This is a genomic window from Kluyvera sp. Awk 3, assembly GCF_028069715.1.
GTDB classification, from domain to species: domain Bacteria; phylum Pseudomonadota; class Gammaproteobacteria; order Enterobacterales; family Enterobacteriaceae; genus Kluyvera; species Kluyvera georgiana_A.
Genome location: NZ_JANEWH010000027.1, coordinates 1 through 43,217, shown reverse-complemented (window position 1 = coordinate 43,217; position 43,217 = coordinate 1). Strand labels below are relative to the sequence as shown.

Genomic DNA, 43,217 nt, shown 5'->3' with positions numbered 1-43,217 from the left:
ATGCTTAATAAAGAAAATAGATGGACACGATCTCAGGGGGAAAATTGCCGTCCCCTGTTTTTTACAACGCGGAGAATCAAGTTGTCGTTATTCTCAAAATTAATAAGAATGAGGTGTTTATGTTGTCTAAATTTATACATACCACCGTGGCTGCCTGTATTATATCCACATCACTCAGTGGATTAGCGCAAGCCAGAGAGACCATTACCTTCTGGGGCCGCTCGAATCAAACATCACTGGAACTGCTGGTTGATGCTTACAACAAGTCGCAGGATAAAGTTGATATTAAGCTAAATATGATTCCCGGCGAGTCGATGATGACCAAGCTCAGCGCTTCTATTGCCGCCGACAGCTCACCAGACCTTGTTTCACTCGATGTCTCCTTTCTTCCCCAGCTTAATGGCGCGGAACAGCTCACTGACCTCACCGACATTCTTGGCAATCGAGATTACGTGAAGCAGCTTAGCGGTTCGCTGAAAACCATCGGGGTTTATAAAGAGCGGCTGTATGGCATTCCTTTCTCTGCTGAATCATCGCTTCTGTTTTACAACAAAAAGATTTTCCGCCTCGCCGGACTGGATCCGGAAAGACCGCCAGAAACGCTACAGGAATTACGCGAATACGCCGAAAAAATCACCCAGTTAGGCGACGGATACTACGGCTTTGCTATTCCCGGCACCTGCTCCGGTTGCCTGGCCTTTACATTCCTCCCTTATATGTGGGCCAACGGCGGAGACCTGTTTGCCAAAGAAGGCGCCGAATCGATTGTCATTTCCGAGAGTAATAAAAGGACGCTGGCATTCTTCCACCAGATGTACAAAGACGGCTTAATGTCCCCACTCTCCAAAGCAGACAGTTCACTTAACGACGGATTTGCCACAGGCAAAATCGGCATGGTTGGCACTGGCGCGTTTACCTTTAAGGTTTTCAACGATAACTATCCCAACCTTGAATACGGCGTAGGCTACTATCCTGGAGAGAAAAAAGGCGATTGGGCCTCGTTCGCGGGCGGCGACGCGCTGGCGATTCCGCTGGGCAGCAAACACCAGAAGGAGGCCATCGCCTTTATCGACTGGGCGATGTCAAAAGAGACCCAGATTGAGCTACTGGCGAAGAATGGCTTTGTTCCCACCCGCATCGATGCCAGCGATAACCGCTACAATCGCGAGGACAGCCGTTTTCTGCTAGCGACAAAAGCCCTGGCAAAAGGCCGCTCCGTCTACCTCCCCGCATTTAACGAAGCCATTAGCGCTCCCAGCAGTCCTTTTCTGACCTTAATACAGAAATCGGTATTCGAGGGGGATATTGATAACGCCCTTAAAACGGCCGATCAGAAGTTTAAGCAGATTATTAAGATGTCGCAGGAATAATCTAAATCAATACCTTATGCCCTAAATCCCGTTGGAAATATCTCTACGGGATTTATGTAAGCGCTTACATCACTAACATCATGAGGTGTTTATGGTTTCGAGAAAAATTGTTTCCACCGTTTCAATATGCGCTTTCAGCATCATGTTTAGCTGCGCGCTTCAGGCCAAAGAAGTGGTTAATTTTTGGGGCCGCAGTGAGCAATCATCGCTGCCCATGCTGGTCAATGAGTTTAATAAATCCCAGGATAAGATCACGGTAAAACTGAATGAAATTCCGAATATTCAGATGCTGACAAAACTGAGCGCAGCGGTCGCCGTGAACAATCCCCCTGACCTGGTATCAATTGATCTGGTCTACTTTCCAGAACTTAACCGCTCCGAGCAGCTCATCGATCTCACAGATAAAATCGGCACGATGGATTACGTGAGCCAGTTGAGCGACGCGCTAAAGGCCATCGGCAGCTACAACGGTAAATTTTACGCCGTCCCTTTTGCTGCGGAATCCTCCCTGCTTTTTTATAACAAGACGCTTTTCCGCGAAGCCGGATTAGATCCCAATCGTCCACCAGAAACGCTGGGAGAACTGCGCGAATATTCAGAAAAAATCCGTGCGCTGGGCAAAGATTATTATGGCTTCGCCATTCCAGGAACCAGCTCCGGCGGACTCGCCTTTACCTTCACCCCCTACTTTTGGGCGAACGGCGGGGATATTATTTCTGCCGATGGTAAAAAGTCCGTGGTCAACTCTGAAAACAATAAACGAACGCTCACCTTCTTCCACAATTTGTACAAAGATGGGCTCATGTCGCCGCTCTCCCGCACCGACTCCGCACTTAACGACGCGTTCAGTTCAGGAAAAGTGGCGATGGTGGGCTCCGGCGCTTTTACCTTTAAAGTCTTTAAAGATAATTACCCCAACCTCGACTATGGCGTCACCTATTTCCCTGGCGAGGAAAAAGGCAATTGGGCCTCCTTTACCGGCGGCGATGCTTTTGCTCTACCGGTGGGAAGCAAGCATCAACAGGCCGCTATCGATTTCATTAACTGGACGCTATCCAAACAGACGCAAATTGAGTTGATGGCAAAGAACGGCTACGTGCCCACGCGTATGGACGCCAGCGATAACCCCTATAGCCAGCAGGACCCCAAATATCTTCTGGCCAACAAAGCGCTGGCAAAAGGGCATACCCCTTTTCTGGTCCCCTACAATGAGACCTTCAATGCCATCAATAGTCCTTATCTAACCATGATCCAGAAAGCCGTTTTTGAAGGGAAAATTGATGAAGCCCTGAAAACAGCGGATCAGAAAATGAATCAGATTATAAAAATGTCGGAAGAGTAAGCGTGCTTACTGTCTGAATGAATACATTAATGAAACATTCTGCCGTAATGGCGGTTGGCAGAATGTTGACTGAGGCATCTGGAATGTTTGCTAAAACTCAACAACCGCAAGTGCAGTTTACTCACCAGACAGCATTGCCGGTATTCAGGAAAAATAACCGAAAGGGATATTTAGGTTTTTTATTCATCCTCCCCGTACTGGTCATTGTGGTGTTCTTTTTCATTACACCATTAATCATGACCGCATGGATGTCATTTTTTAAATGGCCGATGTTTGGCAAAACAAAATTCATTGGATGGATTAATTACACGAATATTCTCCAGGATGATGTCTTCTGGCATGCCCTGAAGTTTACGTTTATCTATGCGATCATTATGACTCCGCTTATTTTCATCTTTTCGATGATTCTCGCCTCGCTGGTAAAAGATAGTCATAAACCGGGCGTTTCCCTCTTTCGCAGCGTCTATTTTTTACCCACGGTCATTGGATTTGGCACAGCCAGTATTTTGTGGAAGTGGCTGCTGGATGTTCGCTTTGGCCTACTCAACCACCTTGCTGTCTCATTGCACCTGGTTGATTCGCCAATTATGTATCAGGACTCACTAAGCCAGGGCTTTATGGTCGTCGTGAGCATGGTGCTCTGGAAGACGCTGGGCTTCAATATGATCCTGCTGCTGGTTGGCCTGCAGGGCATCAGCAAAGATATCTACCAGGCTGCACAGGTCGACGGCGCCGTTGGCTGGCGACGGTTACGCTATATCACCCTGCCGTTAATGCGGCGGACCTTTATGCTGACGCTGATTCTCTCCGTCTCCGGATCGCTGCTGGCTTTCGATCAGTTCTACATCATCACTAACGGCGGGCCAATGGATCAAACCATAACCAGCGTGTTCTACATCTATAACAACTCATTTATTAATGGCCGCCTGGGCTACGGCGCTGCGCTCTCCATTATTCAGCTGTTTATTCTGATGGTGATTAGTGTTCTGCAAATCTGGTTATTACGCGACAAAGAAGGACGGGCATAGAATGAACGGAGATGTCGTCTTACACATCAAGAGAAAACAAAACGGGCTGGTGACGTTTTTCTTTTACGCTATTCACGGCTGTTTACTTATCGTCTTTCTCTATCCGCTGCTGTGCGTTGCGCTGGCGTCACTAAAACCCGCAGCCGATTTAGTATTGATGCCTCCCAAGTGGTGGCCCTCAATTTTCACGCTTGATAACTTCAATAAGATGTTATTTTCTAATGACAATATGTCCCGGGCGATTATGCTATCGGGTATTGTCTCCTTTCTGACGGTTATCGGTACGGTCATTCTGTCGACGCTGGCCGGGTATGGTTTTTCCCGATTTACCTTTCGGGGGAAAAATGTTTTCTTTGTGCTGATCTTATTAACCATGATGATTCCCTCGCAGCCGATCCTGACGCCGCTGTTTATCATCATTACCAAAATGGGCCTGCAAAATAATATTTTCGGTCTGGTATTGGTCTATATCACCTTCCAGCTACCGTTCAGTATCTTTATGATGCGTAACACGTTTGACAGCATCCCAAAAGAAATTGATGAAGCCGCAGAGCTGGACGGTTGCTCGCCGTTAAAAATTCTCTTTCGGGTCATGCCGCGGATGGTTTCACCGGGGATTGTTACCGTTATCGTGACAACCTTTATTGCCGCATGGAATGAATTTCTCGTCGCGCTAATATTTATGACCGACTCCGATAATTACACCATGCCCATTTTATTGCTGATGACCAGCGCCGGTAAATACGGCACCGTCGATTGGGGATTACTCCAATCCTGTACCGTATTTGCAATGCTACCGTGCATTCTTATTTTTCTGTTTCTACAAAAGCATTATGTCAGTGGTTTAACCAGCGGTGCGACGAAAGGTTAATGGCTCACGCCCTCTACTTTAAAAGGATATTTCGCATGAAGTTAAGTACTGTCTCAGCTATTCCGGGCACGCTATCATTTATCCCTCCCGGAAAAATCCTTCCTCAAGGCTGGCTGAAGCGCCAGCTGACGCTTCAGGCCCAAGGGCTATCCGGGCAACTGGAGGATATCTGGCCGGATGTCGGCGCGAACAGCGGCTGGCTTGGCGGCAGCGGTGAAAGCTGGGAACGCGGGCCCTACTACCTCGATGGCTTGCTGCCGCTCGCCTATTGCCTGCAGGATCGGTCGCTGATCGAACAGAGCCAGAAATGGGTAGAGTGGATGCTGAATAGCCAGGATAACGACGGCTGGTTTGGCCCACAAAACAACGTCGACTGGTGGCCGAGAATGGTGGCGCTGAAGGTACTAACCCAGTACGCCGACGCCACTGGTGACGCTCGCGTACTGCCCTTTATCCAGCGCTATTGCCACTATCAACTTCGGCATTTGCCCACACGCCCCCTGAGCGACTGGGGCAAAGCGCGCGCCGCCGACAATGTGCTGTCAGTGCTGTGGGCGTGGAAACAGCTACCAGAAGATGACTTGCTCCCTCAGCTGGCGAAAGTGTTGTTAGCACAAGGGGATAACTGGCCTGATTTTATTCTCCATCGGCTTCCTACCGGCCCGGTGACCTACTTCTCTCACCTCACTCATGTGGTTAACGTTGCCATGGGGATGAAATATTCCGCCATGCAGGACGACACACAGCAGCAGCGTCTGCGCCTGGAGGAAATTAAGCGCTGCTTCGCCGAGCTGGACATCTATCACGGCCAGCCGCAAGGAATATTTTCCGGTGATGAATTTCTGGCGGGCACGGCCCCGGAGCAGGGTGTTGAGCTTTGCGCTATCGTTGAACTGATGTTCTCGCTGGAAAATATGTTGCGCATTTATGGTGATGCGCAACTGGCCGAACGGCTGGAGCGTGTCGCTTTCAACGCCCTCCCGGCTGGCGTCAGCGCCGATATGATGTCGCATCAGTACCAACAGCAACCTAACCAGATTGCTGCCAGCATCGCGCCCCGTAACTGGACCTACAGCGGCGATGACTGCAACATCTTCGGCCTGGAGCCGAACTTTGGCTGCTGCACCGCTAACTTCCATCAGGGCTGGCCAAAATTTTGCAATAGCCTGTTTATGCAGGATGAAGCGAACAACCTCGCCAGTATGGTCTACGCACCTTGCCGCGTCACTACCGACGCATGGGACGTCTGCGTGCAGACCGACTATCCGTTCAACACCGATCTGACCTTTACCGTACATCATGCGCCGACGGGCGACAAGACGCTGTGGCTACGTATTCCCCAATGGAGTACCGGCTCAGCCATTACGGTAAACGGCGAACCCCTGAGCTATGGCGATGGCAAAGGCTATTTTGCGCTCACCCGTGAATGGCGGGCCGGTGATGTTGTCACCCTGACCTTTGAACGCCAGGTTCGCACGGAAAGACGTATTCATAACGCCGTTAGCGTTTACTACGGCCCGTTGCTGATGGCGCTGACGCCCGGTGAAATCTGGCGGCCTATCCCTGGCGGCTCGCCCAGCGGTGACTGGGAATTGCAGCCGAAGAAAGAGTGGAACTACGCGCTGGATATTCATCCTCATCAGGGCGCCGTCGTCCGTGAGCTACAGCTTCATGCTTCCGGAGAGCAGCCGTTCGCGCTGGAGTCCGCGCCGATTAAGCTTCGCCTTAGCGCTTACCGTTTGCCGACATGGAAGGTCGTCGATAATTCTGCGGGGCCGATGCCCAACAGCCCGGCGCACGCCGCCCTGAGCGTGCAGTCCTCGGTGCTGCTGGTTCCATACGGCTGCGCGCGGTTGCGTATCGCGCAGTTTCCGTGGCTGGACGGCCGTGAAAAACAGACTGACGTAGCGTAAGGACAAAACCATGGCAACAATAAGACTGGAGTCCGTCTACAAAGCCTATTCGGCAAAACAGGTAGTCATCAATAACATCAATCTGACCATCCAACAGGGCGAATTCTGCGTCATTGTTGGGCCTTCCGGCTGCGGAAAATCCACGCTGTTGAGGATGATCGCCGGGCTGGAAGAGATCTCCGCCGGTGAGTTATACATCGACGATAAACGCATGACCGAAGTGCCCTCTTCTGAACGAGGCATCGCCATGGTATTCCAGAACTATGCGCTCTACCCGCATATGACGGTGGAAGAAAACATGGGCTTCGCGTTAAAAATGGCGAAGATGCCGGAAGACGAGGTGAAACGCCAGGTCACGGCGGCGGCGAAATCACTGCAACTGGAAGCGCTCCTGACTCGCCGTCCCGCCGCGCTTTCCGGCGGACAACGCCAGCGCGTAGCGATTGGCCGCGCTATTGTTCGCAAGCCCGGCGCCTTCCTGTTTGACGAACCGCTCTCCAACCTTGACGCCGGGCTACGCGCGCAAATGCGTCTCGAAATTGGCCGTCTGCACCGCGATTTTGAAAATGTCGCCACGGTCTACGTCACCCATGACCAGATTGAAGCCATGACCCTGGCGGACAAAATCGTGCTGCTCAACAGCGGTGATAGCGTAAACCGGTACGGTAGCGTCGCACAGATTGGCTCGCCAATGGAGCTCTACGAACAGCCGAGAAACAAGTTTACCGCCAGCTTTATCGGCTCACCGCAGATGAATTTTTTAGCGGCCCAGGTCGTCAAAATTCGCGCAGACTCGGTGAGTGTCAGGCTGGAAAGCGGAGAAATACTGGCTATTAACGTTGACGGCGCACAGCTTTCAGTCAGTGAAAACGTCACGGTCGGTATCCGTCCGGAGCATCTGCTGCTGGCAGACGGCAATGAGGAGAATCTCCTGCAACGCCGTATCCAGTTTATCGAACAGCTTGGCGATGCGACCTGTCTTTATCTGGAGGGCGAACTGACCTGTAAACTCAATGGTTACCATCATCACCCTCGCGGCAGCATGATTCATTTGCAGCTGCCAGCACACCGCTGCCACTTGTTCGATCGCCATGAACAGGCATGTCCACGCCTGCCCTCACAGGGAACAACTCAGCCATGAATATTGAAAATCGGGAGTTTATTCAGCAATGTTGCGAGCAGGTGCGCCAGCAGATGGGCAGCAACACCATTGCAGCAACGCTCAGGCATGCCCTGACGAACACGCTTGATACCACGCTACAGCGCGGCGATCGCGGCGTGTTTGTCATCACCGGCGATATTCCGGCGATGTGGCTGCGGGACTCCGCCTGCCAGATGCGCCCCTACCTGCTTTTCTGTCAGCAACACCCGGAACTGCAGGCAATGATTGCTGGCGTAATCCAGCAACAGATGCACTTTATTACTCTCGATCCTTATGCCAACGCCTTCAATCGCTATCCGGATTCAACGGGCCATCAGAGCGATCTAACCCACATGCAGCCGCAGATCTGGGAACGTAAATACGAGGTAGACTCGCTGTGTTATCCGCTACAGCTTGCATGGCTATTCTGGAAAATCACCGGGATAACAAGCCACTTTACGGACACCTTTACCCGCGCCTGCTCGCTGGTTCTCAATCAATGGGAAATCGAGCAGCACCATCATAGCCGCTCCCCCTACCGCTTTGAGCGCCCACACCCGCCGGCCCCAACGGACACTCTGGGCTATGAAGGAAAAGGCGCGCCGGTCAGCTATACCGGTATGACCTGGTCCGGTTTTCGCCCCAGTGACGATGCTTGCGACTGGGGGTATCTGGTGCCCGCTAATTTTTTCGCCTCGGTCGTGCTGGGTTACCTGGCGGAGATTGCACGCGAAGTACTGAACAATCGCCGCCTCGAACGTCGGGCCACCGCGTTGAAATCAGCCATTGAGGAGGGGATAGAAAAACACGCGGTCGTTCGTCATCCTGATTACGGTGAAATCTATTGCTATGAAACGGACGGCGCCGGGCATTACCTGTTGATGGACGATGCGAACGTGCCTTCCCTGCTTTCACTGCCGCTGCTGGGCGCGATCGCCAACGATCATCCGCGCTATCTGAATACCCGCCGGTTTATTCTCAGCGGCGATAACCCCTATTTTCACCGCGGACGTTTCGCACAGGGTGTTGGCAGCCCACACACGCCTTCAGGATTCATCTGGCCGATTGCGCTGGCGGTACAGGGGCTCACCGCCCGCGATCCGGCGGAAAAACTCGCCATGATCCAGATGATGACGGCAACCGACGCGGGGAGCGGATTAATGCATGAATCGTTCGATCCCGACAATCCCGCTCGCTTTACCCGCCCCTGGTTCTCATGGGCCAATGCCATGTTCTGCGAGCTGGTGCTGGACTACTGCGGCCTGTCTATAAGCAAACTGATTGCCAACAAGGAATAGTCTATGCCTGTTATTGTTAAAAATCCTCTGGTTGACGGCTGGTATGCCGACCCGGAAATTCGCTTCTATGAAAATCAGTACTGGATTTACGTCACTCGTTCCATCACCGACTATCAGATGCAGCGCAACATTGACGCCTTTTCTTCCCCCGATCTCGTTCACTGGCAAAAGCATGAAGGCATCATCCAGATGGACGATTTTCCGTGGATCTGGCGCGCGGTCTGGGCACCGACGATCGTCGAAAAAGACGGAAAGTATTTCTTAATATTCGCCTCAAACGACATCCAAAGTGATGAAGAGGAAGGAGGGCTTGAAATCGCCGTCGCTGATACTCCGGCAGGCCCGTTCCGCGCGTTACTGGAAAAGCCGTTAGTCGGCCGTTTTATTCATGGCGCGCAGCCCATCGACGCCCATCTCTTTACCGATGACGATGGCAAAATTTATCTCTACTACGGCGGCTGGCGGCACTGTAACGTTGCGCAGATGAATTCACAAATGAACGGCTTCATCCCCTTTGATAACGGCGAGATGTTCCGCGAAATCATTATTCCTGGTTACGTTGAAGCCCCCTGTATGATTAAGCGTCGCGGGCGCTACCATTTTATGTGGTCAGAAGGTAACTGGACGGACGGCAGCTATCGAGTCGTCACCGCCGATAGCAATTCTCCCTTTACCTTTAATGGCCCGAAAAGAACTATCCTTGCGGCGCAGGCTCTGGCAGACGGTCCGGGCCACCATAGCTGTATCGCGCTTAACGATAACGATGAATGGCTCATTGCCTACCATCGACGTATTCCTGGAGACAGTGAGGCCGGCCATCGAATGTTATGCCTGGATAAAATGGTTTTTGAAGAGGACCAGATACAGCCAGTGCTGATGACCGAAGCAATGTCTCTTTAAATTCGCAAAAAAGGCCAGAGGTCACCCTCTGGCCCGTTTCGGGCGCATGCTGCCATGCAGCGGTGAGTCGCGCCCACTACGCATTACTTCCTGTTATGCCACCAGCCTAAAAACAGGCTTGTTGCAATACCGACCAGCGTTGGTGCTGCCAGGTCATGCCAGAAAGCCATACTCAACTCCGTGAGCGTCATCGTGCCGCCTTGGTTGCAATGGCAACGGTTCGCGGCTATCCTCAACTTGTCTAGGGTCAAGTTAGCCCCCGTTATGTTGCCGGTGTATACCGAACAATGTGCGGGGGTTTTCTCTTTCCAGCGACAAGGCCACCGGGGATCAAGCCCCCGCAACATTGCGCCTCACCGGGTGACCCCGGCTTGTCGCTGATTCTACGCCTCTCGCTGTTATCCGCATGACTTTAAAACGAAAAAATCCCGACCTTGCGATCGGGATTCCAGTGACGATGTATGCGTTACAGCGCCCAGCGCTTATTTCTTTTTATTCAGCATCGCTTTCAGGTCAGCAAACGGGTTATAGGTCGCCTCGCCGACGTCTTTCTGTGCATCTTCACCGGCAACCACCGTCGAACCATATTGGTCCGCCTCGGTATATTTTGAGTGCTCGTGATCGTGGCAGAACAGGCACAATAGCTCCCAGTTGCTACCGTCTTCCGGGTTATTGGTATGGTCGTGATCCATATGATGGACGGTCAGTTCACGCAGGTTGGAGTAGACAAACTCACGCGAGCAACGCCCGCAGACCCACGGAAACAGTTTCAGCGCTTTTTCACGGTAGCCGCTTTCCAGCCGCACGTAGTTTTTAGGGATGATAGCCATAATAACCCGGTATGTAGTAATAAAAGTAAGGGAATGTCCCAGTCTAAAGGCGCAATAAAAAAGCCGCAACACCCTACGGCGTTACGGCTTTTATCAGCACCTGACAGCGTCAGCTTACGGCAGAATGGACGGCTGATCCGCCCCTTCCTTCTCAACCTTCTGCTGCAGCATGTGCTCGCGCTTCATACCCAGCTTCAGCGCCAGCGCCGATGCCACGTAGATAGACGAAGCGGTACCGATGGAGACACCGATCAGCATCGTCAGCGAGAAGCCTTCCAGTACCGGACCACCGAAGAGGTACAGCATCAGAATAACCACTAACGTCGTACCGGAGGTAATCAACGTACGGTGCAGCGTCTGGGTCAGCGACACGTTAAAGATTTCGTAAGGCGTCCCGCGACGAATTTTGCGGAAGTTTTCACGAATACGGTCCGATACCACGATACTATCGTTGAGCGAGTAACCGATGACCGACATCAACGACGCGACGATCGTCAGGTCAATCTCGATATGGAACAACGACAGGATCCCTAAGGTGATGATCACGTCGTGCGCCAGCGCGATAACCACGCCCGCCGCCAGTCGCCACTCAAAGCGGAAACCGACGTACACCAGGATGGAGATCAGCGCCACCAGCAGCGCCATCGCACCGGTTTGCGCTAGATCGGCCCCCACGCTTGGCCCCACGAATTCGATACGTTTCACGGCGGCGTTCTGGTTGGTGGATTCGTTAATCACACTCAACACCTTACTACCCAGCACCTGCCCGCCGTCTGCGCCTTCAGTAGGCGGCATACGTACCATAATGTCGTGGCTGCTACCGAAGTTCTGCAGCAGCGGGTCAACAAAGCCCGCTTTCTCCAGCGCATCGCGCATCACGTCCATATCCGCCGGTTTTTCCAGCGTAATCTCAATGACCGTACCGCCGGTGAAATCGAGACCCCAGTTAAACCCGCGTACGCCCATCACGATGATGGCCGCAATCAGCAGGAAACCCGAGATGCCGAAAGCCCAGAAGTCCCAGCGCATGAAGTCATAGACTTTACGGCCGTGGTTCAATTGTTCAACAGTATATTCCTGTGCCACAACGCACTCCTCAGATTGACAGCTTGTTGATGCGTTTGCCGCCATACAACAGGTTTACGATGGCACGCGTACCGACAATCGCGGTAAACATCGACGTCGCTACACCGATACCGGTAGTAATTGCGAACCCTTTAATGGCCCCGGTACCGACGGCATACAGGATCAGGACTTTAATCAGCGTCGTAATGTTCGCATCAAAGATGGAGCTAAACGCGCCGGCATAGCCTTCGTTGATCGCCTGCTGCACCGAACGCCCGTTGCTCAACTCTTCTTTGATACGTTCGTTGATCAGAACGTTCGCATCGACCGCCACCGCAAGGGTTAACACAATCCCCGCAATCCCCGGCATACTTAACGTCGCGCCCGGAAGCAGCGACATAATGCCGACAATCAGCACCAGGTTTGCAATCAGCGCGCTGGTCGCAATCAGGCCGAACTTCTTATAGAAGAAGATCATGAACAGGATAGACACCACCAGACCGGCCAGACACGCTTCCAGGCCCTGCTTGATGTTCTGCATACCCAACGTTGGGCCAATGGTACGTTCTTCGACGATCTGAATTGGCGCAATCAACGCACCCGCACGCAGCAGCAGCGACAGCTGACGTGCTTCGTTCGGGTTGCCAATACCGGTAATACGGAAGCTGTTACCCAGACGAGACTGGATATTGGCGATGTTAATCACCTCTTCCTGTTTCACCAGCACCGCACGACCGTTCGCGTCTTTCTTACCGCTGTCTTTGTACTCCACAAACAGGGTCGCCATCGGCTTGCCGATATTGTCCTTGGTGAAGTTAGACATGATGTTGCCACCCGCGCTATCGAGCGAGATGTTCACCTGCGGCTGGTTGTATTCATCCTGGCTGGAAGTGGAGTCGGTGATATGGTCACCGGTCAAAATCACACGTTTGTACAGCACAACCGGCTGACCTTCACGCGTGTTTTTCACCTCAGAGTCGCCAGGAATACGGCCAGAAGCGGCGGCAGCCTGATCGACGTTGGTGTTCACCAGACGGAATTCCAGGGTCGCCGTCGCGCCGAGAATTTCTTTCGCGCGAGCGGTATCCTGGATACCCGGCAGCTCAACCACGATGCGGTCAGCGCCCTGGCGTTGAACCACCGGCTCAGCCACGCCCAGTTGGTTAACACGGTTACGCAGAATGTTGATGTTCTGCTGAACCGCATATTCGCGTGCTTCACTCAGACGTGCGTCGGTCATAACCGCGCGCAGCGCCGTGCTGCCCTGGCTGGTGATAACCATATCGCGGTGACGCGGGGTCAGATAAGCGATAGCCTGATCGCGCGCGTTAGCATCGCGGAACGTGATGCTCAGACCATAGTTATCTTCTTTGCGTACGTTGGAATACGGAATGTTTTTCTCACGCAGATCGCTGCGCAGACTGTCGATATTTTGTTCCTGCAATTTGCCCAACGCGGTGTCCATATCCACTTCCATCAGGAAGTGAACGCCGCCACGCAGGTCAAGACCGAGCTTCATTGGCTCTGCTTTAATCGCAGCCAGCCAGCGCGGTGTTGCCGGAGCAAGGTTAAGCGCCACAACATATTTGTCACCCAGCACGCCCATCAGCGCTTCACGCGCGCGCAACTGGATGTCGGTGGTGTCGAAGCGCGCAAGAATAGCGCCCTCTTCCAGTGCCACAGACTTAGCGGTGATTTTTTCTTCTTGTAACGTTTTCTGGACCTGGATCAGCGTTTGCTCACTGGCGGCGACGCCGCGCACGCCAGTGATTTGAACGGCCGGATCCTCACCATACAGGTTGGGAAGCGCATACAGCAGACCGACGACAATCACGACGATCAGCATGACATACTTCCACAAAGGATAACGGTTTAACACGGCAGTTCCCTTTGGGAAAACGGAATATTACAGCGCCTTCATGGTGCCTTTCGGCAGAACGGCAGCTACGAAGTCACGTTTGATAACCACTTCAGTGGTGTCGTTCAGCGCGATAGCAATGTAGCCAGTTTCCGCTACTTTGGTTACACGACCGACCAGGCCACCGTTGGTCAGGACTTCATCGCCTTTCGCGATGGAGTTCATCAGGTTCTTGTGCTCTTTGGTGCGCTTTTGCTGTGGACGCAGGATCATGAAGTAGAAAATCAGACCAAATACCACCAGCATCAGAATCAGAGACATCGGGCTGCCCTGCGCCGGAGCACCTGTTGCCGCTACCGCATCAGAAATAAAAAAGCTCATTAAATTTCCCTCATTATTAAAATTAATCAACGTTCAAAGGTGGAACGGGTCGCCCCTGACGTTGGTAAAAATCGGTCACGAAGCTCTCTAATTTACCCTCTTCAATAGCCTTGCGTAAACCAGCCATTAAGCGCTGATAGTAGCGAAGATTATGAATGGTATTGAGGCGCGCGCCCAATATTTCGTTGCAACGGTCAAGATGATGCAAGTATGCACGCGAATAATTGCGACAGGTGTAGCAATCACACTCAGCGTCGAGCGGGCTCGTGTCGCTTTTATGCTTAGCATTGCGGATTTTTACCACGCCGTCGGTCACGAACAGATGACCATTACGGGCGTTACGCGTTGGCATAACGCAGTCAAACATGTCGATACCACGACGTACGCCTTCAACCAGATCTTCCGGTTTGCCAACGCCCATCAGGTAGCGCGGTTTGTCAGCAGGGATCTGCGGGCAAACGTGCTCCAGGATGCGGTGCATGTCTTCTTTCGGCTCACCGACCGCCAAACCGCCGACAGCGTAGCCATCAAAGCCTATCTCTACCAGACCTTTAACAGAGATATCGCGTAAATCTTCGTAAACGCTACCCTGAATGATGCCAAACAGCGCATTTTTATTACCGAGGCCATCAAAGCGGTCGCGGCTGCGTTTTGCCCAGCGCAGCGACATCTCCATGGAGCGCTTCGCGTAGTCCCAGTCCGCCGGGTACGGCGTACATTCGTCGAAGATCATCACGATGTCGGATCCGAGATCGTACTGAATCTCCATGGATTTTTCCGGATCGAGGAAAATCGGATCGCCGTTGATCGGGTTGCGGAAGTGTACGCCCTGCTCGGTGATCTTACGGATATCGCCCAGGCTGAAGACCTGGAAACCGCCGGAATCGGTGAGGATCGGCCCTTTCCACTGCATGAAATCGTGCAGGTCGCCGTGCAGCTTCATGATTTCCTGGCCCGGGCGCAGCCACAGGTGGAACGTGTTGCCGAGAATAATCTGCGCGCCGGTGGCTTCAACTTCTTCCGGCGTCATGCCTTTCACGGTGCCATAGGTACCGACAGGCATAAAAGCTGGCGTTTCCACTACGCCACGATCGAAAACCAGGCGGCCGCGGCGAGCGCGACCGTCTGTGGTGTCCAGTTCAAATTTCATCTTAACTCCTGCGTCAGAAAAACAGTCCGACGTTTTAAATACTCATGTCGCGGATTTATTCCCCGACACGCTCAGAAATAGCCTGCGGATTGTACGTGATAAACATGGCGTCGCCGTAACTAAAAAAGCGATATTTTTGTTCTACAGCAGCCTTATAGGCATTCATGGTGTGCTGATAGCCGGCAAAAGCGGAAACCAGCATAATCAACGTCGATTCCGGCAGGTGGAAGTTGGTGACCAGCGCATCAATCACCTGGTATTGATAGCCCGGGAAAATAAAGATCTGCGTATCGCCAAAGAACGGGGCAATCAGTTCATCTTTTGCCGCCTGCGCCGCGCTTTCCAGCGAGCGTACGGAGGTGGTGCCGACCGCAATCACGCGGTTGCCGCGCGCTTTCGCCGCCAGCACGGCGTCAACCACCTCTTGCGGCACTTCGGCGTATTCGGAGTGCATGATGTGATCTTCAATGCTGTCCACACGCACCGGCTGGAAAGTACCTGCGCCCACGTGCAGGGTCACAAAGGCCATTTCGATGCCTTTCTCGCGCAGTTTCGCCAGCAGCGGCTCGTCAAAGTGCAGACCCGCCGTCGGTGCCGCAACAGCGCCCGGCTTTTCGCTATACACGGTCTGGTACAGCTCGCGGTCGGCGTCTTCGTCCGGACGATCGATGTACGGCGGCAGCGGCATGTGGCCGATCGCATTCAGAATATCCAGCACGCTACGCTCGTCGTCGAACTCGACTTCAAACAGCGCGTCGTGGCGCGCGACCATCGTCGCTTTAATGCTCTCGTCGTCGCCCAGCAGCAGCTCGGCGCCCGGCTTCGGCGCTTTAGAGGCGCGAATATGTGCCAGAATACGTTTATCATCCAGCATACGCTCGACCAGCACTTCAATCTTGCCGCCGCTGGCTTTACGGCCAAACAGGCGCGCCGGGATCACGCGGGTGTTGTTAAAGACCAGAAGATCGCCAGGGTTGAGCTTGTCGAGCAAATCGGTGAAAGTACCGTGCGTCAGCGCGCCCGTCGGCCCGTCCAGCGACAGCAAGCGACAGCTGCTACGCTCGGCTTGTGGATAGTGGGCAATCAGGGATTCAGGTAGTTCAAAGGAGAAATCGGCAACGCGCATGACTGTGACTCTGGGCTTAATAATGAGGCGGGTAGTCTAGTGCCGGGGCGTCGTCCCTGCAACCCTTACCCCTCTGGATAAACGTTTAACAATGAATTTTCTCGCTCACCTGCATCTCGCACACCTCGCCGATAGCTCGCTGTCGGGCAATCTGCTGGCCGATTTTGTGCGCGGCAACCCGCAGCAGGACTATCCGGCCGCCATTGTTGACGGTATTCATCTGCATCGCCGCATCGACGTGATGACCGACAACCTACCGCAGGTGAAAGAGGCCCGCGAGTGGTTTCGTCCCGAGACGCGCCGGGTCGCGCCAATCACCCTTGACGTGATGTGGGACCACTTTCTCTCCCGCCACTGGACGCAAATTTCACCCGATATCGCCCTGCCCGATTTTGTGCGCTATGCCCATGAGCAGGTCATCACTATTCTGCCCCTGGCTCCGGCGCGCTTTATTACCCTGAACGAGCACCTGTGGTCGGAACGCTGGCTTGAGCGCTATGGCGAGATGGCGTTTATCCAGCGCGTGCTGAACGGCATGGCCAGCCGCCGGCCTAAACTCGATGCGCTACGTGATTCATGGCACGACCTCGACGCCCACTATACCGCCCTGGAGACCCGCTTCTGGCAGTTTTATCCGCAAATGATGCGCCAGGCGAAAAACAAAGCGCTGTAGGCCTTGCGCTCTGGCCGGGAAGCGCTATTCTTAAAAACTTGGAAAAAATAAATTATTGATAGGTAAAACCTAATCAATTAATCGTCATAGCCTTTTTGTATTAGCCGCTTACCCTCCCTATACTGGCCCGCGTTGCGTTCCATTAACCTTATAAATTCAAAGGAGAACCCCATGGTTCTGGTTACTCGTCAAGCGCCTGACTTCACCGCAGCTGCGGTACTGGGCAACGGTGAAATCGTTGAGAAATTCAATTTCAAACAGCACACCCAGGGTAAAGCTACCGTTCTGTTCTTCTGGCCGATGGACTTCACCTTCGTCTGCCCGTCTGAGCTGATCGCCTTCGACAAACGTTACGAAGAGTTCCAGAAGCGCGGCGTTGAAGTGGTTGGCGTCTCCTTTGACTCCGAATTCGTTCACAACGCATGGCGTAACACCCCGGTCGACAAAGGCGGCATCGGTGCAGTGAAATACGCAATGGTTGCTGACGTTAAGCGCGAAATCCAGAAAGCTTACGGTATCGAACACCCGGACGAAGGCGTTGCGCTGCGCGGCTCCTTCCTGATCGACGCTAACGGTGTTGTTCGCCACCAGGTGGTTAACGACCTGCCGCTGGGCCGTAACATCGACGAAATGCTGCGTATGGTTGATGCGCTGCAGTTCCACGAGCAGCACGGCGAAGTGTGCCCGGCGCAGTGGGAAAAAGGGAAAGAAGGCATGAACGCTTCTCCGGACGGCGTGGCTAAATACCTGAGCGAGAACGTCTCCAGCCTGTAATCGGCTCGCGTTCTGCTAAAAAGGCTCGCATTTTGCGAGCCTTTTTTGTTATCGAAAGATTAGAACGAGAAGCAGGAACAGCCCAGCGCGCCCCAGAAGGCGCGGTCATCAGATACCGGCACGCCGGATTTACGCGCCAGATCGTGCTGATGCCCATGCACGCCGCAGCTGCCGCAGCACTGGTGCATCTGCACTACCGCGCCGATATGATCGGAGCCCGGAGGCGCTGAACGGTAGTGCCCCGGCACTTTGACCACCGGTGACCACTCCGGCAGCACCGGAATGGGCGGCGGCGCCAGCGGGGTAAAGTGCCCGGCGGCGTACACCACGCGGCCATCGACAATCGTCATTACTGACTCAATCCCCTTAATCTCCTCTTCCGGTACGCTGAAGTAATCCTTCGACAACGCCACCAGATCCGCCAGTTGCCCGGCGGCTATACGACCTTTTTTGCCCTGCTCGCTGGAGAACCAGGCGCTACCCGCCGTCCACAGCTCCAGCGCCACGTCGCGCGGCAGGCGATTTTCGTCGTCGTACATCGCCAACCCGCCCACGGTTCGCCCGGATACCAGCCAGTACAGCGCCGTCCACGGGTTATAGCTCGCCACACGCGTAGCATCGGTACCGAGACCAACCGGCACCTCCATCTCCAGCATCTTCGCCACCGGCGGCGTGTGTTTCACCGCGTCTTTCCCGTAGCGATCGACAAAGTATTCTCCCTGGAAAGCCATCCGGTGCTGCACCGCAATGCCGCCCCCCAGCGCTTTCACTCGTTCGATATTACGTTCGGTAATGGTCTCTGCGTGGTCAAAGAACCAGTGCAGACCGTTAAACGGAATTTCGCGGTTCACCTTCTCAAACACATCGAGCATGCGGCTGATGGATTCATCATAGGTGGCATGCAGGCGGAACGGCCAGCGGTGCTCAACCAGATGACGCACCACGCGTTCCAGCTCTTCTTCCATCCCTGGCGGCAGATCCGGACGCGGCTGCAGGAAGTCTTCAAAATCGGCTGCCGAAAACACCAGCATCTCCCCCGCCCCGTTGGCACGATAAAAATCCGTACCCTGCCCCGGCTTGAGCATATCGGTCCAGCGCTCAAAGTCGTCCAGCTCCTGCTTCGGACGCTGGGTAAACAGGTTGTAGGCGATACGAATGGTCATCTGCTTGTTAGCATGCAGCTGTTCGATAATTTCGTAATCTTCCGGGTAGTTCTGGAAACCACCACCCGCGTCGATGGCGCTGGTCAGGCCCAGCCGGTTGAGTTCGCGCATAAACTGGCGGGTAGAGTTCACCTGCTGCTCCAGCGGCAGTTTCGGCCCTTTCGCCAGCGTAGCGTAAAGGATCATGGCGTTTGGTTTAGCGATCAGCATCCCGGTGGGGTTGCCGTTGTTATCGCGAACGATCTCGCCGCCCGCCGGTGCCGGCGTCTCTTTGGTATAGCCGACGGCTTTCAGCGCCGCGCGGTTGAGCAACGCGCGATCGTAGAGGTGCAGCACAAACACTGGCGTATCCGGCGCGGCTTCATTCAGTTCTTCCAGCGTCGGCATACGGCGTTCGGCGAACTGGAACTCGCTCCAGCCGCCGACAACGCGCACCCACTGCGGCGACGGCGTACGGTCGGCCTGCTCTTTCAGCATTCGTAGCGCATCCGCCAGCGACGGCACGCCTTCCCAGCGCAGTTCAAGATTGTAGTTCAGACCGCCGCGAATCAAGTGCAGGTGCGAGTCGTTAAGCCCTGGCACCACGGTGTGGCCATGAAGGTCGATAATCTGCGTGCCTTCGCCCGCATAAGACAACATCTGCGCGTCGCTACCGACAGCGAGGATTTTGCCATCGGCGATCGCCAACGCTTCGGCGCGCGGCTGTTGCGGGTCCAGAGTATGAATCTGCCCCTGAGTTAAGATCAGTGTGGCTGTTTGTGACATAACGTTCTCCTTGGCCAGCTCAGGCTTTTTTTAGCCAGCCGGCAAACAGGCGGGTCACGATGGGCATCCAGAACCAGACCACCAGCGCGACCACACAGGCATCGTTGAGAAAATGCAGCAACAAGGTTCCCTTTAACGAGGGCAGCAGCGCGCCGGTAATGGCGGGCACCAGGTTAGTACTGGGGAAAATCACCAGCAGCGTTATCAGAAACTGTTTCCAGCGTTTCGGCTGGCGGACATGCGCTGCGGGCGGCGTAAACCAGAAGGCGGGTTCGGTACGAATTTCAGTGTGATCGCCTTCGCCGAGCAATGGCGCAATCTCATTTACCAGCTGGCGACGGACGTCAGACTGAGTCCAGGCGTAAAGATGCTCGAGGGTGTCAAAGCGAATAATAATATTCCACGCCGTCTGCCCGTCGGCTGGGCGAATCACGTTCGCGCCCAGGTGGCCGGGGTAGCTCGCCGCCACGGGCATAATTTCGCCCAGCCAGGCTTCATATTGTGCGACGTGTGTAGCGCGGCGCATAAACTGTGAAACTTTGACAGCTAAAATTGGATCACCGCAAGCGTTCTAACTTTAAGTGACATTGAAACAATTATGGATGTTAGTCATGTAGCCGCCGGTAAAGCGGCCACATGAAATTGATCACAAACCAGGAGAGACAGACATACTGCTGGGGAATTTTTTGTAAAGAGTAGATATACCTATTCCATATTGTGCAGACACTTCCTTGTGAGTTTTACCGGACTTCAGAGCTGACTCGCATCTGTTCCAGTCGTCATCTGTAAACTTAGGCCTACGGCCACCAACACGCCCTCTAGACCGAGCAACAGCAAGTCCCGCCAGAGTTCGTTCACTATTGAGATCGGACTCATATTGCGCCGCAGAAAGAATATTGCGGAAGTTATAGCGCCCACTGGCGGTGCTCAGGTCAACGCCATCCGTAATAGATCGGATGTTAACATTGCGCTCGGCCAGACTCTGAAACGTCAATAGAGCATGAAGAACATTGCGTCCAATACGATCCAGTTTCCAAATGACCAGCTCATCACCAGGCTCTAGCATCTCAACCACTTTCTTCAATATCGGTCGATTCGTCTTACGGCCAGAAGCCTTTTCCTCAAAAATTAACTTACAGCCAGCAGCTCTGAGCGCCTGCATCTGAAGCTCGGTGTCCTGATGGTTACTTGATACTCGTGCATACCCAATAATCATGAAGTGGTCTCCCGCTCATCTGACAATTCGTCAGTTGAACCAGGTTACCAGGTTTTCTCATTTGACGAAGAAATTCGCTGGTGCCCACTAAAGGTTCCTATGTAGGTACCGGTGGCCATACAATGTCTGGTGCCGTTGATATATCAACACGCATAAGGAGTACGCGGTATTTCTTCCACTCTACCAGGGCGACTACTTCTTCTTCCGTAGCTATCACCGCATCTACCGCATCCTGTCGCCACGCGATTTCAGAATCAGACCTCGCTCGTAATACGCCGCGTTCATATTCAGCTTGTGCAATCTGTTGCTCGTGAGTGACTGGTGGCGCAGATATGTTTTCAACAGCAACAGGAGCTCCATCCCTGTCTATAATAATCAGCCCTCGCCCTTGGGCATCCAGCAGCGCCGTATATTCAGTATCGCTAATGAAAATACCTCCGTTATCAGAGACAGAAAACGCATACCGCCCGTCGATTGAGTCATATTTCGCAAACATCAGTAATCCCCCCATGCAATCCATGAAAAGTTAAGTGGTACATAGGCTCCACCGGCAATTTTTGTTGTCACTGAAAATCCAGTGTTAGTGGGAAGGTCGTTTAACGTTGTCAGCGTCACACCGTTTGAATCACTACCAGTCAGCAAAACGACAACGTTACCGGAGAATGCCTGCGGAAACGTAATTGTCGTTGCACCAGCGGCGTTAGTTATTGAGCTGCCGCGCTGAGTCATTTGCCGACCTGGGAATTTGTAGAGATTATTCGAATATGAAAAACCAAGGTCTGAGAGAACACCTGCGGCATCGCTACGGCTAAGCAGCGTTCTGGCGAAGGCTGTAAGGTCAGCTAAGGCTGCAGCTTTCGGGCCAGTGAAGTACGGAAGTTTGTTAGCAGCGCCAGTCAGTGCGGCTAGCGCACCAAGTGAATCAGTTTTAGAAGCAAACAGGGCCGTCATCGCCTGGTAGAGCTGGGTATGGGCAGTCTTATCTGGCGAAATCCCCGCCTGTGAGAGGATATTCAGCAGCTCTGACTGAAAAATATTAAACCAGTCAGGGCCGGGATATGTTGGTGGAACACCATTTCCACCTTCAGTGAAAAACGTTGGTGTAGTACTGACTACCGGCCCCGGTGCAGGCATAACAGGAACGGCTGAATTATTATCAACAAAATACATTGCTGAACTCCTTACAGATAAAAGTAATCGTAGTTGGTGCCGGCAAGACGATATTTCGACAGCACACACTCAAGGTTACTGGCGCGATTATTTAGCAATGGTGTCATGCAGCCATCCATACAGGTAAAACGCCCGCCTGTAATATTCAGGACGTCTATTTGCAGTAACCATCGGTAGCGAGATGGATACAAAGGATGCATGCAACTGCGAAGACAGTGATGAGGCAGAAAAACCCGAACGTTTACGGTAAACCCCAACGTTCTGGCCATATCCTCAATCTGCCATGGAGCAAGACCACCTTTACGGTGATATTTTTCGACCACAGCTGAGCGACGATCCTCAAAAGTTCCGGAGGGTAAATTACATTCCGGCAGCTCGAGATAGTTTTCCCAGTCCTCCAGCAAGAGTGCCGTCGTTGCCGGGCGCATTTCATTCAGTAACACATCTCCGGATGATTCAACACGGCTTAAACGGCGTGCTAATGCACGTAAAAAACGCGTTAAATCGGCATTTTTTTCACGTGGCCAGGCCTTGCCTCTGGGCATGACCTGTTGAAGAGCGTAAAGCCAGTCGTCTATGGAGTGAGCCATGTAATCACCCCGATAGTAATAAGCTCGCTCGTAGAAGCCGCGATGTCGGCAGAGACTGACAGGACATAGTCAGTCACTCCAGTGGCCGTGCCAATTGAGGTACGTAAAGCAGAGACACTCAACGTTTGTCCGGGAGAAAGAGTCTTCTGCAGAGCGGTAAGATTGGACTGAACGGCGGCCCGCGTAGTGGCATTATCCGGTGTCAGTTTTATTGACATAGGTACAGGCTTTAGAGCCAGTACAACGGGCCAGACCTCAATTCCACCAGGCTTACCCACGTAGTTACCAGTTGCAGGATCTGCATGTCGAAAGAGATATGTTTCCATAGCCGCTCTGTCTGCCGCCGTCGGTGTAATATCTGCTCGCTCATCATAGACCCACGCGATACCTACGGTTGAACCGCCATGCCACGCATCAAAACACCAGGCTCGACTGACACCAGCCATCTCGCGTGCCCATATAACATAATCATGAACAGCACCGCCGACAGGCGGATTTCGTTTGCGAAAGAGAAGACGATCCAGCAGTTCAGCAATTGGCTCAACATCAGCACCGCCGGTAATACCGGCTGCATCTACAACACCGGTACTACCTGTTCCTGGCAGCGGAGAAAGTAGCGTCAGCGATTCGCCTGCCGCGAGGTTTCCTGCCACGCCTGCATCATCAGCCTGAATCTGTACAGTGACGACACCTGAAACAGGTTGGCCTGAACTGGTGACGCGATAGACCACACTGGCGGCCGTTTGCATTTCAGTATCGACAGGTAGTGCTGAAGCGCTGGTAAATACCGCTGGACCGGTGGCAAAGGAGGCTTGTTTACGGATGACGCCCTCTGAAGTCGCCGTATCAATAATGGTCTGGTCTTCTGATTTTTGGGACGGAATAATCTGGTCCACAATCCAGCTTTGGTGATCGTATAAATCCCGCACCTGGCTGCTGACAGAAATATTAATGGCATTCTCAACACCAACGGGGGGAAGCGATTGAATACCCAGCTCAATCTCAATATCTTTTTCACCGTCGGAAATAATCTTGCTCAGGGCAGGAACGTTATACGGCATTAGCAGCAGCCTCCCAGCGTCGGCTCAGCTCGATGGTGAGCATAGATTTATCAGGACGGGTCAGGGTTACCGTGAAGTTGATACGGTCATCGGTGGCAATAGTGGCGTCTACATTGGCAGTACGGGCATAACCTGAGCGCAGCAAAGGCTGCATAGAGAGACGGGCATAATCCTCGACGCGCTGGCGGACAGGTTCGGTCAGCTTTTCCCGCTCGAGCAACCAGAGTTTAGAGCCCCAGGGTGAATCACTGAAGGTGTCACCAGGCCAGCCGCGCGGGTCGCCAGAGCCATCAGAAATCTCATCGGCGGCATCAGCCCGGGCATCGGTGAATAAACAGATAAGGACTAAAGTAACAAGCCCGTCGTCGAGCGACAGGCCGTCATGTTGGATGGTAATATCACCGTGTGATAATAGATTTTTCCAGCTCAGTCCGATAGTCATAAGGGTGCAGTTGTATCAGCATTGTCGCCATCCTTATGAATATGGTTGAGGAAGGATTTACCATTAATAGTAACATCCTCGGTGAATTCAGTAGGACCGACGAATTTAAGTTGAGCGCTATTAATCTCAAATAAATCGTCAGCGGTGTAATTTACCAATTTCCCTCTTACGTCGATTATTCCGCCTTTCTTCAAAATAATCATTGACTGGCCGTCCTGATGATAAAGACAGACATCGCCTGATGCTAGCCCTTTCGGGCGACAGCGTTTATCTTCGACTGCGATTGCCACCAGACTCTCACGACGGCCACCAACGGCGAGAACAATGGCTTCGCTGCCGGCAGGAGGGACAGAGGTAAATCCGTACTGCTGAAAACGCTCAACGTCGTCGTTGGTTGCATCTGCAAGTGACTGCACCTGCAGGTTCTGGCGGCCAAAACTGTCAGTCACGATACGCACGACAGCACGGTCAACGAGAAGACGCAGGCGTCGCCCAATCTGATTCAGCGCACGGCTGAAGTTTGCCGGATTTAGTCCCATGTTGCGGTTACCTTTGCTTTACTGCCTTTTTTACCTTTCCCCTTTGCCTTTGTTTCCGGAAGATCAAGTGATTCAGGTGGCACCAGGGCGAGTACAGCGATGCGGCCGCCGTCGCCTTCGGTAAACGTGACGGACTTAATCAGCCAGGTAGTATCGAGGTTCTGAACCGGATCTCGAATATCGGTCAGGAGGTTAGCTTCCCAGAGCGGGCCGCTATCGCCGCTCTCACGCCAGCCAGCGACGGTGATTTCGGTGGTATTGGCTTCACCCATCATGCGGGCTTTATACCAGTCGCCGCGTGTACTGGCACCGCCAACTGTCAGACTGTCTTCATTCACCAGTATTTTCGGTCGGTAGCGGTTAATCTCATCGTCATCAATACTGACCTGTCGGCCGCCAATAACCTTTGCAGGCTGGTCATCCCATGTTGCACCGCCAGCGCTGGAACTGCCTTTGATGATGTACTGACTGGCACGCTCACGCCAGCTGAAGCGGCCACGAGCGGCAAGGATATTCTCGCCGAGTACCAGCGCTACCGAAGCGCGTCTTTTGGAGGCCCGGGTAATGACGAGATTGCCATCAGCGTTAGAAGTGAGTAGCACGCCACGCTGTTTTGCCAGCCTGTCGAGCAGTTCAAAACCCGTTTCACCCTGTTCCAGCACCACACTCGGGAAGGCTTCACCGGTGTCAGTCTCATTGATAACAGTGATACCGTAGGGCTTCGCAATCTCAGCGGCCAGCTGTTCGAGACGAATACCTTTCCACTGCCCGGACTTATGCACCACTGAGCTGTCCACCAGATCGCCGGTCTTGCTTCGCCCCATGACCCGGATAGAGACGTTTTCAGCGTCATAGCTCGGAATAAAATCATCGATATAGCCCGTTATCACCTTGTCGTTCCCGATTAACACCGTACAGGGTAGGCCTTCTTTGATTGTCCGTGGCGCAGCTGCTGACCACTGCGTTGTGATTGTCAGATCAAACTCACCGGCTATCGCATCCAGCGAACTGGTGACAGACATGTCAGTCCAGCCCTCCCACTGCTCGCCTGCCACGGTGAGTACTACGGCTTCTTGTGCCTGCGGATAATCCATTACTCGATAACCTCAATCGTGGTGGACGGAAGAATAAAGGAAGGGTCGCGCAGTCGGTTCCGGGAGACGATAGAATCCCTGTTTTCGGTATTACCGGTTTCGCGCCATGCCAGTAGGGCGGCAGCCGTGGTCACTGAGCAATTTAGCTCGCGAGTATCAGGTAACCTTGCACCACGAACGCGAACATCATTAACCACGGCAAAACGTAAATCTCGAAGCGTATGCCAGAGTTCCCGGTTGCCGCTCTCAACCGCCGCAACTGCCTGTTGGGATAGCTGTATCGCCAGTGAATTCCCGGCAGAGGTCGCTTCTGATGCCGTAGTAAAACTAATCGTGGCTACCGCCTCAGCCTGAGCAACCAGTGCTGTGATGATCACCATCTGGCGAAAATCAGTAATATTGGTCAGCATTGTTTCTGATGGCGTGATGACAGAGGCCGGGACACTGCTGGCCATACCGATAACGCCATTTGCTGGCGAGCTTGCCACCACCTGCATATCACCAGGAAGGCTCTTTGTGGCGGAGCGAGCTGCACGATCACCATCCCATTGGCTGCGCAACTGGTCATAAACACGTAACGACCATGGCGGTTCACTCACAATGTCGCGAATACTGCTGGTCAGATTGGTGAACTGCCGCACCAGTTCACCAGGTTTAGCAATGATGATCCCAATCTGGTCCTTAAAGCGGCCTGCACGATCAACCCAATCGGTCAGCGCGGAGGGAAATGTTGGCAGGTTCATCACCAGCCCCTGCATATCATCGAGCAAGGTATCAGTCATATCGCCAAGACCATCAAGCGCGGCAAAGTAATTGCCGTTTGCCATTGCATCTTTAACAGCATCGGCCGCGCTCAGTGACGTCTGGCTGGTATCTTCTTTGGCTGAGGGAAAGAGACGTTCCCCGGCTTCGAAGACTTCAAAGTTAATGAAGGCAATCCCACCTTCTTCAGTGCTAAGTCGGTGAGAAACTTTACCAACCTGTACTTTCTGAATACCAAACCAGGGGTGAACAAGCTCACCCGGGCCAGGTGTATTAAGCACCTTTAACAACGCCTCTAACTGTTTTTGATAATCCTTTCCGAGCAACTTGCCATTAATTTGTTGCTGGGTCAGAACAGCACCATTATCTTCAGTCCAGCCCGTTTCTTTTTTGGGATAGGCGCGGGGGATCGCGCGACGGCCGCTGGTGCCTTCATTTTCAACCAGAAAAAAGGCAACATTTCGGAATGATGCTTCACGAAGGTCTTCCCATTTACCCGTTGCCATCAGTTCTGCTCCACATTAGATACCCCAGACTGGGCGCTGAGGGTAATGCCAGGCTGGTCCATCCTGACGCTTTTCACTCTCGCATCACCTTCAACAACCACACGAATTTCTCCCTTCAGAGACTGAGGAACGGAAGGATAAGCTGATGCTTGTGGCTGGAGATTCGCCCACGGTTGTGGGTTAGCTATTTGCGGCTCGTTAGCCGTGCTGGTGAACCAGTCTTTTACATCGTTCCACATGGTGCGACGATTATTATTATTTTGAACCCTTGTTAATAGTTCATTTCTCTGCGCTTCAGTTTCTGGAAATGGCATAATCGAAGCGAGTTCGCTGGCCGTTGAAATAGCTGTTGTTACTAATCCAGAATGAATTGATTTAGAATTTTTTTCAGGACCTGTTGGTAAATCAGAGTTTCCATTACCTCCCATCCCATCCTTACCCATATTCACAACGTAAACTGGCATTACACCGGAACCAAAAACATCAGCAACACCACCCGGAATGCCTTTCCCTTTACCACCACCAAAAATATCCACCACGCCTTTACCTAACTGGAAGGCTTTGCGGGCAGCAATAATTCCCCCGACTGCGATCGTGATATTTTTGCCTATCTCCAGCCAATTCTGCACAGTATCTTGGTCTACCGAGTTCAGGGCATCGGCCAGTTCCTGCACGGGCTTTGCAAGGTTGCTATTAGCAAACTTTTCCCATGTTGTACTTAAACTCTGGATAGCGGAGGTAAAATCCTGGGCCGCATAAGCGGCGTCATCGAGAATACCCTGACCATCAGCAACAACTGACTGATACCGTTTAAGGTTCTCGGCACCTTTACCGGACGTTACGCTACTGATTAAAAGGATACTGTCCTGGTTAAAACCAGCTCCCAATAAACGGGCATTTTGTTGTTCAGCGCCTTTGCTGCCAGAACGTTTGGCAATCTCCTGCAGGAGAACAGGCAAGGCCCGCATCTGGCCCTCTTTATCAAAGACATTAATGCCATTACTTTTGAGTGTCTTCACGACCTTCGGAACCTGAAGATCTCGAATCAGGTTTTCTACTGCTGTAGCTGCAGTATCTCTATCGCCGGTCACATCGATAGCGGATTCAAGTGCGACACCTACATCTTTGATACCTGCTACGCCTTTTCCGCCCGCAGCTGAGTACATGGAAAGCGCACGTACACCTTTTTCAGCGATGTCCTTTAATTCAAAAGCGCCCTCTTTACCCAGCTTATTCAGGGTATCCATCGCTTCCAGCGTCTGCTTTTCAGACGTCAGCTGATATTTAGGGAATTGGGCAAACAATCCCCCAATTGACTCACCAGAACCACCCGATGCGGCGATTGAAGCGGCGAGGTTATTCTTATTCTTAAAGCCAAAGTCAATATCGCCAGTTACCGTGCCGATTTTTTCGACGGCACCGATAACTTCGCTGTCATCGACTTTGAACTTGATGGACGCATCCTGCATACCACTGAACATCTGCGCCATCTCAGCGCGGGTTTTCTCCGCAGCTAGGCCCATACGTGTAATACGGCGGTCAGTCTGGGCAAATTCCCTCAACATTGCACCGCCAGCAAAGCCAGCAATCATCCCGGTATAGCGGTTTCCCAGCGCATCTAGCCCACGCCCTGCAGCAGCAGTGGTCGCCTTAACGACAGACATTGCCCGCTCATTACGGCGGGCAAACTCGGACATGTTGGCACCGTACTGGCGAGCTTTAGCTGTCAGGTTCCCGGCCAGATTAATCAGTATTTCAGTGGTGAGGCGGCTTGCCATGTTGCTTCCTCAGTTGGTCTGTCAGACGAAGCAGTTGCCGCAAGGGCAACTGCTGCAGGTAAGTGATATCAAAGCGCTGGGAAAGATTGACGATTAGACTACTGAGCGCCGTCGCCAGCGGCATCAGTTCGCCCCCGCTTGCCGGTCTCCGCCAGTAATTCATCCACTGCTCCGGCTTTTTCTGTAAGCAACTCCAGATCCTCAGGATGGAAGGAATACAGTTGTTTGACTGACAGCGGACCAGGGATCGTGCCGACACTCAGAATCTGCCGGCGTAGCATCTCAAGCCCCATAAGCACTTCAGAGCAGTAAGCTACTGCCTTACCGTTCTCACCAATGACAACGCGTTCGGCAGCCAGCTGGGACTGGATGACATCCTCAGAGGTCAGCTCACGAAAGGTCACGCTGGTGTGGCGGGTCTCGTCTTCCGTGCCTTTACCAGTGACGAAACCATGTTTCAGGGTGATACTGATCTGCGCCATGGATTACACCTTCACCAGTTGGGTGCCAATGAAATTGGCGCTGATGCTGCCGCTATCTTCATCCAGTTCAGCAGGTGCATCTGTCGCAGAGCCAGTCATCATGTAGTTCAGACCGTTGTCCCCTTCAAACATGACGGTCACGTCCTCCCAGTTACTGATTTCAATCACATCCATATCCGCCGCAGCTGCAATGGAGAGTTTGATCGAGGGGCCAGCCATTTTGCGGGAGTTACCCCAGACCTTACCGCCGCCCATATGTTGCGTTCTGGCAAATCCTCCCGGGTTCAGGGTTGATTTGCCTTCAGTTTTAATCTCGCGCCCGTTAATTCGGATGGACGCCATCCCGAGGATTGATGCCATAAGATTCCCTTACTGTTTGAACTGGATAAGACCGGCCAGCACACGAAGCTGATTGACCAGGTTAGGATGTGCAATGAAGTTCAGGCGGTTTGCATCATTACTGTCGATATCGACATCGAGAGTTTCTTTGTAGTCTTCGAAGTCTTCTACAAGACCGGCCGGCACCAGCTCCGTCAGGGCGATATCCAGCAGTTCAGCACGGGCAACTTTGGGCGTCATCACTGGCTGACCCGGGTCGAGCTGATCCAGTACGTCATCGCCAGCCAGCTTGTGGCGAGGGTAGCGACTGGAGAAACGGTTCTTGATGATGTAACGGATGCGTCCCAGCGTTGCAGGTGACTGAACATCGAGATACGAGGTATCCGGATCGCCGAACTGGTTTACGCGATACATGGTGATTTCGCGTTCAATACAGACGTTACCACCAGCATCAACAAAGTGAGTGGCCATACCGTCATGCAGCAGCAGGTTGCGTTCCTGCATATCCCAGCGAACCTCTTTGGATGGCGCGAGAATACCAGGCATAACCAGCGTCTGCAGCGGGCGGGCCGGGTCAATAGCAAGATAGTAGGAGGCAATGCCGCCGTAGGATGCCGCCCAGAGCCAGTGTGGTTGTGGCGCAATATTGGTGGTCATGCAGGAAATCAGCCAGTCATTACGGACATCACCGTACGTACCACTCTCAGCGTGAGTACCGCGATATCCCGCCCAGAGCTGGGCTTCAATCATCTTCAGCGGGCCCCAGCGAACAACCAGTTCATCGCGGATCGTATTCAGACTCTGGGTATCATTAAAGGCAAATTCAATGTCGGTATACCAGTCATCGCCCAGTGCTGCGACTACAGCGGTGATGTCCGGAGTTCCCGTTCCGCCAGCAAAACCGGTAGTCGTAACATTAATGCCCGGAGGTAGCTGTTCGCCCGGGTAGTAATTCAGGCGCACGTCCATCGCATTCGTACCGACACCTTTCCAGTTTGCGGTCAGTTCAACGCTGTCAGTCGCGGGGGCTTTCAGTGCCGCTGTAACCTGCGTAGAAGGCAGGTTGGTTACAGCATCAATAATGGCAGTCGCAACGGTATCGCGGTCATCGCCGGCATCAACTCCTACCTGTACTGATACGCCGTTAATCATCAGCGCAACTGTACCGGCAGCCGTTGCTGTGCCGACTACGGCCAGGGTGGCTTTTGCCGCCGCGCCGGTAGACAGATCAGCAAGCCCCATCGCCCAGGTTTCGGTATAGCTGTTTGCCTTACGGTGCATCTTCAGCATTTCAGCGAGCTGTGAGCCTTTACCGTAAAGCGTCTCCGCCATGCCATTGCTGGTGATGCGATGCTGGGTGAGCGCAGCAGCCGTTCCGCCAGCGAGCTGATGGCCAATGACGATGACTTTACGGGACTGCGCCGGGGCGCTGCCCATTGCCTGAGAATTGTCGATATCGATGTATACGAACGGGACGCGGACATCATCTGGAATATTGCCAAGTGCCATTGTTATTTCTCCCCGGCTTTGCTTTTCTGGGTCTCGGCCGTCACCGGCTTATCATTGATTTTTGTGATAGTCACATCACCTTCGGCCTCGCGGCGATACCACCACGCACTCACTGGCAGTTTTTCACCTGCGGCTTTCAGACGAACGCCGTTCGCCTTACGGACCAGCAACCCTTCACGGGCAGGTTTAATCATCATCATGGGTTCTGCTCTCTCACGTTAATCACACCTTCAATTTCGCTTGCGCCACCACTAGTTGCGAGCGTTGCCCCCAGTCGCAGGAAATCAGGCAACGTACTGATGTCGATCTCCTCGTCAAGGCGAAACTCCTGCTCCCATGTCACAGCCCACATGGTCAGCCCCAGGTCATTCAGACCACCGGAATAGATATTGTCAGCGCTGATGGTGCTGGCAGCTCGCTCCGCCTTCATGCCTGAGGCAGCATCGCGGACTGCAATCCGACGGGCCAGTTTGCCGACCAGTACTTCACAACGAGTATCTCGGGGATACGCCCATGAGTCGGTAGCCATGACATAAGCCGCCCAGGTCACATCACCGATAGTGCCGCCGGCACGCTGACGAATATTACGGATACGCAGAGCCGCAATACGAATGCAGCCGTCGCGATCGGAGAGATAGGTTTTCACTTCCGCCGGGGTGTTGAACTGCCCAATATGGCGTTCGATGACCTTTACCATGTCCGGGCTATCGCCCTGCAGAACGGGCTTAAGCCAGGCCACAATATTTTCGGCGGCCGCAATAGTGCTGCCGGTAGTCAGCAACGAGGGACGTTGATTCATGGAAGTACTCCTTGCCAGAAGTCGCCGATAACATGCATCAGCTCTTCAGAGTTTTCAGAAGACAGCCCGAGATACTCGCGCTGTGGCATATCCATCTGGCGCTTGTGGGCGCCGACGGATTGCCAGACACCGTGCTTCAGGGCACGGCCAAACGCCTGGGTAATGAGGCGTTTGTGGGCACTGATGGAAACGCTGCCGGCGAAGCCGTCCTGGTGAACGGCGGCATAGGCCAACGGTGAACCGACACGAACCCGGCCGCGTTCGACGATGTGCTGAATACTGTCCATCAGACCACCATTGCCCTGCAGCAGGCTCTGGTTTCCGTGCCGTGTTTTGCGGTAAGCCTCTGACCATTCCTGCCACTTCTCACCAGCAGGGCTGCTCTTTTCATCACTGATGCGGCGACGGGTCTGGGATTCAACGACAGCCCCGATGCTCTCCAGTAGCTCTTCCTGAAGCGCATTGTCAGAAAGTTTCTCGATAGCAAGCCGGATTTGCGCCAGCTTCTCAGCCCCCATCACCTCAACAGAAATCGTCATCACAACACCCCACGCAGTCTGTTGCGGGTAAATAGTCGCTTGTTATCTGAGACGATGATGATTTTTCCGTTGTCGGTTTCCGGCGGCTGTGTTGCAGCTGGTAACCCGAGGTCACGAGTACCGTTAGCAATTTCCTTCAGCGTACGGATAGCATCGTCATAGCGCTTCTGGATGAGATCGGTAATCTGGTTGTCCCGTTCGGACAACCAGTAGATGGCAATAGACACCGCCACCCGGTGAAGCGGACGCGGAATGGCAGTGAGATTCAGCGGCAGCTGAAATCGCTTTGCCAGAAACGAATTGATTTCTGCATCAGCATCATCAATAGCCGTCTCTATTTTCGCGTCATCGAGCTGCTGGGTATTTTTGTCGATAGCCATGTTCCAGACCAGTGACCCGTCAACTGCCAGCAGGTCATCACGAGTGACGTAAATGCCCATTACTGTTGCTCCGCCACGGTATCGAGTACGGTCACGACCAGCATCGGTTCAGCCTTCAGTCGGGCCGCATCTTCATGGCTGATGAAACAGTCTGAGACCATGTTGCAGGACTCGTTATTGGCTGCGTTATCCGCATCAGGATCGTCACTGGCAAAAACATGTACCGGTTCCCGCGGCCAGAAGCGCCCGCAACGCCAGAAACCTTTCTCGGTTACTGCACGAATCTCCAGCGCCATCACATCATCAGTCGAGGGGACAAGGGGGTGTGCAGGGAGATAGGCCGATAACGCCCCCTGAATATTCACTTCAGAGGCTACCAACGTAATTTCGCCCGATGGGGATGAAGTCACTGTGCTGACGGGTTGTGAACCCACCGGAAGGTAATGCCCTGGCAGGACGATTGCCGGCTCATGTCCCTGACCGTCAGTAATAACAATCGATGCCATCTCCGACGATGATGACGTGCCAGAGCTGTCTTTAACGACTTGCTGATCTGCTGCCTTTGTTTTCTTTCCACTCACAATTCCATCCTCTTTTGATTCCGGTTTAACCGGCCTTAAAAGACCGGTTAAACGCGAGTGACATAATGAGTTACGTAATTACGTGTTATTTCACGTAAGGGGAGACCAGCACATCCACGTCTTTGTAGTAGATGTTGGATGCGCCATTTGCAGAGTTAACCGCCTCGATAAGCCCTTTGGCCGCAGAGCGGTTACCTTTACCCACAACGAGAAGTGTTGGCGTTACGCCCAGCGGTTCCCCGGCGCTGTTTTTGATACCCTGCATCGCCTGATAAGCCAGCTCGTAGTTATGGACGTTCAGGGTGTCTTTAGAACCCACAGCGGTTTGCCAGAATCCGTAACCAACATTGCAGCGGCCGTCAGTACCGAACACGAATTCGTTATTGAGAATCACGTGCTCACTGTTCAGGTCGTCCAGTGCTTTAAAGTCAAACGGGCGGCGGTCCTGGAAAATAATGGGCAGCAGCGCCTGGCTTGCATCCACCAGGAACCATGGCTCACCAGTATCGGTTGCCGGCGTGCCAACTACGTTACTTTGCGTCCCTGACCCAACCGGGTGATCGGAGTCGAAGAAATACTGACCGTCAAAACAGGTTGTGGTGAAGCCATCGCAAAGCAGCTTAAAGACCAGCTGGTCCGGGAAGATGGTGACGTTGCGGCCGAACTGCTCAGAAACGATTGAGTATTGCCCCAGTTGATCATCTTCAACATCTTCGCGTTTGACCTTGATGGAGCTTTCCCAGGTCTTGTTCGTGATGCTGTAACCCATCTGTTTCAACTGCGCGAGCTGACGGGTAGTCAGCCACTCTTTAATGCCAGGCCACTCATCAAGCCAGCCATAAGTATTGGACGCTCCTGTACTCGGGACGACGGTGGCCACTGAGCGGAATTGTGGGTTAACGCGCCCCACACCACGGGTAAAAGCAGCGCTTAACGCAGTTTTCAGGGCATAAAGAACATTTGCATCAATCGTGATCGCCATTAACGGGCTCCTTCTTTATTGCGGGCGGCAAGAAACTCTTCCGAAGAGAGACCCATTGAGCGACACATGGCGAGTTCTTCAGTGCTCAGGGTCGTTTTATCTTTGGCGTCTTTGCCTTTCGATGGGTCTGCGTTGACCAGTACCGGAGCCGCTTTCACAAAGCTGGCGAACTGTTCACGGCCCGCTTCGCTACGACAGGTGGCGAGGTACATCTCGCGGTTTGCCGGCGCGACCTTGCCGGCAGCGATGGCGGCATCGACCATCGTTTCGGCCGTTTTGTCATCCAGCGCCTTCAGTTTCCCTTCAGCTGATTCCGCGCGATTCAGCGCCAACTGGTGTGTTTCAACGGGAATAAACTTCGACAGGTCCGGGTTTTCGGCGCGGTTCAGCGCCACCGTTTCGCGGTCTTTGATTTGCTGGATAGCCTTCACTGCGTCATCGGCAGACGCGGTGGCAGCGAGCCCCAGCACCGTCACAATCTGGACAGGTACGGTCATCTCGTGGTTCTCCGAGTTAAGTGCGGGAAAATCAAGGTTGGGTTTGTTGGTCAAGCCTGCGCTGGAAATGCGCGTAACCTGGCCGTCGGCGGTATAGCCAAATGCAGGGCTGTAATAGCGGTACTTTTTACTACGAACCAGCGCTTCACCATCAGGGGTCCATTCAACGTGCGCTTCGATGACGCCGTCATCACGGATGCGATAGTCGTCAAGCCAGGCATACGCTGGAGCATCTTCACCTTTAGGGCCTTTCAGCTCAGTGGAATGTTCCGTATCAAACGGAAGTTTTGGGTAGCAGAGAGTGGCGCGAATAACAGCTTCGGGCTGGTCATTCACCCATGAACGGCCGTCGCGACCAGTAAAGATACCGGCGGGGATCATTGGCAGCCATTCTGGCAATGGGGTGCTGCCTTCCAGTTGCGGTAACTCGAAGCAGAGGGCCAGAAGTTCGATTTTAGGGAGCAGTGTGCCCATGATGCTGTCCGTTTGAAAAAAGAGTACGGACAGTATGTAGAAAGCAAAATAAAAGCCGGATTTACCGGCTTCACTGTAAATGGCGCGGGGAACCCCGTTTAAAACCCGTTTAAAAAACGCTGTATGCGTTTAAGAAAATTTCAGAGCGCCATCGTATCACAAAGCTCGATAACGCCACCATGAGCGTTTCAGGCAGATTGCCGCCTCGCTTACTACTCCCCGTCAAAGGCCTGTTGTTTCATCTTAAGCTGGCGCTCAAGCTCAACGCGTCGGCCGGTGCCCGGATTGTAGTCCCAGCCCGGGTCGATGCCTTCCGGCACCATCTCCTCTTCACCGGTACGCTTGTTCAGCCACTTCACCCGTTTGATAGGGGGAGCTGTAGTACGTACCGGCACTGTCTCGCGCGTAACATGCCCCGTCGGATTACCGTTGTCATCAAGCAGCTGCACGGTACGGGTGACGCCGTTCTGCTGTAACTGCTGGTACTCATGCTTACTGACCTGACGTACACCACATTTACAGCCCCATCCGTTGGGGCCAATGTGAGTCTGCCAGAACGGGTCATCCACCGGCAGGCAGAGATCAGCCCACTGCTGATGTTCCTGGCGGTGTTCGCGCGACGGTCCCAGCGTGTAGAGCAAATAGGGCATAGCGCGTCTGGTGCGCTCAATACGATCCCACTGACCAGCGCTGCGTGCTGTTCGCATGTTGGTGTCGTAGATGGTACGAAGACGTCGGTCACTGCCGAGCTGCACTAGGCGGGTTTCCTGCGTCAAAGGGTCATCCATCTTCTGCTGCCCCCACCAGCCACGTTTCACCAGCAGGGGTTTGAGCGTTTCACGGAACTGCGCAAAGGTCTGGCCGCTCTCCAGCGCCTCTTCCAGAATCGCCTTCACGTCCTGCAGCAGATCGAGCTGGGTCATCTTTGCCACGGTAAATCCGACACTCTGCTCCTCGCGCCAGACATCGCGATAATCAAACCCCGGCTTCAGCTTTTTGGACCTGAGCCAGTCCAGTGCTTCCTTCGGGATAATGGACGGTTCAGCCATTGTTTGTCTCTCCCAAAGCACGAGCTTTAAAGCTCAGGAGTGCCAGCTGTTGCACGAAATCATCGGGCTTCAGTGACTGCTGCAGCGCCGGCAAGCGAGCGAGAAACTCATCAAAACTACTGACTTCGTTCGCCAGCTGCAGCACGGGGCTGGTAAAAGCATCACCTGAACGCTCCCAGTCTTTGAGCCCTTCAGCAACCAGTGCATCCATCTCATTGTCCTGGCTACGGTTGAGCGCGAGCCTCTCCCGGTTAAGTGCTGGCATCGGGGTAAACGCGCTAAAAGTATTGGTCGGCGCAAGCACAGACGCACCAGCCTCTGGCTCCGCCAGACCAAACTTGTCACGAATCTCTGATTCCTGCACTCTCATCCCCCTGTCAATGAGCGGCGTCAGTGCATCAACGTAGGCCTTCAGGTCCTCAGATTCACTGAGGCGTAGTTCAATACGAGGGTAGTTTTCCTGAGGGCCATAGTTAAATTCTATGAAGGGACGGACCAGAAATTCATTGAGCGTGTTCGAAAGCTGGCGGGCATCCCAGACGGCAATATCCATGCGCACCCTGTCATGCACATCTGCCTGGGCGCGGGAACTGCCATCATCCGTGGTCATGGTCTGACCAAGAACGGCCTTACTGGTCTGGGCATCACACCACTCGGCCATCTCTTTAAACAGCGCACCACCACCGGTTCGACTGGCGGTCTCGACCATATCAAGTTTCATGCTATCCGGGATAGCACAGCCGGAATCTGAGGCGAGCGAGCTGATAGCATCCACCAGTACGCGGATTTGCTCAGGGCTCGCATTATTCCCGTATTTACCGACGATCATGGGCAGGCCAAATTTCTCGCCAAATGCCCACCAGTCCCGCACGGTGAATGACTTCAGCATGTACATCACGGCAACCAGGCGAGCCAGACCGTTACGAAGTGGCAGACCGGATTTCAGGCGAGGCTGATGGACAATATACTTGCCCGGGCTCAGCGGCTCACCATCGACAGGCTCCTTCTCTGTAATGAGCCTGAACTCACGCAGGGTGTCACGATCAGCTTTCAGAAAGCGTGGATCAACCCATTCATAATCGCGGGGTTTCCACAGGACATCCCGGGTATTCCAGAGGATTTCACATACCCCGACTCCTTTCCCCAGCCCGTCAAGCAGGTCAAAGAGCAGCTCAGGCACCTGAGGCTGCTCCATCAGATGACGGACCGCGTCAGCGAGCTGCACATCAACATCATCGTCACTGGCGGCAACCACCGTCGGCACTATCCCGGCAACCGTAAGCTTACGAGTACGTAATACGCTGGCGTAATGGAGGTCGCGTTCCTCCATCTCTTCCGCCAGGATGAAGTAATCGCGGGCATCACCGTCTGCGGCATTGCGCAGTATTCCCGCGAGACGGGCCGGGGATAACGTGCTGGCAACGCTGACTCCGGATGAAGGACGACGGACGCTCATGCTGCGGCCGCGGGCTTCTGGTTCGGTAATGTCAGCGTCTTTTACGTTAACAACATCCCCTGTCGCAGGGTGCAGAAGTCGACGAACCGCGCTGGCAAGTTGTTTAAGCATCAGAGTAATCCTCGCTGATTTTTGAGACCCCGGGTCAGATGCACCTGGCGACGGTCATCATCTCCGTCCGGGCGGTGTCTGGTATCCTGTGGTTTGTTAAGACGATGTAGCTCATACCGACGGCATTCTTCTTTGCTGGCCAGAAAAGCCAGAAAAATGGCATAAGCGCTATCGCCATGCCGCTTGTGGCCATCGCTGCCAGTATTCTCCCGGTCATCAATACCGGGACTACCGCGCAGGATGACGATCTGCCCGAGGTCGCTGATCACGTCTTCATGTTTGGGCAGTACCAGCTCGTCATCTTCAAAGGCCGATTTAAAGCGGGGCATGTTCTCCCGATAATGGCCAACAGAAGGCATAACCACTTCAACCTCATCGCCATAACGCTCGGCAGCCTGCTCGGCCAGATAGTTACCGTTCCCACGGCCATCGAGCTTGATGCCATCTCTTCGGGGAAGACGATCGCAGATAAAGAACAGCGCCTGCTCCTGCTGCTTGTAAGGAACGTTGGCAAACTCAACCAGAAAGGGAACGGTGCGCGTGGTGTCATCGTTGACCGTCATAGGGGCAAAGACGGTGAGGTGACCAGAACGGGCGAAGTCTTCCCCCAGACAATGGCGAAGGTTTTGAGGCAGCTTATTCAGTTCAGGCAGTACGACCCGTTCAAGCCAGTCCAGCATCTCCCGCGATCGAATACCTTCCGGGGTGGCATTGAAATCAGCCGTGCCAGTGAAGCGAAGAACCGGACCTGAACCGCGTGCAGCACGTTCGCGTATTGAGCGCGGCAGGTACGTACCGCCACCGTTCTTCGGCTCACAATAGTACTCTTCCCGGGCATCTTCCTCGGTGGCCGTATCACTTAGAAGGTTTTCCAGCCATTCCGATTCTTTATCAGCAGACCAGGTGTCTTTTTTCACCTGGCAAATACGCCGGTACAGCCCCTCATTGATCGCCGTTTCGATATCTACACGGTGAACAGAGTACCGCTTTTTACCTGCGCGGCTGTCCTGTATCAGGGTATTGAACAGGTTTTCAATACCGTTGTGGGTGGAGATAAGGCGGACTTTTGCCCCCCACATAGTGAGCGCCAGTGCCGCTTTGAGCACCGCTGCAAGGTCTTTCTGGAAACCGGCTTCATCAATGATGACGTTGCCCTGCATACCACGCAGGTTCGACGGATTGGAGGACAGTGCCTTAATTTTGAAGCCACTGGCAAAGTTGATGACATAGACCAGGATATCTTTGTCATCATCGTTAAGCACCTCTTCGCCAGTATCCGATGCAGCAAGACCGTAGGCCTTTGCCCACATAGCACAGGCGTCAATAAACTCACGCGCCATATCCTTGGTGGTGCCAACGTAAAAAGTATCGCTGCCACCAGCACCTGGAGATAGAGAACCGTTGAGCGCGGCATCAGCCGCTTCTGCCCAGGTAAGACCGGTACGACGTGATTTCTCCGCAATCTTGAGCTGGGCATCATCCGCAATCCATCGGCGTTGATAAGGCAGCAATACCTGGTCTGCGTCAAAACGGCCGGAAATAATCGCGGCCGCAGACTGGTTACGTAATTTCTCCTGTTCAGTATGGGTCATGTAGCAATCCCCAGAATCTGGCGACGGATATCAGCGGCAGTCTCGGCGGATAACCCGGCTTTTTTGGTGATCGTTTCGGCCTCTGCGGCTACTTTCTCAGCAAAAGCCTGCTGAATTTCTTTCTCCCGCTTGTGGCTGGCCATCGCCGCTGCTTCAAGTCGTTGAGCAACCAGTGCCAGTTGTCCCAGGGCTTTGGGCTCTACGGGGTCCTTGCTTTCAGCCATAGACATTGAGGTTTCAAACGCCAGCGTTTTAACAAATTCCATCAGCAGTTTGCCAACGTCTGATGTCGGTGCTGACCCCAGCTTGCCAGCCCAGATTTCAGCCATCTCCCGGGAAGCGCGAATCTTGGACCCGAACTCTTCCATGCGGCTCGCGTAGCGATTGAGGCCGGTACGACTGAGTTTCATGTCCTCAGGTAAATTGTGGCCGGCAATCAATTCGTTAATGGCTTCACGGATTTCTTCCTGGGTGTGGCGCTTATCGCGCAGCAGCTGGTGCAGATGCTCGCGAACCATATCCGGAAGGAGATCAATCTTTGAGGGACGCCCACGGGTTGGGCGTTGTTCACTTGCCATGCTCCCCCCTGATTTTCTCCAGGAACCCACGCTCATGACTGGCCTTATCTTTCAGCAGAAGCTTCCAGGCTCGCTTGTATTCCGGATTGTTATTCAGAAACGTATTCAGGTAGGAGTCAGGTGCATGGTGGTCATATTTCTTACCCGTTGATTTCTCGACTTGCGGGGCCACCGCCCGGACCTCAAGCTCAAGACAGACCAGAACGCCCGCCATCAGATTAATGACGTTACGTTCACCCTTAGTCAGTGGTTTCAACTTATTCGCCATCATTACCCCCTTGGACGCGGTTTCTTGACACCGGGAACGGTGATTAGACCGCTGGCGACTTCATCGCCACGCCCCGTAATTTCTGCAACATAGCAACCCGAGACATCACTCAGGGTGACCAGACCTTGCTCACGCAACCAGGATAGTTGAGTACGAACGGTATCGCGGGAGACCTTATGGCCATAAGTCTGCAGGCAGGTCTGCAGAATGGATTCATTGGCGCTGTCACCACAGTCGAGCAGGGATCGCAGAAGGACCAGGCGCTGGTCCTGGTCGAGTACATCACGCATAGTCATACCCTCTATTTATCCTTCAGTTCATTTTCCAGAAGTAAGTCACTGATGCGCGAAACCTGACGAATGGAGGGGGCCAGTTCGCGTAGTTCGCCGCGCAGATTGCTCATTTCCAACTGCAACTGGTGCAAGTCTTTCTGGCTTGGTAGCACCGCAATGGTGTTCTCCAGCCCCTGGAGTCGATTACGTACCGTCTCAAGCTCTTCTCGCTTCACATACGTTTTGGCCAGCAGCAGCTGAATCAGGTTTACGCCGGACATAAACAGTGCCCAGATGATTGCCCAGTTACCTTTAACGACTTCCCAATCCACGCTTCCCCCTTCGCTCTCTGATGTCCTGGCAGGTGTAACAGGTAACCGCGTCAGGGTTGGCCGCTAATCGTTTATCCGGAATGTCATTGCCACAATCGTTGCAAAATCCGGCTTCATCAGGTTGTTCTTTAACCCGGTTTAAATGGCTATTTAACACGCGTTGACGCTCTTCCGTTTCGAGGTCGCTGGCGCGATCAAAGGAATCTGTCATTTAGACATCACCACCTTGTGTTTGCTGGACTTGCTGTAACGGGCAAAGCCATCCAGCGTCCTGAAGCCGAGATACCCCAGCGCTGGGGTTGCCAGCATCAGTGAAATGTCCCAGTCAGGAGCTGGCATCGATAATGCGTGACCGTAAATAGCCGCTACTGCTCCCACCATCTGGCCGAGTGACATCGCCATCACATAAGCAATACAGCTATAGAGCGACAGTCTGGCCATGCGCGGACGGGTCTGACGGACATATTCGTCGGTGGCGTTGTCACCGTTGCGGATTGTTTCCTGCTGTTCGTGATGAGCTGCTTGCTGGTCGGCCAGCAGTGCTTTATCGCGTTCCAGTTGATATGACTCCAGCTGGACCTTCAGTGATTCGAGCTGGACGAACTGCTCGGGTGGCAACTGAGCCAGCTTCTGCTCCAGCACACGCTGTTGGTCCTGGGGGTTGATGGCACCATTAACGGTTTCGACAATGCCGGCGACGGAGTCTGCCGTCTTCGCTGCATCACCGCCGAACCAGCTACCGACAGTTCGTACAAGGGAAGGCCCGGCTTTCAGCAGCACAGAGGCGATAGTAGTGAGAGTTACTGGATCCATGCGAGCAGCCCCTTACGTGAGACCCAACGGCAGCACAACACTGCAGTCACTGCGCCTACAGGAACCAGCAAAATAAGCACCAACGGCTCAGCAAAAATCGGGGAAAGGACTATTAAAAGAGCCCCCACACACCAGACCAGCCATGCCCAGAAATTGGCAAGGCGGCTGATACGTGCATCAGGTTTAAGAAGTCTGTATGGCAGATTACCGAGAAAGATGCTGAAGCCAATAAGTGCAATCCCTGAGAACGCACACCACCAAACAATAAAGGCCTGGCGACCATGAAAATTACAGAAAATCAGCGATAATCCGACCATGACTGTGATAGTCCAGCCTGACTGATAAACGCGGAGTAAAGCCTGTTTTACCCAGGCAGTATCGAACGATTTAAACACGATGTTTTTCCTTATAGCGCTGGCATTGCCAGACGATGTCTCTGATATCTACGGAGTCCCACCCTTTGCGGTAATAGCTCGCATGGGTGCCATCACAACCTGAATAATCAACGGGAACGGGGGGCGGACCGTTTTCAACGCGGTGAAGCACTTCCTGCCGAATACGATCACATCGCCCCTGACGCATCGACGCATCCCAGCCTTTGCCCATACTCAGCTCCGGGCCACTGAGACCTGACCGCCGATAACTTCCTGGCAGGCGTTCGCCAGTTCATCGAGGCGGTTAAACCAGCCATTGAGGTATTTGCCCTGAGAAGAATTGGATTTGATGATGCTGGCGTAATAACGGGAACGACGGAGGAAGCAACGATTGAGCAGCCATTCAGCATCAGCGCTGATGACCGCTTTTGTCGTTTTAGGGCCAACGATGCCATCAGCAGAAACGCCAACGGCTTCCTGCAATAACTGGATCGCTTTTTTAGCGCCATGCTGGACAGCGGCGTCAAACATAAAAAGAGAAATGCCATCTGGCCAGTCGGTGCAATATGCCGGATACCAGTAATCGCGATAATAAATCTGCCCAGCCTGCTCTTTGGTGAGGTCTTTAATTCGGGTGTCTGGCTTGCCGTCACCATTAATATCGGTGAGGCCATCGGCTACACCGTCGCGTTTATCAGAGATACCAAAATTGGTCTCACCGCCTTTATCTGTGGGGTCATTGATATAGCCTCCTTCACGGGCGAGGACAAAAGAGAGTGCGTGAGCAAATGCGGGAGAGAGTGTTGAACTGGTCATGCCTGCTCCTGTAATAGGGAAGAAAGTGATACTTTCCCCATTTTGTCGCGGGCATAAAAAAAGCCGGATTTACCGGCTTCATTGGATATTTACTGAATTAGTAAAATAATATTTCCCTATAGCTATATAGAATCCAAGCTGATGCCAGTAGCAGTAGAATAATAAAAC

General features: G+C 53.4%; 51 protein-coding genes. 10 read left to right on the top strand and 41 right to left on the bottom strand.

Going from position 1 to position 43,217, the window contains the following annotated elements; all coding sequences use genetic code 11:
• The first annotated feature begins 119 nt into the window (after positions 1-119).
• From NNN71_RS08285 to NNN71_RS08250, 8 genes are all read left to right on the top strand, one after another.
• A complete protein-coding gene (locus tag NNN71_RS08285) occupies positions 120-1,370 on the top strand; it encodes an ABC transporter substrate-binding protein (RefSeq protein WP_167576518.1) in 1,251 nt (416 codons plus the stop codon).
• A 91-nt stretch (positions 1,371-1,461) separates the two neighbouring features.
• Positions 1,462-2,712, top strand: a complete 1,251-nt coding sequence (locus NNN71_RS08280; RefSeq protein ID WP_271458293.1) for an ABC transporter substrate-binding protein — start codon at positions 1,462-1,464, stop codon at positions 2,710-2,712.
• Between the two features lie 248 nt (positions 2,713-2,960).
• Positions 2,961-3,740 (top strand): carbohydrate ABC transporter permease, encoded by a 780-nt coding sequence (locus tag NNN71_RS08275; protein ID WP_271458292.1) that lies wholly within the window; start codon positions 2,961-2,963, stop codon positions 3,738-3,740.
• 1 nt (position 3,741) lies between these two features.
• A complete protein-coding gene (locus NNN71_RS08270; protein ID WP_223804026.1) occupies positions 3,742-4,611 on the top strand; it encodes a carbohydrate ABC transporter permease in 870 nt (289 codons plus the stop codon).
• Between the two features lie 35 nt (positions 4,612-4,646).
• Entirely contained in the window at positions 4,647-6,524 is a 1,878-nt protein-coding gene (locus tag NNN71_RS08265) for a beta-L-arabinofuranosidase domain-containing protein (RefSeq protein WP_271458291.1), read from the top strand.
• A 10-nt stretch (positions 6,525-6,534) separates the two neighbouring features.
• Positions 6,535-7,665: an ABC transporter ATP-binding protein gene (locus tag NNN71_RS08260; protein WP_271458290.1), complete on the top strand. Its 1,131-nt coding sequence runs from the start codon at positions 6,535-6,537 to the stop codon at positions 7,663-7,665.
• Positions 7,662-8,963: a glycoside hydrolase family 125 protein gene (locus tag NNN71_RS08255; RefSeq protein ID WP_271458289.1), complete on the top strand. Its 1,302-nt coding sequence runs from the start codon at positions 7,662-7,664 to the stop codon at positions 8,961-8,963. Before NNN71_RS08260 ends, NNN71_RS08255 begins: the two co-directional genes overlap by 4 nt.
• A 3-nt stretch (positions 8,964-8,966) precedes the next feature.
• Positions 8,967-9,863: a glycoside hydrolase family 43 protein gene (locus NNN71_RS08250; RefSeq protein ID WP_249022235.1), complete on the top strand. Its 897-nt coding sequence runs from the start codon at positions 8,967-8,969 to the stop codon at positions 9,861-9,863.
• An 83-nt stretch (positions 9,864-9,946) separates the two neighbouring features.
• Here the strand turns inward: NNN71_RS08250 and NNN71_RS08245 are convergent, their stop codons facing one another.
• The 7 genes from NNN71_RS08245 to queA form a co-directional block, all read right to left on the bottom strand.
• On the bottom strand, positions 9,947-10,054 hold the full coding sequence (locus tag NNN71_RS08245; RefSeq protein ID WP_163445896.1) for a type I toxin-antitoxin system toxin Ldr family protein: 108 nt from the start codon (positions 10,052-10,054) through the stop codon (positions 9,947-9,949).
• 291 nt (positions 10,055-10,345) lie between these two features.
• Positions 10,346-10,693: an HNH nuclease YajD gene (yajD, locus tag NNN71_RS08240; RefSeq protein ID WP_035895149.1), complete on the bottom strand. Its 348-nt coding sequence runs from the start codon at positions 10,691-10,693 to the stop codon at positions 10,346-10,348.
• Positions 10,694-10,807: 114 nt separating this feature from the next.
• Positions 10,808-11,779, bottom strand: a complete 972-nt coding sequence (secF, locus tag NNN71_RS08235) for a protein translocase subunit SecF (RefSeq protein ID WP_064547857.1) — start codon at positions 11,777-11,779, stop codon at positions 10,808-10,810.
• Positions 11,780-11,789: 10 nt separating this feature from the next.
• Positions 11,790-13,637: a protein translocase subunit SecD gene (secD, locus tag NNN71_RS08230; protein ID WP_074398825.1), complete on the bottom strand. Its 1,848-nt coding sequence runs from the start codon at positions 13,635-13,637 to the stop codon at positions 11,790-11,792.
• Between the two features lie 27 nt (positions 13,638-13,664).
• Entirely contained in the window at positions 13,665-13,997 is a 333-nt protein-coding gene (yajC, locus tag NNN71_RS08225) for a preprotein translocase subunit YajC (RefSeq protein ID WP_002890398.1), read from the bottom strand.
• A 22-nt stretch (positions 13,998-14,019) separates the two neighbouring features.
• A complete protein-coding gene (gene tgt / locus NNN71_RS08220; RefSeq protein ID WP_012133574.1) occupies positions 14,020-15,147 on the bottom strand; it encodes a tRNA guanosine(34) transglycosylase Tgt in 1,128 nt (375 codons plus the stop codon).
• Positions 15,148-15,202: 55 nt separating this feature from the next.
• Entirely contained in the window at positions 15,203-16,273 is a 1,071-nt protein-coding gene (gene queA, locus NNN71_RS08215; protein ID WP_202216351.1) for a tRNA preQ1(34) S-adenosylmethionine ribosyltransferase-isomerase QueA, read from the bottom strand.
• Positions 16,274-16,364: 91 nt separating this feature from the next.
• Here queA and acpH point away from each other — a divergent pair, with 91 nt between their 5' ends.
• Both acpH and NNN71_RS08205 read left to right on the top strand, forming a co-directional pair.
• The gene (gene acpH / locus NNN71_RS08210) at positions 16,365-16,946 is read left to right on the top strand and encodes an ACP phosphodiesterase (RefSeq protein WP_271458288.1); all 582 of its coding nucleotides are present in this window, start codon (positions 16,365-16,367) and stop codon (positions 16,944-16,946) included.
• A 171-nt stretch (positions 16,947-17,117) separates the two neighbouring features.
• On the top strand, positions 17,118-17,720 hold the full coding sequence (locus NNN71_RS08205) for a peroxiredoxin (protein ID WP_064547849.1): 603 nt from the start codon (positions 17,118-17,120) through the stop codon (positions 17,718-17,720).
• 59 nt (positions 17,721-17,779) lie between these two features.
• Here NNN71_RS08205 and NNN71_RS08200 read toward each other — a convergent pair whose 3' ends face one another.
• The 34 genes from NNN71_RS08200 to NNN71_RS08035 form a co-directional block, all read right to left on the bottom strand.
• The gene (locus NNN71_RS08200) at positions 17,780-19,648 is read right to left on the bottom strand and encodes an amidohydrolase (RefSeq protein WP_271458287.1); all 1,869 of its coding nucleotides are present in this window, start codon (positions 19,646-19,648) and stop codon (positions 17,780-17,782) included.
• Between the two features lie 19 nt (positions 19,649-19,667).
• Positions 19,668-20,174, bottom strand: coding sequence for an antibiotic biosynthesis monooxygenase (locus tag NNN71_RS08195; RefSeq protein WP_271458286.1), 507 nt, complete (start codon positions 20,172-20,174; stop codon positions 19,668-19,670).
• 120 nt (positions 20,175-20,294) lie between these two features.
• A complete protein-coding gene (locus NNN71_RS08190) occupies positions 20,295-20,864 on the bottom strand; it encodes a recombinase family protein (RefSeq protein ID WP_234507981.1) in 570 nt (189 codons plus the stop codon).
• A gap of 97 nt (positions 20,865-20,961) precedes the next feature.
• Positions 20,962-21,360 carry a tail fiber assembly protein gene (locus NNN71_RS08185; protein ID WP_271458285.1) on the bottom strand — a complete coding sequence of 133 codons (399 nt, stop codon included), beginning with the start codon at positions 21,358-21,360 and terminating at the stop codon, positions 20,962-20,964.
• Positions 21,360-22,034, bottom strand: a complete 675-nt coding sequence (locus tag NNN71_RS08180; protein ID WP_271458284.1) for a phage tail protein — start codon at positions 22,032-22,034, stop codon at positions 21,360-21,362. The genes NNN71_RS08185 and NNN71_RS08180 overlap by 1 nt, the downstream gene beginning before the upstream one ends.
• 11 nt (positions 22,035-22,045) lie before the next feature.
• The gene (locus tag NNN71_RS08175; RefSeq protein WP_271458283.1) at positions 22,046-22,624 is read right to left on the bottom strand and encodes a YmfQ family protein; all 579 of its coding nucleotides are present in this window, start codon (positions 22,622-22,624) and stop codon (positions 22,046-22,048) included.
• On the bottom strand, positions 22,609-23,685 hold the full coding sequence (locus NNN71_RS08170) for a baseplate J/gp47 family protein (protein WP_271458282.1): 1,077 nt from the start codon (positions 23,683-23,685) through the stop codon (positions 22,609-22,611). Before NNN71_RS08170 ends, NNN71_RS08175 begins: the two co-directional genes overlap by 16 nt.
• Positions 23,675-24,127, bottom strand: coding sequence for a phage GP46 family protein (locus NNN71_RS08165; protein ID WP_271458281.1), 453 nt, complete (start codon positions 24,125-24,127; stop codon positions 23,675-23,677). The genes NNN71_RS08170 and NNN71_RS08165 overlap by 11 nt, the downstream gene beginning before the upstream one ends.
• Complete coding sequence (locus NNN71_RS08160; RefSeq protein WP_271458280.1) at positions 24,124-24,666, bottom strand: phage baseplate assembly protein V; 543 nt, start codon at positions 24,664-24,666, stop codon at positions 24,124-24,126. The genes NNN71_RS08165 and NNN71_RS08160 overlap by 4 nt, the downstream gene beginning before the upstream one ends.
• The gene (locus NNN71_RS08155; protein WP_271458279.1) at positions 24,657-25,760 is read right to left on the bottom strand and encodes a phage baseplate assembly protein; all 1,104 of its coding nucleotides are present in this window, start codon (positions 25,758-25,760) and stop codon (positions 24,657-24,659) included. The genes NNN71_RS08160 and NNN71_RS08155 overlap by 10 nt, the downstream gene beginning before the upstream one ends.
• The gene (locus NNN71_RS08150; protein ID WP_271458278.1) at positions 25,760-27,028 is read right to left on the bottom strand and encodes a DNA circularization protein; all 1,269 of its coding nucleotides are present in this window, start codon (positions 27,026-27,028) and stop codon (positions 25,760-25,762) included. The genes NNN71_RS08155 and NNN71_RS08150 overlap by 1 nt, the downstream gene beginning before the upstream one ends.
• Positions 27,028-28,806: a phage tail tape measure protein gene (locus tag NNN71_RS08145; protein WP_271458277.1), complete on the bottom strand. Its 1,779-nt coding sequence runs from the start codon at positions 28,804-28,806 to the stop codon at positions 27,028-27,030. The genes NNN71_RS08150 and NNN71_RS08145 overlap by 1 nt, the downstream gene beginning before the upstream one ends.
• A gap of 98 nt (positions 28,807-28,904) precedes the next feature.
• Positions 28,905-29,288 (bottom strand): phage tail assembly protein, encoded by a 384-nt coding sequence (locus NNN71_RS08140; protein ID WP_271458276.1) that lies wholly within the window; start codon positions 29,286-29,288, stop codon positions 28,905-28,907.
• Positions 29,289-29,291: 3 nt separating this feature from the next.
• Entirely contained in the window at positions 29,292-29,648 is a 357-nt protein-coding gene (locus NNN71_RS08135; protein WP_271458275.1) for a phage tail tube protein, read from the bottom strand.
• 9 nt (positions 29,649-29,657) lie between these two features.
• Positions 29,658-31,136, bottom strand: coding sequence for a phage tail sheath subtilisin-like domain-containing protein (locus tag NNN71_RS08130; protein WP_271458274.1), 1,479 nt, complete (start codon positions 31,134-31,136; stop codon positions 29,658-29,660).
• Between the two features lie 2 nt (positions 31,137-31,138).
• Positions 31,139-31,336 (bottom strand): DUF2635 domain-containing protein, encoded by a 198-nt coding sequence (locus tag NNN71_RS08125; RefSeq protein ID WP_271458273.1) that lies wholly within the window; start codon positions 31,334-31,336, stop codon positions 31,139-31,141.
• Positions 31,333-31,935, bottom strand: coding sequence for a hypothetical protein (locus tag NNN71_RS08120; protein ID WP_271458272.1), 603 nt, complete (start codon positions 31,933-31,935; stop codon positions 31,333-31,335). Before NNN71_RS08120 ends, NNN71_RS08125 begins: the two co-directional genes overlap by 4 nt.
• Entirely contained in the window at positions 31,932-32,474 is a 543-nt protein-coding gene (locus tag NNN71_RS08115) for a phage virion morphogenesis protein (RefSeq protein ID WP_271458271.1), read from the bottom strand. The genes NNN71_RS08120 and NNN71_RS08115 overlap by 4 nt, the downstream gene beginning before the upstream one ends.
• Positions 32,474-32,914 carry a gp436 family protein gene (locus NNN71_RS08110; RefSeq protein ID WP_271458270.1) on the bottom strand — a complete coding sequence of 147 codons (441 nt, stop codon included), beginning with the start codon at positions 32,912-32,914 and terminating at the stop codon, positions 32,474-32,476. Before NNN71_RS08110 ends, NNN71_RS08115 begins: the two co-directional genes overlap by 1 nt.
• The gene (locus NNN71_RS08105) at positions 32,914-33,360 is read right to left on the bottom strand and encodes a hypothetical protein (protein ID WP_271458269.1); all 447 of its coding nucleotides are present in this window, start codon (positions 33,358-33,360) and stop codon (positions 32,914-32,916) included. Before NNN71_RS08105 ends, NNN71_RS08110 begins: the two co-directional genes overlap by 1 nt.
• Positions 33,361-33,520: 160 nt before the next feature.
• Positions 33,521-34,417, bottom strand: a complete 897-nt coding sequence (locus NNN71_RS08100) for a Mu-like prophage major head subunit gpT family protein (RefSeq protein ID WP_271458268.1) — start codon at positions 34,415-34,417, stop codon at positions 33,521-33,523.
• Positions 34,417-35,388, bottom strand: a complete 972-nt coding sequence (locus tag NNN71_RS08095) for a phage protease (RefSeq protein WP_271458267.1) — start codon at positions 35,386-35,388, stop codon at positions 34,417-34,419. The genes NNN71_RS08100 and NNN71_RS08095 overlap by 1 nt, the downstream gene beginning before the upstream one ends.
• Positions 35,389-35,600: 212 nt before the next feature.
• Positions 35,601-36,437, bottom strand: a complete 837-nt coding sequence (locus NNN71_RS08090; RefSeq protein WP_271458266.1) for a phage head morphogenesis protein — start codon at positions 36,435-36,437, stop codon at positions 35,601-35,603.
• Positions 36,430-38,004 carry a DUF935 domain-containing protein gene (locus NNN71_RS08085; RefSeq protein ID WP_271458265.1) on the bottom strand — a complete coding sequence of 525 codons (1,575 nt, stop codon included), beginning with the start codon at positions 38,002-38,004 and terminating at the stop codon, positions 36,430-36,432. The genes NNN71_RS08090 and NNN71_RS08085 overlap by 8 nt, the downstream gene beginning before the upstream one ends.
• Positions 38,004-39,596 carry a terminase large subunit domain-containing protein gene (locus NNN71_RS08080; RefSeq protein ID WP_271458264.1) on the bottom strand — a complete coding sequence of 531 codons (1,593 nt, stop codon included), beginning with the start codon at positions 39,594-39,596 and terminating at the stop codon, positions 38,004-38,006. Before NNN71_RS08080 ends, NNN71_RS08085 begins: the two co-directional genes overlap by 1 nt.
• Positions 39,593-40,174: a DUF3486 family protein gene (locus NNN71_RS08075; protein WP_271458263.1), complete on the bottom strand. Its 582-nt coding sequence runs from the start codon at positions 40,172-40,174 to the stop codon at positions 39,593-39,595. Before NNN71_RS08075 ends, NNN71_RS08080 begins: the two co-directional genes overlap by 4 nt.
• A complete protein-coding gene (locus NNN71_RS08070) occupies positions 40,164-40,442 on the bottom strand; it encodes a hypothetical protein (RefSeq protein WP_271458262.1) in 279 nt (92 codons plus the stop codon). Before NNN71_RS08070 ends, NNN71_RS08075 begins: the two co-directional genes overlap by 11 nt.
• Before the next feature lie 2 nt (positions 40,443-40,444).
• Positions 40,445-40,732 carry a VpaChn25_0724 family phage protein gene (locus NNN71_RS08065; RefSeq protein WP_271458261.1) on the bottom strand — a complete coding sequence of 96 codons (288 nt, stop codon included), beginning with the start codon at positions 40,730-40,732 and terminating at the stop codon, positions 40,445-40,447.
• A gap of 11 nt (positions 40,733-40,743) precedes the next feature.
• Positions 40,744-41,046, bottom strand: coding sequence for a DUF2730 domain-containing protein (locus tag NNN71_RS08060; RefSeq protein WP_271458260.1), 303 nt, complete (start codon positions 41,044-41,046; stop codon positions 40,744-40,746).
• Positions 41,027-41,257, bottom strand: a complete 231-nt coding sequence (locus NNN71_RS08055) for a TraR/DksA family transcriptional regulator (RefSeq protein WP_271458259.1) — start codon at positions 41,255-41,257, stop codon at positions 41,027-41,029. Before NNN71_RS08055 ends, NNN71_RS08060 begins: the two co-directional genes overlap by 20 nt.
• Positions 41,254-41,859 carry a hypothetical protein gene (locus tag NNN71_RS08050; RefSeq protein WP_271458258.1) on the bottom strand — a complete coding sequence of 202 codons (606 nt, stop codon included), beginning with the start codon at positions 41,857-41,859 and terminating at the stop codon, positions 41,254-41,256. Before NNN71_RS08050 ends, NNN71_RS08055 begins: the two co-directional genes overlap by 4 nt.
• Complete coding sequence (locus NNN71_RS08045; protein ID WP_271458257.1) at positions 41,847-42,254, bottom strand: hypothetical protein; 408 nt, start codon at positions 42,252-42,254, stop codon at positions 41,847-41,849. The genes NNN71_RS08050 and NNN71_RS08045 overlap by 13 nt, the downstream gene beginning before the upstream one ends.
• Positions 42,247-42,465: a hypothetical protein gene (locus NNN71_RS08040; protein WP_271458256.1), complete on the bottom strand. Its 219-nt coding sequence runs from the start codon at positions 42,463-42,465 to the stop codon at positions 42,247-42,249. Before NNN71_RS08040 ends, NNN71_RS08045 begins: the two co-directional genes overlap by 8 nt.
• 2 nt (positions 42,466-42,467) lie before the next feature.
• Positions 42,468-43,049, bottom strand: a complete 582-nt coding sequence (locus NNN71_RS08035; RefSeq protein WP_271458255.1) for a glycoside hydrolase family 108 protein — start codon at positions 43,047-43,049, stop codon at positions 42,468-42,470.
• Positions 43,050-43,217 lie beyond the last annotated feature (168 nt).

Coding starts and splice junctions, on each gene's coding strand:
- NNN71_RS08285 (WP_167576518.1), top strand. CDS start 120: ATGTTGTCTAAATTTATACATACCACCGTGGCTGCCTGTATTATATCC.
- NNN71_RS08280 (WP_271458293.1), top strand. CDS start 1,462: ATGGTTTCGAGAAAAATTGTTTCCACCGTTTCAATATGCGCTTTCAGC.
- NNN71_RS08275 (WP_271458292.1), top strand. CDS start 2,961: ATGTCATTTTTTAAATGGCCGATGTTTGGCAAAACAAAATTCATTGGA.
- NNN71_RS08270 (WP_223804026.1), top strand. CDS start 3,742: ATGAACGGAGATGTCGTCTTACACATCAAGAGAAAACAAAACGGGCTG.
- NNN71_RS08265 (WP_271458291.1), top strand. CDS start 4,647: ATGAAGTTAAGTACTGTCTCAGCTATTCCGGGCACGCTATCATTTATC.
- NNN71_RS08260 (WP_271458290.1), top strand. CDS start 6,535: ATGGCAACAATAAGACTGGAGTCCGTCTACAAAGCCTATTCGGCAAAA.
- NNN71_RS08255 (WP_271458289.1), top strand. CDS start 7,662: ATGAATATTGAAAATCGGGAGTTTATTCAGCAATGTTGCGAGCAGGTG.
- NNN71_RS08250 (WP_249022235.1), top strand. CDS start 8,967: ATGCCTGTTATTGTTAAAAATCCTCTGGTTGACGGCTGGTATGCCGAC.
- NNN71_RS08245 (WP_163445896.1), bottom strand. CDS start 10,054: ATGACGCTCACGGAGTTGAGTATGGCTTTCTGGCATGACCTGGCAGCA.
- yajD (WP_035895149.1), bottom strand. CDS start 10,693: ATGGCTATCATCCCTAAAAACTACGTGCGGCTGGAAAGCGGCTACCGT.
- yajC (WP_002890398.1), bottom strand. CDS start 13,997: ATGAGCTTTTTTATTTCTGATGCGGTAGCGGCAACAGGTGCTCCGGCG.
- tgt (WP_012133574.1), bottom strand. CDS start 15,147: ATGAAATTTGAACTGGACACCACAGACGGTCGCGCTCGCCGCGGCCGC.
- queA (WP_202216351.1), bottom strand. CDS start 16,273: ATGCGCGTTGCCGATTTCTCCTTTGAACTACCTGAATCCCTGATTGCC.
- acpH (WP_271458288.1), top strand. CDS start 16,365: ATGAATTTTCTCGCTCACCTGCATCTCGCACACCTCGCCGATAGCTCG.
- NNN71_RS08205 (WP_064547849.1), top strand. CDS start 17,118: ATGGTTCTGGTTACTCGTCAAGCGCCTGACTTCACCGCAGCTGCGGTA.
- NNN71_RS08200 (WP_271458287.1), bottom strand. CDS start 19,648: ATGTCACAAACAGCCACACTGATCTTAACTCAGGGGCAGATTCATACT.
- NNN71_RS08195 (WP_271458286.1), bottom strand. CDS start 20,174: ATGCGCCGCGCTACACACGTCGCACAATATGAAGCCTGGCTGGGCGAA.
- NNN71_RS08190 (WP_234507981.1), bottom strand. CDS start 20,864: ATGATTATTGGGTATGCACGAGTATCAAGTAACCATCAGGACACCGAG.
- NNN71_RS08185 (WP_271458285.1), bottom strand. CDS start 21,360: ATGTTTGCGAAATATGACTCAATCGACGGGCGGTATGCGTTTTCTGTC.
- NNN71_RS08180 (WP_271458284.1), bottom strand. CDS start 22,034: ATGTATTTTGTTGATAATAATTCAGCCGTTCCTGTTATGCCTGCACCG.
- NNN71_RS08175 (WP_271458283.1), bottom strand. CDS start 22,624: ATGGCTCACTCCATAGACGACTGGCTTTACGCTCTTCAACAGGTCATG.
- NNN71_RS08170 (WP_271458282.1), bottom strand. CDS start 23,685: ATGCCGTATAACGTTCCTGCCCTGAGCAAGATTATTTCCGACGGTGAA.
- NNN71_RS08165 (WP_271458281.1), bottom strand. CDS start 24,127: ATGACTATCGGACTGAGCTGGAAAAATCTATTATCACACGGTGATATT.
- NNN71_RS08160 (WP_271458280.1), bottom strand. CDS start 24,666: ATGGGACTAAATCCGGCAAACTTCAGCCGTGCGCTGAATCAGATTGGG.
- NNN71_RS08155 (WP_271458279.1), bottom strand. CDS start 25,760: ATGGATTATCCGCAGGCACAAGAAGCCGTAGTACTCACCGTGGCAGGC.
- NNN71_RS08150 (WP_271458278.1), bottom strand. CDS start 27,028: ATGGCAACGGGTAAATGGGAAGACCTTCGTGAAGCATCATTCCGAAAT.
- NNN71_RS08145 (WP_271458277.1), bottom strand. CDS start 28,806: ATGGCAAGCCGCCTCACCACTGAAATACTGATTAATCTGGCCGGGAAC.
- NNN71_RS08140 (WP_271458276.1), bottom strand. CDS start 29,288: ATGGCGCAGATCAGTATCACCCTGAAACATGGTTTCGTCACTGGTAAA.
- NNN71_RS08135 (WP_271458275.1), bottom strand. CDS start 29,648: ATGGCATCAATCCTCGGGATGGCGTCCATCCGAATTAACGGGCGCGAG.
- NNN71_RS08130 (WP_271458274.1), bottom strand. CDS start 31,136: ATGGCACTTGGCAATATTCCAGATGATGTCCGCGTCCCGTTCGTATAC.
- NNN71_RS08125 (WP_271458273.1), bottom strand. CDS start 31,336: ATGATGATGATTAAACCTGCCCGTGAAGGGTTGCTGGTCCGTAAGGCG.
- NNN71_RS08120 (WP_271458272.1), bottom strand. CDS start 31,935: ATGAATCAACGTCCCTCGTTGCTGACTACCGGCAGCACTATTGCGGCC.
- NNN71_RS08115 (WP_271458271.1), bottom strand. CDS start 32,474: ATGACGATTTCTGTTGAGGTGATGGGGGCTGAGAAGCTGGCGCAAATC.
- NNN71_RS08110 (WP_271458270.1), bottom strand. CDS start 32,914: ATGGGCATTTACGTCACTCGTGATGACCTGCTGGCAGTTGACGGGTCA.
- NNN71_RS08105 (WP_271458269.1), bottom strand. CDS start 33,360: ATGGCATCGATTGTTATTACTGACGGTCAGGGACATGAGCCGGCAATC.
- NNN71_RS08100 (WP_271458268.1), bottom strand. CDS start 34,417: ATGGCGATCACGATTGATGCAAATGTTCTTTATGCCCTGAAAACTGCG.
- NNN71_RS08095 (WP_271458267.1), bottom strand. CDS start 35,388: ATGGGCACACTGCTCCCTAAAATCGAACTTCTGGCCCTCTGCTTCGAG.
- NNN71_RS08090 (WP_271458266.1), bottom strand. CDS start 36,437: ATGGCTGAACCGTCCATTATCCCGAAGGAAGCACTGGACTGGCTCAGG.
- NNN71_RS08085 (WP_271458265.1), bottom strand. CDS start 38,004: ATGCTTAAACAACTTGCCAGCGCGGTTCGTCGACTTCTGCACCCTGCG.
- NNN71_RS08080 (WP_271458264.1), bottom strand. CDS start 39,596: ATGACCCATACTGAACAGGAGAAATTACGTAACCAGTCTGCGGCCGCG.
- NNN71_RS08075 (WP_271458263.1), bottom strand. CDS start 40,174: ATGGCAAGTGAACAACGCCCAACCCGTGGGCGTCCCTCAAAGATTGAT.
- NNN71_RS08070 (WP_271458262.1), bottom strand. CDS start 40,442: ATGGCGAATAAGTTGAAACCACTGACTAAGGGTGAACGTAACGTCATT.
- NNN71_RS08065 (WP_271458261.1), bottom strand. CDS start 40,732: ATGCGTGATGTACTCGACCAGGACCAGCGCCTGGTCCTTCTGCGATCC.
- NNN71_RS08055 (WP_271458259.1), bottom strand. CDS start 41,257: ATGACAGATTCCTTTGATCGCGCCAGCGACCTCGAAACGGAAGAGCGT.
- NNN71_RS08050 (WP_271458258.1), bottom strand. CDS start 41,859: ATGGATCCAGTAACTCTCACTACTATCGCCTCTGTGCTGCTGAAAGCC.
- NNN71_RS08040 (WP_271458256.1), bottom strand. CDS start 42,465: ATGGGCAAAGGCTGGGATGCGTCGATGCGTCAGGGGCGATGTGATCGT.
- NNN71_RS08035 (WP_271458255.1), bottom strand. CDS start 43,049: ATGACCAGTTCAACACTCTCTCCCGCATTTGCTCACGCACTCTCTTTT.